The organism is Nostoc sp. NMS7 (assembly GCF_017115085.1).
In the GTDB taxonomy this organism is placed as follows: domain Bacteria; phylum Cyanobacteriota; class Cyanobacteriia; order Cyanobacteriales; family Nostocaceae; genus Nostoc.
Window position 1 is genome coordinate 1 of the sequence record NZ_JABXKJ010000218.1, and the last position, 41,410, is coordinate 41,410.

At 42.3% G+C, this 41,410-nt stretch carries 35 protein-coding genes and 2 pseudogenes; 14 read left to right on the plus strand and 23 right to left on the minus strand.

The features are described from left to right. The 3 genes and pseudogenes from HWQ38_RS26405 to HWQ38_RS26415 all read right to left on the minus strand — a co-directional run. A partial coding sequence (locus HWQ38_RS26405; RefSeq protein WP_292799540.1) for a hypothetical protein occupies positions 1 to 185 on the minus strand: 185 nt, incomplete at its 3' end. Positions 186 to 360: 175 nt separating this feature from the next. Beyond that, a pseudogene (locus tag HWQ38_RS26410) lies at positions 361 to 915 on the minus strand (type I restriction enzyme HsdR N-terminal domain-containing protein); the annotation flags it as partial. Positions 916 to 940: 25 nt separating this feature from the next. Continuing rightward, positions 941 to 1,369 (minus strand): MerR family transcriptional regulator, encoded by a 429-nt coding sequence (locus HWQ38_RS26415; RefSeq protein ID WP_292799546.1) that lies wholly within the window; start codon positions 1,367 to 1,369, stop codon positions 941 to 943. Between the two features lie 68 nt (positions 1,370 to 1,437). Between HWQ38_RS26415 and cas12k the strand changes: the two are divergent. Beyond that, positions 1,438 to 3,171: pseudogene (gene cas12k, locus HWQ38_RS26420) on the plus strand (type V CRISPR-associated protein Cas12k). 997 nt (positions 3,172 to 4,168) lie between these two features. On the opposite strand, the gene mutL reads toward cas12k, so the two are convergent. Both mutL and HWQ38_RS26430 read right to left on the minus strand, forming a co-directional pair. After that, the gene (gene mutL / locus HWQ38_RS26425; protein WP_292799549.1) at positions 4,169 to 5,890 is read right to left on the minus strand and encodes a DNA mismatch repair endonuclease MutL; all 1,722 of its coding nucleotides are present in this window, start codon (positions 5,888 to 5,890) and stop codon (positions 4,169 to 4,171) included. Between the two features lie 162 nt (positions 5,891 to 6,052). Then, a complete protein-coding gene (locus HWQ38_RS26430) occupies positions 6,053 to 7,102 on the minus strand; it encodes an adenosine deaminase (protein WP_292799552.1) in 1,050 nt (349 codons plus the stop codon). A gap of 531 nt (positions 7,103 to 7,633) precedes the next feature. Between HWQ38_RS26430 and HWQ38_RS26435 the strand changes: the two genes are divergently transcribed. Continuing rightward, positions 7,634 to 7,843 (plus strand): hypothetical protein, encoded by a 210-nt coding sequence (locus HWQ38_RS26435; RefSeq protein ID WP_292799555.1) that lies wholly within the window; start codon positions 7,634 to 7,636, stop codon positions 7,841 to 7,843. Positions 7,844 to 8,420: 577 nt separating this feature from the next. Here the strand turns inward: HWQ38_RS26435 and HWQ38_RS26440 are convergent. The 5 genes from HWQ38_RS26440 to HWQ38_RS26460 all read right to left on the minus strand — a co-directional run bounded on the left by HWQ38_RS26440 (position 8,421) and on the right by HWQ38_RS26460 (position 13,616). After that, entirely contained in the window at positions 8,421 to 8,732 is a 312-nt protein-coding gene (locus HWQ38_RS26440; RefSeq protein WP_292799558.1) for a threonine dehydratase, read from the minus strand. A 167-nt stretch (positions 8,733 to 8,899) separates the two neighbouring features. After that, positions 8,900 to 9,775 carry a phosphodiester glycosidase family protein gene (locus tag HWQ38_RS26445; protein WP_292799561.1) on the minus strand — a complete coding sequence of 292 codons (876 nt, stop codon included), beginning with the start codon at positions 9,773 to 9,775 and terminating at the stop codon, positions 8,900 to 8,902. A 465-nt stretch (positions 9,776 to 10,240) separates the two neighbouring features. Continuing rightward, the gene (locus tag HWQ38_RS26450) at positions 10,241 to 12,031 is read right to left on the minus strand and encodes an ATP-binding protein (RefSeq protein ID WP_292799564.1); all 1,791 of its coding nucleotides are present in this window, start codon (positions 12,029 to 12,031) and stop codon (positions 10,241 to 10,243) included. Positions 12,032 to 12,503: 472 nt separating this feature from the next. Continuing rightward, positions 12,504 to 12,983: a hypothetical protein gene (locus HWQ38_RS26455; RefSeq protein WP_292799567.1), complete on the minus strand. Its 480-nt coding sequence runs from the start codon at positions 12,981 to 12,983 to the stop codon at positions 12,504 to 12,506. 96 nt (positions 12,984 to 13,079) lie between these two features. Further along, complete coding sequence (locus HWQ38_RS26460; RefSeq protein WP_292799570.1) at positions 13,080 to 13,616, minus strand: hypothetical protein; 537 nt, start codon at positions 13,614 to 13,616, stop codon at positions 13,080 to 13,082. A gap of 663 nt (positions 13,617 to 14,279) precedes the next feature. On the opposite strand from HWQ38_RS26460, the gene HWQ38_RS26465 reads away from it, so the two are divergent. The 6 genes from HWQ38_RS26465 to HWQ38_RS26490 all read left to right on the plus strand — a co-directional run bounded on the left by HWQ38_RS26465 (position 14,280) and on the right by HWQ38_RS26490 (position 19,712). Beyond that, positions 14,280 to 15,623: an adenylosuccinate synthase gene (locus HWQ38_RS26465; RefSeq protein ID WP_292799573.1), complete on the plus strand. Its 1,344-nt coding sequence runs from the start codon at positions 14,280 to 14,282 to the stop codon at positions 15,621 to 15,623. A 69-nt stretch (positions 15,624 to 15,692) separates the two neighbouring features. Next, positions 15,693 to 16,295 carry a 50S ribosomal protein L25/general stress protein Ctc gene (locus tag HWQ38_RS26470; protein ID WP_292799576.1) on the plus strand — a complete coding sequence of 201 codons (603 nt, stop codon included), beginning with the start codon at positions 15,693 to 15,695 and terminating at the stop codon, positions 16,293 to 16,295. 82 nt (positions 16,296 to 16,377) lie between these two features. Then, complete coding sequence (locus HWQ38_RS26475) at positions 16,378 to 17,922, plus strand: AAA family ATPase (protein ID WP_292799579.1); 1,545 nt, start codon at positions 16,378 to 16,380, stop codon at positions 17,920 to 17,922. 13 nt (positions 17,923 to 17,935) lie between these two features. Further along, positions 17,936 to 18,442, plus strand: a complete 507-nt coding sequence (locus tag HWQ38_RS26480; protein WP_292799581.1) for a hypothetical protein — start codon at positions 17,936 to 17,938, stop codon at positions 18,440 to 18,442. A 118-nt stretch (positions 18,443 to 18,560) separates the two neighbouring features. Beyond that, complete coding sequence (locus HWQ38_RS26485; protein WP_292799584.1) at positions 18,561 to 19,352, plus strand: YdcF family protein; 792 nt, start codon at positions 18,561 to 18,563, stop codon at positions 19,350 to 19,352. A gap of 138 nt (positions 19,353 to 19,490) precedes the next feature. Next, positions 19,491 to 19,712 (plus strand): hypothetical protein, encoded by a 222-nt coding sequence (locus HWQ38_RS26490; protein ID WP_104900005.1) that lies wholly within the window; start codon positions 19,491 to 19,493, stop codon positions 19,710 to 19,712. 5 nt (positions 19,713 to 19,717) lie between these two features. Here the strand turns inward: HWQ38_RS26490 and HWQ38_RS26495 are convergent, their stop codons facing one another. From HWQ38_RS26495 to HWQ38_RS26510, 4 genes are all read right to left on the minus strand, one after another. Continuing rightward, positions 19,718 to 19,939 (minus strand): ferredoxin-thioredoxin reductase variable chain, encoded by a 222-nt coding sequence (locus HWQ38_RS26495; protein ID WP_292799652.1) that lies wholly within the window; start codon positions 19,937 to 19,939, stop codon positions 19,718 to 19,720. Positions 19,940 to 20,298: 359 nt separating this feature from the next. Further along, positions 20,299 to 20,505, minus strand: coding sequence for a hypothetical protein (locus HWQ38_RS26500; protein WP_292799591.1), 207 nt, complete (start codon positions 20,503 to 20,505; stop codon positions 20,299 to 20,301). Positions 20,506 to 20,959: 454 nt separating this feature from the next. Further along, positions 20,960 to 21,199: a hypothetical protein gene (locus HWQ38_RS26505; RefSeq protein ID WP_292799593.1), complete on the minus strand. Its 240-nt coding sequence runs from the start codon at positions 21,197 to 21,199 to the stop codon at positions 20,960 to 20,962. A 97-nt stretch (positions 21,200 to 21,296) separates the two neighbouring features. Continuing rightward, entirely contained in the window at positions 21,297 to 23,297 is a 2,001-nt protein-coding gene (locus HWQ38_RS26510; RefSeq protein ID WP_292799595.1) for a protein phosphatase 2C domain-containing protein, read from the minus strand. Positions 23,298 to 23,532: 235 nt separating this feature from the next. Here HWQ38_RS26510 and HWQ38_RS26515 point away from each other — a divergent pair, with 235 nt between their 5' ends. Both HWQ38_RS26515 and HWQ38_RS26520 read left to right on the plus strand, forming a co-directional pair. Continuing rightward, entirely contained in the window at positions 23,533 to 23,967 is a 435-nt protein-coding gene (locus HWQ38_RS26515) for an NfeD family protein (protein ID WP_292799597.1), read from the plus strand. Positions 23,968 to 24,148: 181 nt separating this feature from the next. Then, positions 24,149 to 25,156 (plus strand): SPFH domain-containing protein, encoded by a 1,008-nt coding sequence (locus tag HWQ38_RS26520; protein ID WP_292799599.1) that lies wholly within the window; start codon positions 24,149 to 24,151, stop codon positions 25,154 to 25,156. A gap of 175 nt (positions 25,157 to 25,331) precedes the next feature. On the opposite strand, the gene HWQ38_RS26525 is transcribed toward HWQ38_RS26520, so the two are convergent. Next, positions 25,332 to 25,736: a Fur family transcriptional regulator gene (locus HWQ38_RS26525; protein ID WP_292799602.1), complete on the minus strand. Its 405-nt coding sequence runs from the start codon at positions 25,734 to 25,736 to the stop codon at positions 25,332 to 25,334. A 144-nt stretch (positions 25,737 to 25,880) separates the two neighbouring features. Here HWQ38_RS26525 and purS point away from each other — a divergent pair, with 144 nt between their 5' ends. From purS to purQ, 3 genes are all read left to right on the plus strand, one after another. Next, positions 25,881 to 26,159, plus strand: coding sequence for a phosphoribosylformylglycinamidine synthase subunit PurS (gene purS, locus HWQ38_RS26530; RefSeq protein WP_292799605.1), 279 nt, complete (start codon positions 25,881 to 25,883; stop codon positions 26,157 to 26,159). 283 nt (positions 26,160 to 26,442) lie between these two features. Continuing rightward, entirely contained in the window at positions 26,443 to 26,889 is a 447-nt protein-coding gene (locus tag HWQ38_RS26535; RefSeq protein WP_292799608.1) for a hypothetical protein, read from the plus strand. 242 nt (positions 26,890 to 27,131) lie between these two features. Next, complete coding sequence (gene purQ, locus HWQ38_RS26540; protein ID WP_292799611.1) at positions 27,132 to 27,806, plus strand: phosphoribosylformylglycinamidine synthase subunit PurQ; 675 nt, start codon at positions 27,132 to 27,134, stop codon at positions 27,804 to 27,806. Positions 27,807 to 28,059: 253 nt separating this feature from the next. Here purQ and HWQ38_RS26545 read toward each other — a convergent pair whose 3' ends face one another. Both HWQ38_RS26545 and HWQ38_RS26550 read right to left on the minus strand, forming a co-directional pair. Beyond that, positions 28,060 to 28,557 carry a DUF427 domain-containing protein gene (locus HWQ38_RS26545; RefSeq protein WP_292799614.1) on the minus strand — a complete coding sequence of 166 codons (498 nt, stop codon included), beginning with the start codon at positions 28,555 to 28,557 and terminating at the stop codon, positions 28,060 to 28,062. Positions 28,558 to 28,588: 31 nt separating this feature from the next. After that, a complete protein-coding gene (locus tag HWQ38_RS26550; RefSeq protein WP_292799617.1) occupies positions 28,589 to 30,157 on the minus strand; it encodes an HlyD family type I secretion periplasmic adaptor subunit in 1,569 nt (522 codons plus the stop codon). A 1-nt stretch (position 30,158) separates the two neighbouring features. Here HWQ38_RS26550 and HWQ38_RS26555 point away from each other — a divergent pair, with 1 nt between their 5' ends. Next, the gene (locus HWQ38_RS26555) at positions 30,159 to 30,305 is read left to right on the plus strand and encodes a hypothetical protein (protein ID WP_292799620.1); all 147 of its coding nucleotides are present in this window, start codon (positions 30,159 to 30,161) and stop codon (positions 30,303 to 30,305) included. A gap of 44 nt (positions 30,306 to 30,349) precedes the next feature. Here HWQ38_RS26555 and HWQ38_RS26560 read toward each other — a convergent pair whose 3' ends face one another. The 6 genes from HWQ38_RS26560 to HWQ38_RS26585 form a co-directional block, all read right to left on the minus strand. Further along, positions 30,350 to 33,352 (minus strand): peptidase domain-containing ABC transporter, encoded by a 3,003-nt coding sequence (locus HWQ38_RS26560; RefSeq protein ID WP_292799623.1) that lies wholly within the window; start codon positions 33,350 to 33,352, stop codon positions 30,350 to 30,352. 1,327 nt (positions 33,353 to 34,679) lie between these two features. Beyond that, on the minus strand, positions 34,680 to 35,534 hold the full coding sequence (locus HWQ38_RS26565; protein ID WP_292799626.1) for a DUF928 domain-containing protein: 855 nt from the start codon (positions 35,532 to 35,534) through the stop codon (positions 34,680 to 34,682). Between the two features lie 176 nt (positions 35,535 to 35,710). Next, positions 35,711 to 38,047 carry a CHASE2 domain-containing protein gene (locus HWQ38_RS26570; protein WP_292799629.1) on the minus strand — a complete coding sequence of 779 codons (2,337 nt, stop codon included), beginning with the start codon at positions 38,045 to 38,047 and terminating at the stop codon, positions 35,711 to 35,713. A gap of 180 nt (positions 38,048 to 38,227) precedes the next feature. Then, positions 38,228 to 39,181, minus strand: a complete 954-nt coding sequence (locus HWQ38_RS26575; RefSeq protein ID WP_292799632.1) for a DUF1822 family protein — start codon at positions 39,179 to 39,181, stop codon at positions 38,228 to 38,230. A 184-nt stretch (positions 39,182 to 39,365) separates the two neighbouring features. Next, complete coding sequence (locus tag HWQ38_RS26580) at positions 39,366 to 39,524, minus strand: hypothetical protein (RefSeq protein ID WP_292799635.1); 159 nt, start codon at positions 39,522 to 39,524, stop codon at positions 39,366 to 39,368. A gap of 959 nt (positions 39,525 to 40,483) precedes the next feature. Next, the coding region (locus HWQ38_RS26585; RefSeq protein WP_292799638.1) for a DUF4912 domain-containing protein at positions 40,484 to 41,410 on the minus strand (927 nt) is incomplete at its 5' end.

Genomic DNA, 41,410 nt, shown 5'->3' on the forward strand with positions numbered 1-41,410 from the left:
ATTGATTCAACAATCGCTAATAATTTTTGCTTACCGCAACTTATTGAGCGGATACCAAATATAGTTCCTTCTGCAAACTTCTTAACAATCCCTGCTTGACCAACTAAATGTTTGCTACCATTTCCACGAACGATAAAAACATCTTCAGCTTTGACTAAATATTGTTGTGCTTCTTCGTGACTCATTGGTACTGGCTTAGAGTCAGTGCAATCTATCTGACCATCTCTGATTGCTGATAGCCTTATGCACTTAATTCCTGATGCTTGCTCAGTTCCCCTGATAGATTTTCCATTCTTAAGATTTGCACGTCCTACTAACTTTTCTATAGAGATGCTACTTTCTATATAATTATCAAAAATTTGTCAGCAGTAGGCGCTTTTGACCTTTGAAAATTGCGGCTAGTGCAGCATTAATAGCATTTCGTTGATAGTAGCGCAGTGGTTTATCTGGAATTGGATAAAACGGAGTTAACAGTTTTTCTGCTATGTCTGTTCTAATTTGCTCCTTCGCTTCCCCAGTTAATCGTCGCCAAAGTTCATCAGGACTGGGAAACGATTCCATCACATCAGACTGCTTACCCGTGATGAAATCAAACTCTACAATTCCTTGTCCGTTAGTGGAGTAAGCAAACTTTACCCCTAGAAGATTGGCATAGTCTATTGCCTGTTCCAGTCCCTCATCAGGAGTTTTATGTTTCCTTTTTGCCTCTACTATCGCCAAGGGAAATTCTCCATTATATAGCAGCAAATAGTCTGCAAATTTCCGTTTGCCACGAGGTTGGCGCTTATTTTTCGGGCGAATCTTGCCATCAGTAAAGTAATACTGCTCATAGTAAGCATGGGATTCTCTCTCCCATCCTGCATCCTTTAACTTCGGCTCCACATACTTACGGCAAGTATTCGCTTCATTGCTCATTTATTATTTTTCTTGACTTCATCGTTTACTTGTCCAATTTAACCGCCAACCTCTGATAAATCTCGTCCAACCACACCGGAATTACAAGCTTACCTGCATCTAAAGATGCGATCGCCTTTTTTCTGTCAAACTCCATAAGCTCAAGCGAACGCTCCTGCGCTTGGGACAACAACATAAACCGCTTACCTTTACCTGAAGTAAATAATTCCGGCTCCTGGTCTTTCAGCTTTTTCAGCGTGGTGCTGGCTATGTCAAAACTTAACCCCACAGATAGCCAATATGACATTGCAGCCAGTTCCAGCAAATTGGATTTTGAGTAATAAATACTACGTCCTGTCCCCGTATCACTGATTACAGGAACAATCACCCCCCTCTCTCGCCAATACTGTAGCTGACGAAGGGTGCAGCCTGTGATTTCAGCAGCTTCCTTGCTTGTAAAAAATGTCTCCTGCATACAATTTATTTTACAGAAGACTTGTTTAATACAAATATGTTAGTATTAGACAATATTGTTTTAAACCGATGAGCCAAATCACTATTCAGTGTCGTCTTGTAGCCTCAGAATCATCACGCCAGCAACTATGGAAGTTGATGGCAGAGCTAAATACGCCACTGATTAATAAACTATTGCGTCAGGTAAATCAACACCCAGAGTTTGAAACTTGGCGACAAAAGGGTAAACACCCCACTAGTGTTGTCAAAGAACTCTGCCAACCTCTAAAAATTGATCCTCTTTTCATTGGTCAGCCTGGACGGTTTTATACGAGTGCGATCGCATTGGTGAATTACATATATAAATCATGGTTTGCCCTGATGAAGCGATCGCAGTTCCAACTAGAAGGTAAAAATCGCTGGTTGGAAATGCTTAACAGTGATGTTGAATTGGTAGAAAGTAGTGGTGTCAGCTTAGATAGTCTTCGCACTAAAGCTGCTGAAATTTTGGTTCAATTTGCTCCTCTCAATACTGCTGAAACTCAATCAACGAATGGGAAAAAAGCTAAAAAGCGCAAAAAAGCTAAAAATTCAGATAGCAAAAGTTTATCAAAGAATTTATTTTAGAATTACCGCAACACAGAAGATAACTTGACTCGTTGCGCCATCAGCTATTTACTCAAAAATGGTTGCAAAATCAACGAGAAAGAGGAAGACCCTAAAAAATTTGCTCAACGTCGCCGTAAACTTGAAATTCAGATTGAACGCCTCAGAGAACAGCTAGAAACACGAATTCCCAAAGGTAGAGATTTAACATCTGCCAAATGGTTAGACACTATTATTGTTGCCACTTATAACGTTCCAACAAATGAAGCCGAGGCAAAATCTTGGCAAGACAGCCTTTTAAGGCAATCTAGCAAAGTACCTTTCCCGGTAGCTTACGAAACCAGCGAAGACATGACTTGGTTTAAAAACCAGTTTGGGCGCATCTGTGTAAAATTCAAATGTTTGAGTGAGCATAGTTTTCAAGTGTATTGTGATTCTCGCCACCTTCACTGGTTTCAACGCTTCCTAGAAGATCAACAAATTAAGAAAAATAGCAAAAATCAACACTCCAGTAGCCTATTCACTCTGCGTAGTGGGCGTATTGCTTGGCAAGAAGAGGAAGGCAAAGGCGATCCTTGGAATGTTAATCGCTTAACCCTCTACTGTTCTGTAGATACCCGCCTATGGACTACTGAAGGAACCAATCAAGTAAGAGAAGAGAAAGCCGAAGAAATCGCTAAAATTATTACCAATACAAAAGCCAAAGGCGACCTCAATGAAAAACAGCAAGCCCATATAAAACGCAAAAACTCTACCTTAGAGAGAATTAATAACCCTTTTCCTCGCCCCACTAAACCTTTATATAAAGGACAATCCCATATTCTTGTTGGTATTAGCCTCGGCTTAGAAAAACCTGCAACGCTAGCGGTAGTAGACGGCACTACAGGTCAAGTAATTACCTATCGCAACATCAGACAACTACTGGGTGATAATTACAAACTGCTAAATCGACAGCGACAGCAAAAGCAGTCTTTATCCCACCAACGCCAAATAGCCCAAATGCTTGCTGCACCAAATCAGTTTGGAGAATCGGAGTTAGGGGAATACATTGACAGATTACTGTCCAAAGAGATTATTGCGATCGCCCAAACATACTCTGCTGGAAGTATTGTTCTACCCAAATTGGACAATATGCGAGAGCAAGTTCAGAGTGAGATTCAAGCCAGCGCCGCAGTTCATGCTTGTTATAAGCCTCTGTACTGTGTAAATTTGGGTTAGTTTGACTGCTGTTAAACAGTCTTGCTTTCTGACCCTGGTAGCTGCCCACCTTGATGCTGCTGTCCCTTGCGGACAGGAATAAGGTGCGCCCCCAGTAATAGAGGTGCGGGTTTACCGCAGTGGTGGCTACTGAATCACCTCCGACCAAGGAGGAACCCACCTTAATTATTTTTTGGCATGGTAAAGCGGGGGCGATTTCTCTGGGACTCCTGCCAAAACTTTAAATCGCTTGTTTAATAAGGTTTATAGCCTTTCATGTGTCAGTTGATTTACTTTTTTAAGTATTAACTGACGGGCGGTTTTGGGAGACGTGACAAAAATGCCTTCATAACTATTGGTAAATCAAGGGTTTGAAGCGCAGAGTTTCAACACCCCTCCCAACTAGAGGCGGGTTGAAAGCTTCCTTTATCCCCATAAAGCTTTTGTGGGATAACAATTTTTTTGGGGAGAGTTTTACAAACTTCTCTTAAAAATAGGTGGGTTGAAAGATTGGTAAAAGTCATGGAATTCTTGGACTAATGGGACAAAAAATTGTCAACTTACAGCAATTTTCATTTCTTTGAACCACAAATCCTCGTAGGGGGGTAAGGTCTTGCGCCCCTAGCACGTGGTCTATTTACCTGAAAATAGCTATAAAAAAATATTGTCAATTTTCTTCCGCCTATAGGATAGAGAAGATTGCAGGTAAATTAGGTAACTATATTACGAAACGTAAATATCCTCCAAACTCTTACTATTGAGAAATGACAAATGACGACCCTCTCTGGTCAAAGACGCACTTTCGTTCACCAGTACAGTTTATTTGCGCCGACATCCTTAGTTGATAAGTCATGCATTGTTAAACTGGTATTGTGACCACAGCAGTTCATCTTTGATATAGCTGATCCAGAATGCCTAATGGACATTAATTTGTTAAAAATGACATTAATCTGTTAACAGTGACAAATAATTAGTTAATGTACACAACACGACACCAAAGGATGTCTCACCCAAAACATCAAATTCCATGACTTTTACCAATTACCCAATTACGCCGGAAAAACCGGGCTAAAGCTGATTCTTCTAAGGATAGATAAATTGGGCGTCCGTGCGGACAAGTACGCGGGTTGCGAGTGCGTTGCCAATTATCTAAAAGTATCTGCATTTCTTGCTGGTTCATGGGTGTACCGTTACGAATGGCACTGCGACAGGCAACGGCTACTTGGGCTGTTTGTAAGTCGCCCCCCAAACTAAGTTCTAAAATTGCTTCTGCACAATCATCTCGCTGTTGCAAAGGTGCGGGGATGTTACGAACTGCCCAAAGTTGTTCGCCAAAGGGTTCTATTTCTAAACCGATGCGTTCTAGTTGCGATAGTTGCGCTGGCGACAATTGATAAAGAATTATTGGCGGTTCGACGGGGACAAGTTGCCAATTATCACACAATTGTTCATACAAAACTCGCTCATGTGCAATGTGCTGTTCCACTAACCACATACCACCTGAATGTTCCGCCACAATATAAGTGTTCCTAAGTTGAGCGATAGCCTTTAAGGAGTTAGGAGAGACGCGATTAATCGCGTTTGTACCAGGGTTAGGAGTTTTGGGATTTTGAGGATTGAAATTGTAACCGCCTTTGGCTTCTGCGGCTTTGAGTAATTTACTCACTCGTGTTGTGTGGACAGCTTCTTTAAGATTAGTAGAAGAAATGCTGAGTGCTTGGTTAATTGCTTGGGTAATTTGCTCTTGCCAATAAATGATTTCGTTGAGGTAAATTTCTGTTTTTGCGGGATTGCGATTCCAGTTAATTTGCTCCGGGGAAATGGCAAGATGTAAAAAACAAATTGGATAGCGATCGCGTGGTAATGTTCTATGAAATGCTGATAATATCGTTTGCTCTAGTTCCAGTGTCTTAACCATCCGTCCATTGATGGCTACACGTACCCAATCTGGACGATGACGATGAGTGCGATCGGGTAATCCTACCACTAAATTTAGTAAGGAGTTAGGAGAGACGCGATTAATCGCATCTGTACAGGAGTGGGGAGGGTTGGGGATTTCGAGTTTCACTTCTTGCAAGTCACCTGGTCGCACTTGCGGTAAAATCTGCGGTAGTAGCTGGCCAGTTGTGGCGGCAGGAGAGATGGTAAACCATTGACGGTCATTTTGCCATATCTGCCAGGTGACGTGGGGATGACATAGGGCAATTTGTTGAATTGTGGCTTGCACAGCTTTCATTTGCTGTGCTGCTGTGGGTAATCCTTGACGACGAGATGAATAATTGCCGAAAAGATGAGAAACTGTAACTACTGTACCAGGTGCGATCGCAGTTACTTCAACTTGCACAACTTCCCCACCATCGCCATAACTAATCCGCCATCCTAATTTCCCACCCACAGGACGACTCAAAATCTCCAAATCTGCCAGAGTCGTCAAACTGTGCAACGCCTCACCACGAAACCCTAAACTGTTAATTTTCCATAAATCATCACTAGAGCGAATTTTACTGGTGCTGTGGGCTGTGGCTGCTTGTTGCAAGTCATCTAAGTTCATTCCACAACCATTGTCTGCCACACGAATTCGCCATTGCTGCGGCCATAGAGAAACCACAATTCGCGTTGCACCTGCGTCTAGGGAATTTTCTATTAATTCCCGCACCACAGAAGCTAAAGAGTCGATTACCTCACCAGCTGTAATGAGATATACGACTTCTGTTGGTAGAGCTTGAATAGTAGATGCCATAAATTATAGTTTATAGCTTCTGGTAACACAAGGGTTCTGGATAACGCACATTTAATTTCTAGAAATGTCTTAAAGCTTTCTCTACACCAGCAGAAAAAATCAGTGATCGCAACATTAATTAACATTAAATCACCTGACTTTCTGCTTAACTCTAGGTGGTTGCTAATTACTATCCTTTATTGCCAAAACTTTAGGTGGTTCAGGTTTCAGCAAACCGTTTAACAGGGATGCGGGACGTTGAGTGTAAGGCCAAGCAAAAGCATGACGGAAAGCTGCATCTTGACAAGCTTGTAGTTGTTCAAAGTTAATAATGTCGTAAGTTAAGAGATTTTCATACTCAAACGGTAGACGCACATTGTGCAGCCCAGCGTTATCAGTACAGATAGCGATATCTACCCCAGCATCAAAACAACGGTCAAAAACTAATTTGAGTTGACGTATATCCTGCAAAGTACCAGTTTTTAGGTAAGTTGTCGGACAAACCTCTAAACATTGTCCGCGTTTAGCCACATCATTAAGTAACTCTGGATATAGTAGGGGAATTTGAATGCCATGACCAATCCGCATCAAATAGGGTAATAATTCTGGGTAACAACCGGCGGTGGTTTCATATAGATGTCCGGTGGTCTTAACGCCCAGCGATCGCGCATAATCATATAGGCTGATCCATTCTTCCATGCGATCGGCGTAATAGCTATCACCCCCTGCTACATCTACTGCACAGATATACTCTTTATTTTGGGCCGCCAAATCAACAATTGCCTTGTTCACCTGATATGGTAGGCGCGTGTGCATACAGAGAATTTGGCTAGTAACAATTGGATATTCTGGCTGGTGGCTAGCAAGTCCAACTACTTGCACAATTTCTGCCATCTTGTCAATTCTCTGTGATTGATTCAGATGCTCAGGTGTCCGTAAATAGGGAGTATAGCGCAGTTCCAGATAAGCCAAATTTTCAAAGATGTAAGCACCCCGCACCAAGCGATAGATAAAGTAAGGCAAAGTCTCCACAGTTTGTACACTTTCTACCAGAGTGTGTAATTCTAGATACTCATCTAGGGTATTGCGTGGGCGGGTATAAAAATCTTCAAATTCTGAATAGTCAGCAAAGCGGGAAATCAACTCCGAAGAATGTCGCTCAAAATATCGCCATAAAACTCGCGGTACGACCGAACCGCCTAGATGTCTATGTAATTCAGCATATAAAGCCATAGTGGTATTTTTAACTAAAAATTTCAATAATTGTAACAAAAACATCAGAATAAAAAATCTCTACTCAAAAACATTTAGCTCAGAGTTTTCCCACCATCTCGATTTTTCAACAAAGGCTCCAACCTAGATGTGGCGCAAAGGTCGGGATTTTATCCTGATTTTCCGAAAATCCAGCATTTATACCTCATTTAAGTTGAGAACCGTAGTTTTTGTCCTCACCCTAAATTGCTCTCCCAGATATGGGAGAGCGATTTTGAAATTCTGGCTCCCCGAATCCCAAATCTGGGATTCAGGGTTGGGGGATGAGGGCAAATCCTTTTCATCACCGAAGAACTACAGGTTTCAAGATAGACGCGGTTTAGATAGTATTTTGAGCATAAATCAACTTGACATCATTAAGATTAAATTGATAATATTAAGGACTTTAATTTTCGTGCTAGAGTGAATAAAACATTCATATTGTTGAGCAAGTAAAATATATTGCTATATTTTACTTTTAACTAAGCAAACTCCTGGCAAGGTTGGTATTAATTGAAAATTCAAGCGTTGGATGTCAAGGCTGGCGATCGGATTATTGCTTACTGCAACAACAAAATGCAAACCTGCAAGGTAAAACGCATTTTAGAACCCGGTCAAGCTAATATCACACTTTCAGTATTCACATCGGAGAATTATCGCGGTTGCTCAGTTTCATCTGTAGTCCGCTTCCGAAGCAACGCCTTAGTTGATTTGGTAAGTTAAAAATCAACTAAATATTCCATCTCAAAAATCTCTCTAGCTCTTGTCCAGCCTCAAACTGGATGTAATTTTATAGAAGGTATCTACGCGCAGCGTCTCGTAGAGAAGTGCGGGCTACGCCAAAACAGATTTAAATCCGTTAATTGTGGCTGGGTGATTTTTCATAAAAGCGCCCTCACACTACAGGAGTGCAGGCGATATCACTTTTGGAAGAAAGTGATCATATACTCATGCTCCACCAAAAAAGGCAAGAGCTAGACTTAAAGTAACTAAAATTTTTCTTAGTACAGCATTTCATAGTTCGTAGCGAATTCTCTTTGGAAAAACTCTGCGAGGGCAGTCGCTCATGGGGTTTCCCCAAGACCCTTACAGGTGAAGCTCTCTACGAGACGCTGCGCGTAGCTTGCTTACCTCACCCTCAATCCCTCTCCTGATAAAGGAGAGGGAAGCTAGAGGCAAGATGAAGGAAGTTTTGCTATTTTATTTAATCCACGTTCTTAAGAACAAGCCGCTTCTCTACGAGACGCTCCGCGAATGCGTCTACGCATTACTAAGATAATCCTGCAATTGATGGCTTTTGTTATTTCTTTTTCACATCACGAGCCATATTCAGGTAGTAGTCGTCAAGTTTGGCATTAGGAGGACGACTGTTAGTGGTGGGAATTTTAGCAGTGTTATTCTGAACCTTTTCAATTGGCTGTTTAGCAGAAGCTTCCTTTATACCTTGCACCTCATCAGATTCCAAGAAATAACCAGAGTTAGTAAATCCGAACAGCTGGGCAAAAAAACCAAATATATTTCCGAAAAAATTAGAAACGCTTTGGAATAAAACACCAAACAAGCCTTCAAAACGAAGGAACAAGTTCCGAATAATTTGAGGTAGACGAAGCATGACAGCACCTTCAATGATTGCCTATTATCATTGTGACTCAATTGCGATCGCATCAATCTGGCGATCGCAAAAATCTACCAGTGGGTAGGCATAGCCCCAATAATAGGAGTTTGTGCAGTTTAGATAATGGCGGCAGAGGGCAATAGCTACGATGATACTGTTCAATATTAGTTTTCTTGAACCAGCAAAACCGACTTCACGGGACGCTTGATAGAATTTCCCTCCAAATCAACCTTCCCGTAAAAGGTTTTGCCATTGTAATAAAGGGAAGACGAACTTCCCCCATCCAGATTCATCGCTTTATCAGCACCAAGAGTTTTCATCAAATCAGCTAATGCTGGCAAGGATACCCCATTAGCGGGAGCCGAGGGTTTTTGAGCTACCATAACTAAAACAACGCTGCCATCACGGGTAATACCTACGGCAGTTCTGGCATTGGGTTGGTTGCTGCCAAGTGCATCTCGTTTATTGGCAATATCCACAAAGCCCTCTTTTACTAACGTGAGTTCTGGTAACAGGCGTGGGCCTGCACCTATAGCATCGACTAACTGACAACCTGCTGGTGGTGACTCACTATGTAAAGCAATCGAATAACTGATAGTTTGCCCACATAAGTAGCGGCGGAATTCTGTGCGATTGAATATTTGACTCAGATAAGGTTTTAAGTTGGGATTGTTCACCAGACGCTCGTTTTCCTTGGGGTTAGCTACCAACTTCCCTTGTCGGACAATATATGATGTAGATTTTTGGTTAACTGGGTCAAAAAAGCCTGCGTTCAAAATAGCTACGGCTCGATGCTTCTGGGCAAATTCCTCTACAGTAGCTACCTTCTGTGATAGTGCAGGAGTTACCAAAAATCTGCTATTAGCTGGAATCAACAGGATATGAGCTATGCTTTGGGGCAAAGTGCGCTGGAAGTAGCGAATAGTTTTTGGTGGTGAAGATGCAACAGTCGGTATTGACGGTGTTGAGGAACGCAAATTCAACCATAACGCCATTGCCAAACTAATTAATATCAAACTCAGTAGTTTAATTTTTCTCACTTTTAAACTTACGCGATCGCGGCAAACAGTTGCACATTGTACCGCAAAACTTGATCGAATTTTGGAACGTCTACACATCGACACTGGAATTGCTTTAGTATTACCGGGATATAGAATTTTTACGACTTACCAGGGTAGCTATGACCGTAAACAGACATCAAATACAGGGACTAACAGCTTTTAATTGTACGGTTCTCGACTCAAATACTTTTGAAAACTTAATGATTTAGGCAGGGTATCAATCTCAGGTAGCGCACCTGCACAATCTAATAGAATAAAAGTATGGTGGATTCATAACGAATACCCAAGAGTCGAGTCCGTATATAGTCCAGACAAGAGAATAGTGATAACGGCGTATCATATTAACTAATATTTTTTATTTCTATTAACCAATTTCCAACGTGGGCAGAAAGTTTTAGTTGATAGGATTTTTGTAGTCTGTAATATTTTCACCACCAAAATTAATTAGCCATCTCCTATAACTGATTCCAGTTCTGGAGAGAGTAAATGTATGTCTCTGGATGTTGAGGCAGGCAAATACACTGTAAATTGAGTACCTCTGCCTAACTGACTGTAAACATTGACAAAACCACCGTGATTTTTAATGATACCCAACGTCGTAGAAAGTCCTAAACCTGTACCTTTGCCTACCTCTTTGGTGGTGAAAAATGGTTTAAAAATCTGTTCTTGGACTTCCGAGGACATCCCCATACCAGTATCCGTCACCACGATCGCAATATAAGAACCCACTTTGGCATCAATATTTATCTGAGCTGAATGTTCACCAATTACCACATTTTCTGCTACAATCCTTAAAATGCCGCCATTGGGCATGGCATCGCGGGCGTTGACTAGTAAATTTATCAGCACCTGATACAGTTGAGTTATGTCTCCACGGACGTACCAGAGATTTTTGGGAATATCTATCTGGCAGGTGATCGATTTGGGGAATGTTTGAGTGAGAATTTGCTCAATTTCCTCTATTAAAGGCTGAATTTGCACAATTGTCCGTTTTCCTTCAATACCCCGTGCAAAAGACAAAACTTGCTTGAGCAAATTAGCGCCGCGTTTAACATTATTTTCTAAAGTTTGCAATATTTGCTGACTCTGCTGATCGGGCAATTTCTTTTGCAACAGTTGAACTGACATTAAAATTGGGGATAATATATTGTTGAGGTCATGGGCAATACCAGAAGCGAGAGTGCCGATACTCTCCAAACGTTGCGATCGCAGAAGTTGAGCTTCCACTTGTTTTTGCTGGGTTATATCTCGCATCAGTGCCAAATGCCTGAATGTCCCATCAGATTCGTTACGCAGTGGTACGGCATGAGTTTCTATGTAGCGGCGGGTGCCCTTAAATCCCACGATTTCAAACTCCAAAGTCCCCTTGTTACCTTGGCAAATACTTTTATGCAAGTCTGCAAAGGCTGCTCTATACTCTGGTAGAATTACGGCATCAATTGGTTTACCAATCAAGACATCAGCACTTTCCACTTCCATCATTGCCAGCCCTTCTGCATTAATTTCTAAAAGGGTGCCATCCCTGGCAATTAACTTGATGCATTTTGGTTCTGCATCTATCATCGCTCGTAAATGATTTTCGCTTTGGCTTAGAGCCAGTTCTGTCTGCTGAAGTTGCCTGATATAACGCCGCAACAAATCAGACAGCAGCACCACTAGCATTAAATCGACAATAGCAGCGATAAAAAATGTAACTATCGCCTTTTGGGAACTTGCTTGTGACTCCTGCATTCCCTGCTGTAATAAATTTTGCTCCACCTTTAAAGAGTCGTGAATCAGCTGTTGGATCTCTTTGCCAATTTGCTTGTCTTTATCAGATAAGATTTGCTGCCGATGTCTGCGGTAAATTTCTTGTTGCAGAATGTTGAACCTGTTGGTAATTTTCGGCTGCTGCTTTTGATGGTTATCAGCAGTTAATTTGCTGAGAATCTGAATATTGCTATTAGTTTGTTGATTGGCTGCAAGATAAGTTTGTAAATCATCTGCATCTGCTCTAATTAGGTAATTACGTTGTGCAGTTTCAGGATCTTTGAGTCGAGATTGGATACTTTCAAGCTGGGTAATAATTTCATCGGAGTATGTCACCCATTGCTGGTTGTGAATCAGGTTAGCAGTGTTGCTATATAAGACTAGAGAATTAGTAAATACAAGTGCGAATGCTAGGATGAATATTGCTTTCAGCTTTGGAACTTGATACCATTTTTTGAGCATGCGATCGCCCTTTCTGCCGCACATCAGTTAAGATTAAAGATTAAAAACAAATACTGAGAATATTTTAAGGATCTTGAGAACATAGGTAATAAAATACAATCTGTTAAAGTTGTAAATATTTAAATTTTTGGTGATAATTCTTTATACATAATAGTCACAAATAAATCCGCTAATTTTTAATATAAATTCATTTTTAGCAATAGTCTAGCCAATGCCGTTTGGAAATCAACGATACAGCCTCTGATCCAGAGCGTTGATAATTATCATCATCAATGCTGCTAAAAATGTCTTTAATCAAGCCTGTCATCAAAGGACTTCTATCTCAGAAAGAAAAAACTCAACATAACGCTCGGTTCCAAACCCCCAGCCTGGACTTAGGGACTGACAAATAAAAAAATACTTAACAATTTCTTGTGGGGTGGGCGTCTCGCCCGCCTGTAGCCCAAGGCGGGCAAGATGCCTACCCCACAAGATTGGATGGATTAGTGAATACCAGCTACAAGGAAGGATTACCACCACTGGTTCTGAAAGTTGAAAACTTCAATTCATCCCGAATGCTATTGGTATCACTATACAGGTTTGTCACTCTAAAATCATTACTTGAACAGCTAATATCTGGAGATTTTTTTCCTTGATAGCTGACTTGAGTTGATGTACCGAATGAAACAGATTTTGGACATGGCTTATATGGTAATTTAGACAGTGGTTGAGCTGCTAAAATGTCATTAAAAAATTTTATAGCTGTGTTCACTTTGATTTCACCTGCACCTTTCCTATTGCAAACAGTGTAAGTTGCCTTTCCTGATGGCAATACGCGAATTGTATACTGGCAAGTATTCGTAGAACCGCTATTAATAATAACTCCTGGCTCTTGAATAATTGCAGTTTGTGCAACTGTTTTCAGGGATAAAACACATAAAGGTGTAGCTAACAAGACTGAAGCCAAGCTAATTTTATAGAAGTTAAAAACTTTCATTATCACCTCACATTGATTTTTTTAGTTATTTAGACAGGTACTAACTGATTTGAAATATTTGGTTACAAAAAAATGGGTGTAATATAGCTGCTCTATTTAGCGGTATCTAGCGGTTCCCTTGAGTACGATAGTCTGATATGACTGTAATTGTCCCAACAGGGGAGTACGGATAAATCCTGATGTTTTTTCAGTAGTTAAAATCGCTTCGGTTTGAACAGTAGTTTCTTTAGTCCCGATAACTAGGTTGATAATTGGTAAAAGGAAGCTCAGTTTGACTATATTTCCTCCCAAGTCAGGGTTTGGTGGTTTGCTAATAATTACCGTCACAAGTGTACCGATATCAGTAGCCAACGTCTTAATTTGATCACCACTGAAATGCTGGGAAATGTTTTGACTTCTGTAATCAAGCTGTGAAACCCCATTGAGAATCGAATACTTGATGTAAATACCTTCGCCCTTAAGTTCAAACTCATTTGGTCGTTGCACAACAATTGCTTGTGCTGGCTTTGGGGATTTGGTCATCAAAAAAGATAGCAGTGATGTCGTGGTTAACCCAGTCACAAAGGTGAGAGCAGTTTTGAGAATTCGACGGCGGGACGAATTGACGGATATATCTTTAAGGTTAGGGTTCATAATTGGGAAATCCCCAAAGTCAAATTATTTCTATACAATTATCCCAAAAAAATTATCCGATTGTAGTGACAAACTGATAATTTTTTGATGATTAGGATAAGCATCTCTTATTTAAGGCTGATAAGTGCTAATCTCAACCATTTGTAAATATATATTTATCTTTCTAGAAAGATAAATATAAGTTAGAGACTGCGATCGCGTCTGTTAACTTTTGCCCATTATACTCATCGTTTTCAACATCAATAAACGTGAGTTGAAGTCCCGCTAGTTCATAATTTGACGCTAAAATTTAGATTCAATACCATGAAAATTCATGCTCCCATTTATCTACAAATTTATCAGCGCGAAATAGCGCTTCGATCATCATTTGTCTAAATTGATCAGCCGCACTCACAATATCAAGGTGACATTTAATATCCCAGGCGCTTCAATTGTGATTTTTCGCAGATCGTTCCAGGTTTTAAGTAAGTGGGCGGGAAAATTTCCAAGTATGTAACGAAATGTAAATTCAGCAGATACGTGACAAATTAGTTATTTTACCAGCTAGCTGTGCTACCCTAGCAAATTCAAAACAGCGAGATTATTCGAGAATTAGCTTGACATGATTCCAAGAATATGTTGATAATTATAGTTTGTGGAAACTTTACTTCTTAATATAAGCTCTTGGCTAACGTCATTGTCATAGGTGCCCAATGGGGCGATGAAGGAAAAGGTAAAATAACTGACTTACTCAGCCGTTCGGCAGATGTTGTGGTACGTTACCAAGGGGGTGTGAATGCTGGACACACGATTGTAGTCAAAGGTCAGACCTTTAAGCTGCACTTAATTCCCTCTGGTATTTTGTATCCAAATACCGATTGCATAATCGGCTGTGGAACAGTCATTGATCCACAGATTTTGATCGCAGAACTCGACCAACTAAAAGAATTAAATATTTCCACTGACCACCTGCTGATATCTGAGACAGCCCACGTAACCATGCCTTATCATCGGTTGATTGATCAGGCATCCGAAGAACGACGGGGAACCCATAAGATCGGCACAACAGGTCGGGGCATTGGGCCGACTTATGCGGACAAATCTGAACGTATAGGGATTCGGGTTTTAGACTTAATGGACCCCGATGGGCTACGTGAGCAGTTGGAGTGGACGATTAATTATAAAAACGTCATTTTAGAAAAGCTTTACAACTTGCCGCCTCTAGATCCACAAGAGGTGATTGAACAGTATTTGGGATATGCAGAACGCTTGCGGCCTTATGTTGTTGATACATCGTTCAAAATATCTGATGCGATTGGGCGACGACGCAATATTTTGTTTGAAGGCGCACAAGGTACGCTCCTGGACTTAGATCACGGAACTTATCCCTATGTCACCTCCTCTAACCCGGTGGCGGGGGGGGCTTGCGTTGGTACTGGGGTAGGCCCGACAATGATTGATCGGGTAATTGGGGTGTCGAAAGCCTATACAACCCGTGTGGGAGAGGGGCCATTTCCCACGGAATTGCATGGAGAGTTGGGAGAATTGTTGTGCGATCGCGGTGCCGAATTTGGCACAACCACCGGACGCAAACGGCGTTGCGGCTGGTTTGATGCCGTGATCGGTCGCTATGCCGTGCGAATTAACGGCATGGATTGTATGGCGTTGACCAAACTGGATGTTCTTGATGAATTAGAGTCAATCCAAGTTTGTGTCGCCTATGACATAGATGGCGATCACAGCGAATATTTCCCCACCAGTTCCCGTAAATTTGCCAGATGTCGCCCCATCTACAAAACCTTACCAGGGTGGCAAGTCTCAACAACTGAATGCCGCACCCTAGAAGACTTGCCACCGCAAGCACTGGACTATCTAAAATTCTTAGCCGAATTGATGGAAGTCCCGATCGCGATCGTCTCACTTGGAGCAAGCCGCGATCAAACCATAATTGTCGAAGACCCAATTCACGGTCCCAAACGCGCTTTATTGCATCCCGACGGCACACCCGCTACCCTGCTTAGTGCTTAAATTGGTCATTAGCTAATGACCAATGACTAATGACTAATGACAAATGACAAATGACAAAGGACAACTTCTATGGCTATTACAGTCGAATCTCTAAAACGTCCAGAAGGCAGCAAGCCCAGAGCTTTGCGTCGTTCAGGACTCATACCTGCCAATTTGTATGGTCATAAAGGTACAGAGTCAATTTCTTTGACCATTGAGGCCAAAACTGTTGAGCGCTTGCTCAAAAGAGCTTCAGTGAACAACACCTTGATTGATTTAAACGTGACTGATATACCTTGGCGCGGCAAAGCCCTGCTGCGGGAACTTCAGATTCATCCAGCAAAAGGTACCCCTTACCACCTCAGCTTTTTCGCGGTTGCAGGCCACGGCGACACCACTGTAGAAGTTCGGTTCCGTTTTGTGGGAACTGCTATTGGTGTTAAACAAGATGGTGGTGTGTTAGACACCGTAATCACTGAATTGCAAGTGAGTTGTGCGCCAGAAAATATCCCAGATGTAATTGAAATCGATGTCACTAACCTGCAAATGGGAGACAGCTTGAGTATTGGTGATATAGTTTTTCCTGAAGGTGTAACACCTCTAGCTGAACCAGAGCGACTTGTTGTCAGCGTTTTGCCACCGCAAATTAACGCTGAGGATAAGATTGAGGCAGAAGCCGAAGCAGTTTCTTAAGCTAGGTAAACTGTGTAATAATTCTTGATCATGCCAGGGGAGAACTCCTGGTTTTTTTGTATTTAAAGAACAAAGAAAAGAGATGACAGAAGTGACTCTTCCAGCTTTAATTCAGCAAATGTTGCAGCCGGGATTTTATCCCCATCCGGTAACAGAACCCATTCAACTAATTCAAACCCACATTTCTTATGTGCTGTTAACTGGAGATTACGCTTATAAGCTGAAAAAACCTGTGAATTTTGGCTTTTTGGACTTTTCCACGTTGGATAAGCGGCAGCATTTTTGTCAGGAAGAGTTGCGGTTAAATCAACGCGGTGCCGGTGAACTGTATTTAGAAGTTTTGCCGATAACTTTGGTAGGGGAGCAATACCAGCTAGGGGGAACGGCTGAGGCTGTAGAATACGTGCTGAAAATGCGCCAGTTTCCTCAAGAATCGCTATTAAGTTCACTTTTTGAACAGGGGAACTTAAATGAGTCACATTTAGAAGAGTTGGGACGGGTGGTGGCTAAATACCATGCCGAAGCACAGACGAATGATTATATTAGCAGTTTTGGTGAAGTACCAAAAGTTCGGGCTGCAATTGACGAGAATTATCAGCAAACTGATAAATATATTGGTGGTCCGCAGACTCAGGCGCAATTTCTCGAAACAAAGCAATATACAGATAACTTTTTTGCCGAACGTCCAGAATTATTCGCTAGCAGAATTCAGAACGATTATATTCGTGAATGTCACGGAGATTTACACCTGAGAAATATTGCGCTGTGGCACGACAAAATCTTGCTGTTTGATTGCATTGAGTTTAATGAGCCGTTTCGCTTTGTCGATGTGATGTATGATGTGGCGTTCACGGTGATGGATTTAGAAGCGCGGCAACGTCAAGATTTGGGTAATGCGTTTTTGAATGCCTACGTAGAGCAAACTGGAGACTGGGAAGGCTTACAGGTGTTGCCTTTGTATTTAAGTCGTCAGGCTTATGTCCGGGCTAAGGTAACTTCATTTTTGCTAGATGATCCGAATGTACCCGCGACGGTAAAGGAAGAAGCGACAAAAACCGCCTCTGATTATTACAAACAGGCTTGGGATTACACTAAACCAAAGCTGGGACAAGTAATTTTGATGTCCGGGTTGTCGGGTTCTGGTAAAAGTACCACAGCAAGGGGTTTAGCTCGTCAATTGGGAGCAATTCACCTTCGTTCGGATGCAGTGCGGAAACATTTAGGGGGAATTTCTCTGTGGGAAAAGGGTGGCGATGATTTGTATACACCGGAGATGACCGAGAAAACTTACACACGGCTGTTGGAATTGGGAATTATACTGGCTAATCAAGGTTTTTCGGTGATTTTGGATGCCAAGTATGATAAACAGCAGTTACGGCAAGATGCGATCGCTCAAGCTACGAAACACCAACTTCCTTTTCAGATTATCCAATGCACAGCACCCCTGGAAGTTCTAAAAGAGCGTTTGAACAATCGCACTGGTGATATTGCTGATGCCACCGCCGATTTATTAGCCTCACAAATTAAACAAGCTGAACCTTTCACTGAAGAGGAACAAGCCTACGTAAAGATTTTGGATACAACTCAACCACAACAGGCACAATTAAAAGCAGTAATTCCCCAATAGCTTTTTTTACTCTATGGCAGACAAAAAGAACGACTTTTTCAGTATTTCTCCCAGTTTCTTTTCTCAGCTGTTATTTGGGGCATTTTTAATATTTATATTAATAATGACCGGCTCCGCACCAGCCCTGAGCATCTTCTTAGGTATCACCGGGGGTTTCATCTTAAGCTGGATCACAAGTGTAACCAATAATAGCACCGAGGCTCCAACTGTAGCCTCCTCTGATGGTGTGGATACAGCATTGAAATACTGGTTATTTTTCATGCTGGGCTTTGTATATTTGGGGTATCCAGCCCCCATGAGTATCTTGCTAGGTGGAATAGGCGCTTTAGCTGGAGGCTGGATTACTGCTTGGTGGGGAAGTAAGGAACCAACTAGAACTCAGTTGCTAGTTGAAGAGTCAGAAGAGGGCGAAGTTGAACTAACGAACGAGAGGATTAACAAACGGCAAACAAGAAGAAGCGCCCGCCGTTACCGTCGCAGTCCGGGAAATAGTTTCAATTTCAGGTTTTGGGAAAAGTAATAATTTGGGCATTGGGCATTGGGCATTGGGCAATAATGTTCTTCTTCCCCTGCTTCTTTCTTAGTCCCTACTCCTCAGCCCAGTCCCCATTCCCAATGCCCCATTCCCCATTCGCATTATGTTTTTATATCTATCCAAATTACTACCACTATTTTTTTATCCACTGGGATTAGCCTGTGTCAGCTTGGTTGTAGCATTAGTAACGTTGTGGAAAAGACCGCGTACTGCGGCGATCGCAATTGCTTTTGCCCTAACTTTATTGCTATTTTGTAGTAATGCTTGGATAGCTAAATCATTAGTGCGATCGCTAGAATGGCAAAATCTCCCACCCGCGCAAATACCAGTTGCAGAAGCGATTGTGGTTTTAGGTGGCGCAACTAAATCAGCTTTTCCCCCAAGACCGACTGTAGATTTGAGTGAAGCAGGCGACCGCGTGATTTATGCCGCACAACTATATCGCCAGAAAAAAGCGCCTATAATCATTCTCAGCGGAGGTCGCATTGATTGGCGTGGAGGTGGTTCACCAGAGTCGGCAGATATGGCAACAATACTTACATCTATTGGTATTCCATCTGAGGCGATTATCCAAGAACCTGAATCTCTGAATACTTATCAAAATGCAGTGAATGTCCGAAAAATTTTGTCATCTCGTGGCATTCGTCAGGTATTATTAATTACTTCCGCAATGCACATGCCGCGATCGCTTCAGATTTTCCAGCGTCAAGGAATTAATGTAATTCCTGCACCGACTGACTTTCTTGTGAGTGAAGGTGAGTTGCAAGAACTCGGCAGCACTCCCAAAGCCGCTATACTAAATTTATTACCTGATACCGACAACTTACACCAATTTACCAGCGCTTTAAAAGAGTACATTGGTTCTTTTATCTATCGCTTACGCGGTTGGCTTTAATCAAGTTAGGAGTTCTTAGAAAGTTAGGAGTTAGGAGTTATGAGTTATTAATTATAAACTAGGGTAATTGCCTGAATTCAAAACTCCATATTCTGTACAGACGCGATGAATCGCGTCTCTCCCCACTCAATTAACTTTATGTCTAAAAATTTACCTTATATTATGCCATCTCCTCAACCTCAAGTTGAGGAAGCTTTTGCCTCTTACCAAACAACCCACCAGTTTTACCACGAAGTTCGTTCACGGTCAGAGTTTCAGCGTTATTGTGAATGGTATTATACAACAGCAGAGCAGCACCGCCAAGAGCTTAAAAGAATGCGCGGCGAACTGAATATTTTCCAGTGGTTTCGCCGCCGATAAGTGATTTATATGACCTCTAACTCATTTTCACGTAAATGGGCTTTAAACTTTTTACTAAACTGGACTACAAACGGCAAATTAGCGCTTACGGGTCTGTCTCGCCATTGGGTGGCAATACCTACTACATCGCCTTCAGTGCCTTTGATGTCAAAAGGCTGATTACGATGTTCAGGATGATGATACACTACTACCGACTCTTTAACGCGGACGCGATCGCCAACTTTCATAACAACATTTACACCTAGCATTAGCTTTTCCACAAGTATCTGCTACAAAATATATGATTAAATCGCTTAGAATTTGATTTAATCAGCTATTTCTTGACGCTTCATCGGGGTAAGACGGCGTATTTAACCCTCTGCGTCCAAGCAAGGCAGTGCGTTCTAGCGACTGCCGCACGTCTTAGGAATCCGTGCGTACTTTTTTAAGTTTTTTGCCGCGTTAATATCTATCGCCCTTACCCTCCATCTTTACCCCAAAAGCAGGGAAATGGAAGGAAATAAGCCGATATCAGATGTGCTTAGTACTTTGACAACATATCTAACCCTTTTATCTTGACTCTAGGATGTTCCCCAGGTCAACTCTTTCACCCATTTTTGTGCATAGCAGATGCACTGGCAATTTCTTCGCCAGTTTCCAGATTCCAGAGTTTGAGTGTGTTGTCCAATGAAGCAGAAATCACCTGTTTGCCATCGGGGGTGAGGGCTACTGCATTTACCCAATTGCTATGACCTGCAAGGGTGAGAAGTAAACTTCCGCCGGGGGAAATTAAGTTAGATGTTAACGGACGCAACCCTGATTTTCTTCTTAGGGGCAATACCCTGCGGTCAGCCTTCGTCTACATGAATTGCCCCTACCGTGTGTAGTTTTTTTTTAATGCAAAGGCACGCAGTGTTTTGCCAAGTAGTGCAAGATGTGATGTAAAGTTATGTGTGGTGCGATCGCTTCACAGTATCAGATCACCAGTTAAACCGTCACTCTGAATGCAGAAACTATCTTGAGTTATATCTTGCACCTGCCTATCCCGCCTGAGAATAAATTCTCAGGCTAATAGCCCAAGTCCACTAAGCGTGGACTACAACCATTATTTAGTACAGAACACCACAAAAAGGGTATGGAATTTAATAATTCGTAGGTTGGGTAGAACTTAAGTGTTACCCAACATCAAGTCTGAATATTTCGGAACCCCTTTTACAGTGACGTGTACTTAGTCTTCTTTAGAAGACTTTAGCTATAAGCCTCAGAATTCATTCTGAGGCGGTCGTGGGGACTGGTGCAAGTTCTGAGTTGAGCAACATCCCGATTGGAGTAGTTCCCATTACGACTGGAGTGGTTCCGGTTACGACTGGAGTGGTTCCGGTTACGACTGGAGTGGTTCCCATTACGACTAGAGTGGTTCTCGTTAAGACTGGAGTGGTTCCCATCACAACTGGAGTGATTCCCGTCACAACTGGAGTGGTTCCGGTTACAACTGGAGTGGTTCCCATTACGACTGAGATGACTAATATTTAAACATTGCTCATCAACATCCTAATTTTTGTGACTAACAATAGACAAGAAACCGACGATAGTTGTTACTGTAAGCTACTTCCCAGGCGGACACACTTGCTGCACTCTTTGGGGAAATTGCCGACACATCTGCTGGAATCCTTGAGGATTAATTTGCCACCAAGCAAATAATCCCATTGTACCCCCCACAAGCAACGCCAACACTACCCCCAGCCTTACCAAACCTTTACCCAGCTTAGGTTTTCTAATTAAAGTTGGTAGGATTATTGGGCTTGTAAATGGTTCCTCGGAAATATCCAAATCTAGATCCAAATCTAAATCCAAATCTAGATCCAAATCTAGCAACGATCGCGAACTTTCTGTCAAAGAAATAGGTTCTTCTAGTTCCTCTAGTTCCTCTTGTTCTTTTTGTATTTCTGCTTCTATAATCTCTTCTGGCAACGCCGGAGTCACAGGTACTAAGTATTCTGGGGAAACACGGTAATAAGTGAGAACAACCGACGTATTATCATGCCCATTTTTTTCGTTTGCCAAATTAATCCAGTTCGCAACAGCATCTTCAACTGTCAATTCACCTGTTAACACAGGTATTGCATAATTCTGCCAAGATTGTTCCACCCAGTTATTATCACTTAAACCATCAGAACACAGTAGTAATATGCCATCTTCTTCCACAATCAATCGCTGAACCTTGAGACGCAAAGATTCTGCATCTTTTGTCCCCAAGGCTTGAGTTAAAGCACTAGCATCTGCTCTCAAAATTGCTTTTCGATACAAGCTTTGACCAAGGCGTACCTCACGCGTTGCCACATCATCATCGACTGTGAGTAGCTGACAATAATTGCGAGTAATCCAATAGGCACGGCTATCGCCAATATTAGCCAAGTAAAGTTCATGGGTATTATTTGATTGCCAGCCAGTACTCGTCTGCACTCGTTGGGGAACTTGCACCGCCATGACAATAGTTGTAGCCATGCGTTCTTTGCCTTGGCGTTTTTGTTGGTTATTGCGGGCAGAAATCAGATTATTTATTACCCGCAAGCTTGCTTCTAATTGTTCCTGCAACAACTCTGGTGATACAAGTACAGTTTGTTCTGTTACCTCCGTTAGGAAGGCGCGAATTTGTAACTTTACAGACTGCACTGCCAACTTACTCGCAACTTCCCCGCCTTCATGTCCGCCAATGCCATCGCAAACAATCGACAAGTGAGGCAATAAAGGTTCATCTAAATCAGTTAAAGCATTGGGGTAGCAAGCATCTTCATTTTGCGCCATAACTGGGCCAATATCTGTGGAGCCTGCCACCTTTAGAACTAATGGCAATTCTGCCGCCGATGCCAGTAGTAAATTATTGAGTTGAATATTAATAGCTTCTAACTCAACCTCAGTTTCACACATCTGCTGGACTATATTTTCTAACCCTTTAGCTACTGATGCCTTTGCAGACGCTACCCAAAACCGCCAACACTGTCCTAGATTTTGTAAACTCAGCTTCTCATCTGCTGGTGTTTGGTAGAGTTCCAACAGGCGCACACACCAACCTTCGACTCTCAAATTATCTACTACCAGTAAACTGCGGCTAAGTCCCAATTCTGATAAAGGCGTCCAAAGTTGGAGAATTTGCCACAGCCAATAAACTTGTCGTACCGCCGTTGCTTGCTCCCATGCCTCAACAATAGTTGGATAGATATTTCCGGTCTCATCTATCGGCACATTTTCTAATAAGAGGATATCAGTTGTATCTCCCTCAAGGTAACAAGCAAACCCATAAGCCTGGGGCAAATGCAACCGCTCTTGATATAACCGTAGATAAGGAATTACTTCTTTTGGCAATTCTTCAGGTACATCTGGCGGCAGTCCCGGTTGAGTATCCAGCCAAATTTGGTGACTAATTACTTCGTATCTATCTGCAACCTTTGTACCTGCTGGGATTTGAGCAGACAATGAGCCAGTAGCCCAAAGATAGCGGTGAACTAAAGGAGTTTGGCAACTGGCACAAAAACTATCTCCCATAGGATTAATGGGGCTATTACAGCTTGGATTTATACAATAAACTATCAGTTGAGTAGAAATCATAAAAATATAAATTATAAGAAACCAATCAACTCATGAACTTCGATTAACTTTACCTGGCAATGACTTGAAAGCTAGAATAGACTGGATTTGTGTACCGCTAGCTACACCTTGTGACTGAAATTAATCAAAATTATTGGTAAAAAAACCAAGTTTTGCTTTTTGTAAATAACTTACGTCTGGCTGTATCTAATCGTAGAAATGCATTTACGTCAATGTAGAGGCTAAGAATGGCACTATGCCAAGTTTTACCTTAATCTGGCTTCTGGCAGGAGCAGTTCTGTGTCTAATGGAATTGTTCTTACCATCGGCGTTTGTCGCCTTCATGATGGGAGTTAGCGCTTTTGTGGTGGCGCTGCTGTCTGGAGTGGGTTTAGGAAGTGTATGGTTGCAAATTGTGGTTTGGCTGTTGGTTTCCACAGCACTAATCGTGCTTTCCCGTCGGTTTTTGCAACCGCGACAACGCAAATCTAAAATTCGGGATGCAGTCATAGCTGAAACCTTAACAGAAATCCTGCCTGGGAAAACAGGGCGGGTGCGGTATGAGGGAAATTCTTGGCAAGCAAGATGTGACGATGACAAATTTACTGTACCACCCCACCAAAGAGTTTATGTGGTTAGGCGAGAAGGTACTACCTTGATTGTGATACCAGAAAATTTGTTGAATTCTTAGTTATTGGGCATTGGGCATTGGGCATTGGGCATTGGGAATAAATTAATCTCTACTTCTTCATCTGCCCCACTCTTAACTTCTAACTCCAAACTCCTGGAGAGACGCGATTAATCGCGTCTCTCCAAACTCCAAACTCCTAACTTCCCTCCCCTTCCCTTTATTAAAAATCAGGAGATTCACAATGGAACAGTTCTTTTTACTAGTATTTTTAGCTCTTGGTGGTTCTGCAGTAGCAGGATCTGTGAAAGTTGTCAATCAGGGTAATCAAGCTTTGGTGGAAAGATTGGGTAGTTATAACAAAAAACTGGAACCAGGACTAAACTTTGTCATTCCTTTCCTAGATAGAGTTGTCTACCGCGAAACTATCCGAGAAAAAGTCTTAAATATTCCTCCCCAACAGTGCATCACCCGTGACAACGTTGGCATTGAGGTAGATGCAGTGTTTTACTGGCGCATCGTGGATATGGAAAAAGCCTGGTATAAGGTAGAAAATCTGGAGTCGGCAATGGTAAACATGGTGCTGACTCAAATTCGCGCCGAAATGGGACAACTAGAGTTGGATCAAACTTTTACGGCTCGTTCCCACATCAGTGAACTTTTATTACAGGATTTGGATGTTGCTACCGATCCTTGGGGTGTGAAAGTGACACGGGTAGAACTGCGAGATATTATTCCGTCTCAGGCGGTGCGAGAATCGATGGAATTGCAAATGTCGGCAGAACGACGCAAACGGGCAGCAATTTTAACTTCTGAGGGCGAACGCGAAGCTGCTGTTAATAGTGCTAGAGGTAAAGCGGAAGCCCAAATATTGGATGCAGAAGCTCGTCAAAAATCGACAATTCTGCAAGCGGAAGCTGAACAAAAGGCGATCGTTCTGAAAGCTCAAGCGGAACGTCAGCAGCAGGTTTTAAAAGCGCAGGCGATCGCAGAGTCTACAGAGATTATCGCCCAAAAGCTCCACACTAACCCCAATGCCAATAAAGCAGTAGAAGTTCTGTTTGCCTTGGGCTATCTGGATATGGGCGCGACGATTGGTAAAAGTGATAGCAGCAAAGTCTTATTTATCGATCCGCGCACTATCCCTGCTGCTTTCGAGGGTATGCGCTCCATTATCTCAAATGGTCAGGTTGACTCTAACGAGTTATTTCCTAAGCAAATACCAGGATTGGAAAATAACCGCCCTGGTTAGAAGTCTACGGTGTACACACAAGTCATCGAATTAGCCAAAACAAAACCTCAAAGAGTCCTGACTTTAATCCCTCTCCGAACTCACGGAGAGGGACAGGTTTTGCGTCTATGTTCTGGCAGCCCCAGACTTGAGTCTGTGGAAAAATAAAATGCAACATCAGATAAAATTCGTATAACTATTGAGCAATCCCAGTAGCTTGATTTATCTGGCATTGATTGCACAACCCAAAAAACTCTAGGGTGTGGTAAAAAACTTTAAACTTATGGCTGGATTCTAACTGGTTTTCTAAGTCATGAACGGGGCATTCATTAATCGGAATTGAGACACCGCATTGCAAGCAAGTAAGGTGGTGTTTGTCTTGTTGCGCTAGGCTATAGAGGGCTTCACCGTTAGCCAAATTCCGCACTTGTACCATGCCTTCGAGTTTTAAGGCATCTAGGGAGCGGTAAACTGTCGCTAAACCCATGCTCTGATTAGTGTTACGTAGTTCTACGTAAATATCCTGGGCGGAAATACCTTTTTTGATGGTTTTCAGGAGGTTGAAAATACGCTCTTGGCTGCGGGTGCGTATGGCTCTCATAGACAATTATTTAAATATGCCACTGTAGTTGAAGCTGTTAAATGGGCTAATTGATCAATTAACTTTAACCGCTTTGTAATCTTATTTTCACTCAGTTCGAGCATAAAGTTATAGTATAGCGATCGCAGCATTCACCAAAAGCCCGTGCAAACCAAGTATTTAGTCAAAATTTTCGTGACGCTTCGTCCTTCAGTCTTAGACCCTGCTGGTGTGGCTGTACAATCTGGTCTTCAGCAACTGGGATACGATAACGTTGACCAAGTGCGGATTGGTAAGTACATTGAACTCACCATCACCTCAACTGAGGAGAAAAAAGCGCGTCAAGACCTTGAGCAAATTTGTAACCAAATGCTCGCAAATCCCGTGATTGAAAATTACCGCTTTGAGATGATTGAGGTCGAAACCCAGACTGGAGTCTTTTAGCATTCGGGAGAAATTACGATAAACCCCATTTTGTCAATGAGTTAAAATACTCAAGACAAAAATGATCATCGTGTGGAGGAGAGGGAGAGTATGCGAGTGTCGGTCGTATACTCTCCCTCTTTTTGATTATCATTATTTTAAAAGTCTTTGACAGCTTAAATATTCTATGAAAAAGTTATGAAAAAGTATTGTAACGACAGAATAACTTTGTAATAAATAAACTTTATTCTCAGGTAAATTCAATTAGTAAGCTGAAATATGTGCAAAATAGGAGCGAACAAAAATGTGGTTCTTTAAAAAAGGTTATTTGGTGAGTATGTTGACTGGAATTATAAGCTTAGTGGCGAATCAAGCTTTGGCAGTAACGGCACCAGGAGCTACTATGAAGAATTCTTATCCCCAAGACAATTCATGTTTAAGCACTTCGAGTTATGGGGGAATTGTTAATAACTGTACTTACAGTGTTCAAGTCATAGGAACCCTGCAACTGGCAACAGGTTATCACGCAACATCAATCTCTATTTATGGGAATAATAGCTGGTGTCAAACAGATTCGATTAATGGTGTTGGAAACGCTTCCTTCGTTGGTTCTCAAGTTTATACTACTTCTGGCCCAAAAGTCTGGCAAACCTTGAATCTCGGCAACCTTTATGTCTATGACGGCACAGGGACAATCTTTCGATGTTCGCTCGAAGCTGGTGGGTATATAGGCAATTTCACAGCGCAGTAAGGTTTCTGGAGGTATACATTGAGAGTTTTTGCCTACATAATATACAGATGATTGCAGACTATTGAGCAGTGGCAGTAGTGGCAGACATGATGTATATTAAAAAGTTGTTGTCCAGTTTAAAGAGCTAGTTCTCATTGACTCAAATCCGTTCTTAAATAAGGTTTGATCGGTGGGCATTACTTCTTTAAACTGGACATTAATTATTTAATGCACACCTTATCCCCCACTCCCCTTGACTAATCATGAAATTCGGCGTTGTTGTTTTTCCCGGTTCTAATTGCGATCGCGATGTTGCTTATGTAACCAGAGATTTGCTCTTACAACCGACTCGCATGGTTTGGCATCAAGAAACAGACATTGCTGATTTGGATGTCGTGATCATTCCTGGTGGCTTTAGTTACGGGGATTATCTGCGCTGTGGTGCGATCGCCCGTTTTTCGCCCGTGATGCAGCAGGTTGTCGAACACGCCCAAAAGGGTAAGTTTGTCCTCGGTATTTGCAATGGTTTTCAGGTATTAACTGAAGCTGGACTTTTGCCGGGGGTATTAACCAGAAATCGGGATTTGCATTTTATCTGCGATCGCGTTCCCTTGAAAGTTGAGCGGACTAATCTCTCATGGACGCAAGCTTATACCAATAGTGAAGTGATCACTTTGCCCATTGCCCACGGCGAGGGACGATTCTACGCTGATCAAGCCACTCTCGCAGAAATTGAAGATAACGGGCAAGTCCTGTTTCGCTATCAAGGGGAAAATCCCAACGGTTCACTGAACAATATTGCCGGGATTTGCGATCGTCGAGGCAATGTGTTGGGGATGATGCCGCACCCAGAAAGGGCGTCTGACGCGATGCTGGGGAATAGCGATGGGTTGAGGTTGTTTCAGGGATTGTTGGAGAAGGTAGCGGCATTAGCGTAGAGCAAATATCAGGCGACTAGGTTGGGTTAGAGAGCATCCCAATTTTGCTTAAATCTTTTCCCTCACCCCCAGCCCCTCTCCCATCTTTGGGAGAGGGGAGACATAATTCTAGTTCCCCTTCTCCCATCTTTGGGATAAGGGCTATCAAGGTTTTTGCACATTTGGAATGCTCCCGTTAAGCTAGCGATCGCTCCAATGAATAACTAGCAACTTGGGGTGACAAGAATAAGTCGCACATCGCCTTAAAATTGCCTCACCATCCCCAAGTACCGGGAGCGCCTTTGAAAGGCCCAACAATATCACTAGTGATCCAACCGCCGTAGAAGTTACCTGGTTGTGGTTGCACCTCTTCGCCATTCACGTAGCAATTATCCATTAGATGAGCGTAAAAAGATACATAGTCTTTGAGAGATTCAAAAGCTGGTGTCGGGTTAGGGTAGAACCAAGCCGCATTATGGATTTCTTTTTCACCCACTCGGATTGTATAGTAACCAGCACTTCCTTTCCACTCGCAAAAGCTAGACTGCGGTATCAATTGCAAATATTCCATTTTGATATCCGCAGGGGGAATGTAGTAAGAAGGAGGATGACTAGTTTCTAAAACACGTTTGGCATTGTGCGTATCTGCAATTATTACTCCGTTAAAGATGATTTGGATATGTTTACTTGTGTCCTCCAAACGAGGGGGACGAGGGTAATCCCAAACTGATTCTTGTCCAGGAGCGGGTTCGATGCGTTGAGAATTAACCATTTAACAATTCAAAATTGTTTGACTACAGGTACTAACGTACCTCTTTAAGAGTATCAGTTTGCTTGGTAAACATCTCAGTGAATAAACTGATTACACTTCTTTCTTCACGCACTTTTATATTGGCACTAATCGACATACCTGATTGTAAGTTAACTTTTTTACCCTTAATCATTAAGGATTGTTTATCCAATGAAACTCTTGCCGGAAAGCGATAAAACTGATGTGTTTGATCTGGCGGTAATGCGTCTGATGCTATGTCAATCACTTTTCCCTTGATATCGCCAAACTCACTGTAAGGAAAGGAGTCAATTCTGACATCTACCTTCATCCCTTTTCGCACAAAACCAATATCTTTGTTAAGGATGAAAACTTCAGCTATATAGTTTTCATTTGGGACAATTTGCAGCAATTTTGTAGTTGGAGTCGCTACAAATCCCGGATTTTTTGCTTGTAAATCGAAAATTGTTCCCGCTACAGGCGCACGGAGTTCTTCATATTTAACATTTAACTGTGATTGAGAAATTTTACTATAGACATCTGCTAAACGCTGCTCATTATCCAGCACAACTTTCATGAATTGGCTATCGATTGCGGCAATACGCTGTTTGTTATCAGCTATCTTATCCAAAATGGTTTTATCAGAAACAGCCACCGTATTGCTTAACTCTTGTCGTCCTTTTTCTATATCAAACTGGAGGCGTTTTGTTTCCTCACCTAGTTGCGCTACTTCTGCGGTGCGGTTTTGTACTTCTTGTTGCTGGTTGAGATACTGAAGTTGAGAAATGCCACCTTCTTCTGCTAATGTCTTCAGCTTATTTAAAATTCCCTGTTGAATAGCTAAACTTGCTTTACTATCTTCCAGTTTAAATTGATTTTGACTAAATTGTTTTTTGGTTTTTTCTACTTCCAATCGCGCTGCTGAAGAGCGAGAATCTAATTCTTTTTTGGCAACTTGTAGACGTTGTTGCTCATCAATGCCTAGCGCCGAATCTTGACCGGAATTTTTCAATTGAGTCCGCAATAATTCATTTTCTTCTACTAGTGCTGACCGACTTTTCAGCAGGAAAGCAGTTTCTGGTGGCAAATTGCCGCCGAAATATAATAATTCCGAGCCTGTGGTAGTACTTGCACCCATCAATCGGCGATAAATCTGGTTTTCTTTAATTAATGCAATCCGAATTTTATTCAAAGAATTTAATTCAGCAACAGAAGCGATGGAATCAAAAGTCAGCAACAAATCTCCTGGCTTGACTGCTTGTCCATCTTTAACATTAACCGTTTTCACCACTCCACTAACAGGAGCTTGAATTTCTTTGACTGTTCCTTGCGGTTTTAGTTGCCCTGTTGCTGGCACTACTTGCTCAATTTTTGCAAAATAAGCCCAACCAATTCCAAAACAAGCTAGCGCCATTAAAGTAACCATGATTGTCCGCGACCAAATTGGAGATTGGCGCAATACAATAGATTGCTCAAATTCCTGATTGTTTGAGTTAGCTAAAGACTTTTGAGCAGCTTTCTGTTGTTTTGTAAGTACCTGTGAATCTTGCTTTGCTCCGTTTTTCTGATTGCCGTTGAGGTGATTCCCATTAAGTTGAGTCATAATGATTTTGAGTTTTGGATTTGTCGTGAGCTTTCAGTTGAACGATTTGGGATTTTTTGTCGGGTGGGCAATGTTTGCCGAAAACCTAGATTTTGATACTTGTAACATTACCGACTCTACGCTGACTGCTATATCTATGGAATGTTAATCAAATAGAGAATTTTCTGATGCCATGCCTCCAGCAATGACTAATTACAAGTTCACATCTTGTTGCTGATACAGGTAAGAATAATGACCTTTAAGAGCCATTAGTTCTTGATGGCTGCCTTGTTCTATAACCCTGCTATTATCCATGACGACAATCTTATCTGCATTACTCACGGTGTTCAGTCGGTGGGTAATAAAAAATACTGTCTCACCCTTGAATGCTTTGGCTAAATTGAGACATATTTGCCGTTCTGTGGGATAATCTAATGCGCTGGTTGCTTCATCTAAAACTAATAATTTTGGTCGTTGTAAAACAGAGCGGGCGATCGCAATTCTCTGTCGTTGTCCACCTGAAAGTGCAGAACCTCGTTCTCCCACCCGCGTATTGTAACCGTTGGGCAAGTTCATGATAAACTCGTGGGCGCACGCAACCTGAGCCGCTTCAATAATTTCTTCGGTTGTCGAATCAGGATTCGTTAGAGCAATATTTTCCTGAACGCTGCCGTCAAATAATAATGTCTCTTGGGGAACTACACCTATCTGCCGTCGCAGTGAATAAAGTTCGACTTTGGCAATATCATAACCATCAATTAAAATTCTCCCGGACTCGGTTTCGTAAAGTCTGAGTAGTAACTTCATCATCGTACTTTTACCAGACCCACTTTGTCCGACAATGCCGATAAATTTACCTGGTTCAAATTCCAGGTTGACATTAGAAAGTTGCAAAGGGCCACTTGTGCCAAACCGGAAGGAAACATTTTCATATTTCACTGCTCCCTTAATCGTCGGTAAGGGTATATTGTAGCGGTCTGTTTCTCCTTCTTGTGGTGTATCGACAATATCGCCTAAACGCTCAATAGACAAGGCAGTTTCTTGGAAACTTTGCCAAAGTTGAGCCAAGCGCAATATGGGACTGGTGACGTAACCGGATATAATCCTAAAGGCAATTAATTCGCCTAAAGTTAATTCTCCTTTAAGTACTAAATAAGCTCCTACCCATAAAACTAGTAAGCTGCTGAGTTTGTTGAGGAAGCTGCTGGTAGAGTTGGCAAGAGTAGAAGTCACAACTGTTTTAAAACCAGCAGCGACAAATCGAGCGTAACGTTCTTGCCAGGAAAAGCGCGTTCGCAATTCAATATTTTGCGCTTTTACTGTTTGAATTCCTGACATCACCTCCACTAAATAAGATTGAGTTTCGGCGTTGCGTTCGGCTTTGCCACGTAATTGTCTGCTAATGGTGGGAGAAGCAATTAAGATGACAATGATAAACACCGGAATTGTGCTTAAGCCTACTAAGGTGAGTTGCCAACTGTAAATTAGCATCACACCGATATAAACCACTGAGAATAGAGCATCTAACCCTACTGTTAAAGCAGTACCTGTGAGGAATTGGCGGATATTTTCTAGTTCGTTGATACGAGTAGAAAGTTCCCCCACCGGTCGGCGTTCAAAATAGCGCAGAGGTAGACGTAGTAAGTGGTCGATGATTTCCGACCCTAAACTCATATCGATCCGGTTAGTGGTATCAACAAATAAGTAGGTTCGTAAGGTAGTCAACACTGCCTCAAATATCCCGACTACTAATAGCAAAACCCCCAAAATATGTAAGGTACCAATACTATTTTGAGTGATAACTTTGTCAATAATTACCTGGACGACGAGAGGATTTGCCAACGCTGCCAACTGCACGAAAAAGGAAGCGATAAAGACCTCTATCAGGACTCGACGGTAGCGTGATAAATAGGGCAGAAACCATCGTAAACCAAAGCGCTCTTGGGGTGTTTCTTTGGTAGGACTGAGCAGTAATACTTTAACTTGGGGCGGAAAGTTGGTTGGATCAACATCTAATTGTTCAATCAATTGAGCGGGTTTACAACGCACAATTCCTTGGGATGGGACACCCACAACCATAGTATTCGCATCCGCCGCATATAAAACGGCAAAACTATCACCATAGCGAATCAATGCCGGTGTCGGAATGCGCGTCACAGAGGTAACTGGTAGCTCTATCAACTGCGCCTTAAGTCCGATTAACTCTGCTAGGTAAGCAGTAACTTGAAACGATATAGTACCCTGACGTTTGACTTGCTCAGTTAAAATGCGACGAACCACCTCTCGACGAAACGGCATTTCTAGTTGCTTCGCAATCATTTGGAAGCAGGCGAAGGCTGTATTTAGTTCTCCCTTACCACCAAAAAACGGGTATTTGCCTTTTAGCAAACTGTTTGAGGTCTGGGTGGCTGGCTGGGGAACTATTTCGTTTGATGCGTAGGGAATATCTAGTTCCTCGGCGCTATCTGATTTGGTGTCACTTACCACAAGTTCTATCTGATCAGGGACTTCCAAGATCAAATCTGATGGATGTATACCAAGCAACCGGGCGGGGTTTTGACCGATAACTTGGATATTGTCTCTGTCATCGTGCGCTTCTAGGCGATCGCTAGGTGATAAATTCGTTACTGTCCCACCGCCACTCACAAACCAAACTCTTTCGCTATCTAGTTGGTTGAATGAAGTTTTACCTGGAAGGAGGTAATGTATTTTCGCCTGTGGTAAGGCTTTGTAAGTGATTTCTCGGAGATTTAAAGTAGCGATCGCTTGCTTTTGCCAATAGGAACTCAGAATATCAAAAACTTCCACCAAATAACTGCGATTCTTGCGAGCATCGGCAAAAGCTGGATATAAAGCCAGAAAGCTAAAATATGCCGAGGCATTCAAGGTTAAACATACTACTTCGGTGGAAGCGATCGCTGTTTCACAGGGGACATCGCGCAACAAACCAATTTCGCCGATAATTTCCCCCGGTTGCAGTAATTTGAGAGTGATTGGCAATTGCGTCTGAGGGTCATATCCCAACAGGCGCACTTGTCCCTCATAAATGATCGTGATCCGGTCTGGGAGACTTTCTTTACCGATGATTTTCTGACCTATGCGATAGCGCCAGGCTTGCAGCTGTTCTGATAGATTGGCGATCGCCCCATCTGGTAACTGATCAAACCCTTCTAGGGTGGTGATAAATTCGGGAAAAGTGTTCTTAACGTAAGTCATATAAAACAAGTCGAAGGAATAAAGTCGAAAATATTAGGAAGTCTCTCTTTTATTAACAGTGCCAGTGTTTGGTTTTATGCTAGCAACAGCAATATTTCTGTGGCATTCAGTGTGGCTAAATATGTAAAAGTACAGAGAGTAGCTTCGTCTAATTGCATACCTGCATTCCCTTCACAGACTTACAACTGTTAGGCATTGTTCAAAACTAAAGATAGTGCAAGTTATCACTTAGTTTATGCTACATAGTTTATACTATCTTCAAATCAATATTTAGGATTGCAAGTATGCAAGATGGATACTTATCATCAAACCAAGATACAGAAACCCAGTTGTTAAACTTAGGGTTGCATTTTTTATTTATGATAATCAACATGAAACTATCACAGATGCTTTCCTAAGTAAATACCCTAATGAAGAATTATGTAATAAAAAAACTTTAAATTTCTGAATGATTTCTGAATGATTTTTGACAAATTCTTAACTCATCCCCCGGCTTGAAGCCGGGGGGAAATCGAAGTCATTAGTCATTAGTACCAATGACTAATGACTAATGACAATGGAAAGGCGGGCGGCTATTCCGGACACCCAAGAATGTTGGGATGAGATTCCCGCCGATTTTCGTTGAATATAGAGATTGACAGGATCACTGATCGCCAAAGACAGTGAGCTTGCGTTAGTAAACAGTGCCATGCCCAATTTATGAAAGAATTCTCCATCACTTTTTTGCTAGCTTAATTTAATAAAAATTAACTGGAAAAGTAAAGGTGAAGATTTTTTGATCACCTTAGAGGAGTCAATTACTAAATTTATGAAGGAAACACAATAACTGGCTTCAGTAAATTTACTAGTTTAATTAATATCAAGTCAATTTAATCCCTATGTATAAAATAACCTTACCCCACAACCAAGATAAGGTTGTCCAATTTTGCTAAGTAATTACCCGAATTTAATATTACGTAGCATTGACACTCAATTTTGTCTGCATAATCATCTCAAAGCAGATTTTTTCTGAAGTTGACATCAATGAGCTTTTTCTGTGCCCCTACCGTATATTGCATCCAAAGGAGAACCGCCATAAAGATTGTAGTGCTGCGACGATCGCATCTGTTGGCAAATGCTTGAGGGTTTGTAATTCTATATCCATTGCCCTACTTACCTTTCAGGGTTTTCTCTTTTGATTGAAAGCGGCGGGAAACTCAATTCCCTTGAGTGGGTGGAGAGGGATAGCACAACAGCCGCGCTCAGTGACCACCGCCCCGCCGATGAGCGTCATTAGTCATTAGTCATTGGTCATTGGTACTAATGACTAATGACTAATGACTAATGACTAATGACTGTCAGAGAGAATCGGTTCTGCGGCAATATCATCTAAGCGGATGCTGCTTAACAAATTCCGCCACTCTGCTTGCAGTGCTACATCTTGAGGATTATTCTGACGCAGTTGAGCCAGTATCGTCAGTGCCTCGTACCATATCCCGTTTTGGGCATAGATAGCATAGCGCTTTAGAGGTTCTGTGGTTTGTAGCTCTTTGACTGTGGCTGGATTCAGTTGGACTCGTTGTATTACCCCTTCAACAAAAGTCGGGGGAGAATTTTCTTCCTTGTCACAGTTAATGGTGAAAAACCAGTGATATTGTTTGTCTACTGCCAAAGCGGGAGCAGTGGTAGGCAGAGAAACGCGGATGACTCCTGGTTTATCTGGTAGAGCGATCGCTTTTTCGTAAATCTGGTTAGAGTCCTGATCTTGCAGCACAAATTCAACTGCATAGGGCGAATCTTTGGTATATGGCACATAGAAAAACCAACTTGGGCGTTCTACCATTGTCTGTCCCCAGACATTGATCACTGAGTTAGGTTCCTCAGTGAAAGGTGCTAAAGCAGTCAGGTCAGGTTTAGCAAGTGGACATCCACCGCGCTTCGCTCCACCACGAACGCGACCTCCAGGAGCGGAACCAGGTGGAAGTGGAGGTAGATTAAAGGCTGTGGCTTGAGCAACGGTCTTTTTCGGATCAGAGCGTAGGCGTAGCCCGCCGTAGGTCTTACCCTGAGCCTGTTGAAGGGCATCGCTAAGTGAAGAACCAACTCTTGGTTTCGCCAGTAATGGAGTCAGGCTAACTAGGAAACTGGTGCAGCTAAAGGCTACTACTAAAAACAGTTTTATCGCTGGTGAATTTGACTTCATAAAAACCCTACCTCATCTGATTTTAGATTTTAGATTTCGACTTCGCTACTTCGACCCTTCTCTACGAGACGCTGCACGAACGACAGGCTCAGGGCAGGCAAGCTCAGTACAAGTCAGTCGAACAATTTTAGATTGTGAAAGAGTTATTGCAATCCAATTTGGTTAAGTATATTTATTCAACCTTCTCTATTCCCCACCCCAACTTCTGTTTTGGAATTATAAATTGACATCAAGCCAACCATAGCTACCAACGACAAAGCCGACGGTACAAACGGCACCCAAGCACCGGAAATTAGCAGACCAAAGCAAACTAGATACAGAACACTAAAGGTAATACTGACTGCCAATATCAACCAGGGAAACGAAAGCTTTCGCCAAGCCACGACTCCCCCGACCAAAGACCAGCCCCAAATCCAGACCACCTCAACCCACAATGACCAAACCCGCAGCAACGGCCGCCTATCCTGGACAGCACTAAGGATCTGGCTGATCATATGCGCTTGTACTAACACTCCTGGCATTTGCTCATCCAAAGGAGCGCCATAGGGTGTAGGCCAGGTGTCTGGAGAATCCCCCTTTGCCACCACACCAATCAAAACAATCCTGTCTTTGATTGCATTGGGGTTAACCGGATTAGATAAAAATTCGGTTAGCTTCACTTGTTCGGCTATTTGTTTTGAAGAACGGTAGTTAAGTAAGATTTGACCACCATTAGCATCAATCTTTTGATAGCCGCCACTGCGAGATTTCAGATTTGGAAAAATAGTTTTACCCAGCTGCAAATTACCATCAGGAGTGAACTTTGGTTGAATTCCTGAAGGGCGTAGATAGAGAAAGGCCAGTTCTAGACTGAATGCAAAGGAAGCAGGACAAAATGATGTCGCCTCCTGCCTCATGAACAAAAGATGCCGACGGATAACTCCATCAGGATCATGAATAAAGTCACTGAATCCCAGGTTGCCTGGGGGGATTTCTGGTGGTGGCTTAATGCCTTTAATATTTACAGTGCCATCGCTCCCCTTACATACGCCAACCAAATTTTGAGTTTGTTGAAGACGAGTAATTAAATCTGGTTGTTTGGCTTTAAAATCACGGTAGATATCTAAGCCGATCGCACGGGGTTGGTATTGATTCAGTTTTGCCAGGAGTTTATTAAGAGATTTTTCGGAAATGGAAGCTCCAATCAAGGACTCGTTATTTTGTCTTTGAATTGCCAAATCATCATCGTCAATTGTAATTACCAGTAGTCGGGGATCAAGTCCCTCCGCAGGGCGCGATCGCATCATCAAGTCAAAGGCTTGAATCTCTAAACTTTCCACAAATCCCACCAATCTCGCCGCAAAAACCAAGGCTGTAATCGCAAAACTGGATAACAAAGTTGTCTGAAATCTGCGTCTGGTAGACAAAGCTAAATTCGGTATATCTTCAATTTTTCTAGACCTTAATTCATCCCAAGTGGGTGGTATCTGCGCGGGATTTTGGCAAATCACTGGTAGCCAAGTTGCACAGGGAAATCGATCCTCAAGTCCTTGCAACCGTTCCCGTGCTTGGCGTACCGACTGATAAAAAGATTCGCCACCGGCAAAGCCTTGGAGAAAATACTTTAAGAATTCCTTGGCAACCTGATCTGGGACTGGTTCGCGCATGACGATCATCTGAGGAATTTGTAAATCAGCCAATTCTCGCGCCAATCCCAATCCATCACAGGAGTTGAATATAGCTAGTTGCAAGCCGTTTTCAATCGCTTTCCTGAGAGCGTACTTTAATTCGCCAATGGTGAGGCTATCAGTTTTATTCAGATAAATTCGTCCGCTTTGTCCATTTCCCTGACTGGAACTGTGCCCAGCAAAAAAGAGAATATCCCAGTTTTTTCCCCAAAGATGGTCAGTCAATTGCTGACGTTGTGGTTCTACTAAAAAGCTAACCTCTGCATTATTACACTGTTGCAGTAAAGCTTGATCAGCTTGGGTGTCAATCCCCTGACTATTGCCTACAATTGCTAAAATGTTGACTAATTGATTTAAAGTACGTGGCTTGTGAATGCGATCGTAGGATGGTGAAGAAAGGGCGATTTCAGCTTTTGGGTAGCGTTCTAACAAGTCCCACAGATGCCAGGGTAATAGCTGCAATTGCCTATTTTCTGTTTGCAGAATCACTCGCACTTCTTCGCTGGACGACAATCTTTCTAACCATTTTTCCCTCAAAGGGCGAAACTCCTCTGCTCGCAGCCAGGTATTAAAGCGTGCCCGCAAAATATGGGAAGTGTTTTCGCAGTCTTGAATCATTGATACATTCGTCACCTGCATTTTATCAGCATGGAGGCGATAACGATTGCCTATCTGCCGATAACTAGACTGCCAATGACTATAATAGAGCGGCATTTCCGGGAATGAAGGTAACTTCCCCGTGATTTCTGTTGTAGCGTGCTGGTGTTCTTCACCAATTTGGAGAGTCACAGGAAACCCCTGCTCAAAACTACCCTCTCCGAATTTCAGAACCACTAACTTACCCATGCGTCGCTATCTCCCTCTACAAAATCACGCCCTGTTCTAATGTCTAATCGCAAGCTTCAGAAGCGTTTACAGACTTCTTTCAAAATCCCTAAAAGCCGACTTGAATTTTTAATTCTGAATTTTTAATTAACCAATTACCACTTATAAGTTACCGACAAAGAGGGAAAATAGCTAGATGTTTCAAATCCGAAAATGTTCGGTAATACTGGTATCATTCATGGCCACTCTCACGCTAAATTGCTCTTTAGGTTCACCGCGAAACTGTAACTGAATGTAGTTGTCTGATTTTCTAGATTGAGCTTCTAGAAATACTGTTCCCGAACTATCTAAAACGGTGAGATAAACTCCCGGCGGCAAGTAGATTTGATTCCCAGTGGCGTGCAATTGCAGATGAATACTGGTTTGTTGATCCTTTTCGGGGCTGATTTCCACAATTAACATCACGGGTTGGTTGAGAATTTGGATACCTAAATCAATCAGTTTGGCGCGTTTAGTAATTGATTCTGGTCGGTTAAGGGCATTTAGTTGCACAGTTTCAGTACTGCGAAAGGCATAAGCGGATCTAAGTTCTGGCACATTCCACAGGGATTCAATAGTCTGCCAACCTGCCTCAAATATACCAGCAAACCACTGACTCAAATTCACCAATTGGCGCAGTTGCCACAGGTGGTCGATAAACGCTTCCAATGGTTGTAGTTGTTCTAAAGGCAGTGTTTCAGTTGCGACACTAGGGATAAAACCAAGCAGCCGAGCTTCTTGGAGCGATTCATCAAATTGAACTACTAAATAACCCACCCGTTCTTCCCAGGTTTCTGGAGGAATGCAACATCTCTGCTGATGCAGATGCACAGGGCGACACTCCAGACGGCCAACTGATGGCACTTCTAAGTCAGCTACATTCCCACAAAGGCGCATAACGGGGTTCCAGCTGTCACTAGCTTGGAGGTCAGTAGGAATATCCATCATTTCCAAATAGTCATTCACCACCCACACAGCCAACGTATTCAGCCGGACTTGCTCTGCTTTTTCAGAATTTGGCTGCTGGTTAGCAAATTGCTGGGCAGTTATACGAGCTAATTGGGAAATCGGCAATGTTAAAGTCAAATCGTCTGGCTGATAGGTGGAGTTACTCATAAGTTAATCTCTAGTGATCAATGCTGCTATATACATATCATCGGCATTCACTAAATTTATGCCACAAAATAGAGAATGATTATTGAAAAAACAGAATTAGGGATTGGGGATTGGGGACTAACACTCCCAATACTCCCAAGTACCCAAATCCTCATCAGCCCTGTAACTTGATAGTACCCACACTTTAAGCGATGTCTCCGATCGCCGTTCGCGCAGCGCGATGCCCTGAGCTTGCCGTTCGCGCAGCGTCTCGTAGAGAAGTACGGGCTGTAACGCTCGTGACGCTCGATAGGGTTTGCGGTGAGGGTAAGAGTGACGGAAGTAGTGGAGTAAGAAATCTCACTGAAATTTATATAAATTCTTTGAAAAAGTTGAACTAGTACTTTGTCAAGTTGGTTTTGAGGGTTTGTAGTAAGGACTTTAGTGCTTAGAAAATAAGGACTAAAGTCCTTACTACGAACTTGCTTACCCATCAATTTCAACTTGACAGACTACTAGATTCACTTGAAATAAGTGCTTATTCTCTAGAAATTGATACTTTATTAGAGAAATATATTAAGTTTATTAATCCACAATCGAGATTTTTTATGATGAATGAAAATATGTGGATGGCTATTAAAGCTTATATTATTTCTGACTATATCAAAACAGATAATGACATAAAAATACCTTCTGAAAATAGTAATTAAATTGACCAATTAATTAAAAAACTGAAGAATAAAAATCCTGAAATAAATCATGATTACTCAAAGTTAAAGAATTTATATAACAAAAAAATGCTATTTGTTAATATTCAATAGTTAATAATCAGGGTAACTTACTATAGGAATCATATTTGATTTATGAAAAAATCTCGCTAGTCTTGTAGTAGACACTCTTGGCTAGAATGTGGCAAAAAAATTGTCGATTGGGGAGCCACTGCGTTGCGCGGGTTAAGAGCATTGTAGCAAGTGGCGTTGGAGGCTTTGCGTAACCCAACATCCTGATAATCAGTTGGGTTGCGCTCCGCTCAACCCAACCTACGTCTACGTCTAATGCACTATTTTAGCCTAGAGCGTCGACTACCTGCATTTCAAAAATCAAATACTAGTCCTATATTTGTTATTTACTAACAATACCCTCCCCCTACATCCACTCCCCTTAAGTATCCATCAAACCCCTGAATTATTGCAAACAATCTTTGTTCACTTAACTCACCAATTGTAGTCAGTACGTGTGGCTCGTTTTTTATACTGATTAACCCTCTCCCCATTTCCCCCGAAAAGGGGAGAATAGGGTTAGAGGGGTAACTCAGGGTAATCGCTAGCTTTCTGAAGTTTCCTGGGAGAACTTTTTATGGATAGTTCTAGTGGATTCCCCATCAGCAGCTACCGTGATCAGATAATCCATTAAACCATCTGAAAAGGGCAGACGTAAGTGGAAAGTACCATCGGGTTTGATTTTGATGGTATGACCACCAATATTTACAGTTGTATTTGGTTGGGTTGCTCCGTGAATAATCAACTCAGCATCGGCCACAAACCAGAAATCTCCGTGGGGATGACTGAAGACCCGAACATTAGCTGAACGAGCGATGAATAACCAAGGTAGTTTACCGCCGTAGGCATCGCCATCAGCAATATAGCCAATTTCAATCATGTAATCGCGATCGCTGACAGGAATAGCCACAAAGCGATCGCATGCTACCTCTTCACATTCATACTGCTGTACAAGCTGGGGACTTTGATAACTCAAGTCAATCCCAGTCACATCGTAGAGCCGCACTACCAATTTAGAGCCGCCTTGTTGGTGCAGCGCTGCTTTCTTGGTTTCGGAAATCTCCCAAGAGACATCAGCCGACTGGGGAGTGCGAGATGTTAACACAATACTGCTCTCTTCATCTACATCTACCAAGTCAATAGCTGTTTCACTTGTTAACGCTACATTTTCAATGGGATCTGGATGAACAGGACTGAAGACACGAACCAGCGCTGAACGGGCGATGAATAACCAGTGTTCGCCATCAGCGACATAGCCAATTTCAGCTATATAATCGCGATCGCTGATCGGAATATCTACAAGGCGATCGGATGCTGTCTCTTCACATTCATACTCTTGTACAAGCTGGGGACTTTGATAACTCAAGTCAATCCCAGTCACATCGTAGAGCCGCACTACCAATTTAGAGCCGCCTTGTTGGTGCAGCGCTGCTTTCTTGGTTTCGGAAATCTCCCAAGAGACATCAGCCGA

Bases quoted from the DNA above. Each gene is read 5' to 3' on its own strand.
- HWQ38_RS26415 (WP_292799546.1), bottom strand. From the start codon at position 1,369: ATGCAGGAGACATTTTTTACAAGCAAGGAAGCTGCTGAAATCACAGGC.
- mutL (WP_292799549.1), bottom strand. From the start codon at position 5,890: ATGGCATCTACTATTCAAGCTCTACCAACAGAAGTCGTATATCTCATT.
- HWQ38_RS26430 (WP_292799552.1), bottom strand. From the start codon at position 7,102: ATGGCTTTATATGCTGAATTACATAGACATCTAGGCGGTTCGGTCGTA.
- HWQ38_RS26440 (WP_292799558.1), bottom strand. From the start codon at position 8,732: ATGCTTCGTCTACCTCAAATTATTCGGAACTTGTTCCTTCGTTTTGAA.
- HWQ38_RS26450 (WP_292799564.1), bottom strand. From the start codon at position 12,031: ATGTGCGGCAGAAAGGGCGATCGCATGCTCAAAAAATGGTATCAAGTT.
- HWQ38_RS26455 (WP_292799567.1), bottom strand. From the start codon at position 12,983: ATGAAAGTTTTTAACTTCTATAAAATTAGCTTGGCTTCAGTCTTGTTA.
- HWQ38_RS26460 (WP_292799570.1), bottom strand. From the start codon at position 13,616: ATGAACCCTAACCTTAAAGATATATCCGTCAATTCGTCCCGCCGTCGA.
- HWQ38_RS26470 (WP_292799576.1), top strand. From the start codon at position 15,693: ATGGCTATTACAGTCGAATCTCTAAAACGTCCAGAAGGCAGCAAGCCC.
- HWQ38_RS26475 (WP_292799579.1), top strand. From the start codon at position 16,378: ATGACAGAAGTGACTCTTCCAGCTTTAATTCAGCAAATGTTGCAGCCG.
- HWQ38_RS26480 (WP_292799581.1), top strand. From the start codon at position 17,936: ATGGCAGACAAAAAGAACGACTTTTTCAGTATTTCTCCCAGTTTCTTT.
- HWQ38_RS26485 (WP_292799584.1), top strand. From the start codon at position 18,561: ATGTTTTTATATCTATCCAAATTACTACCACTATTTTTTTATCCACTG.
- HWQ38_RS26490 (WP_104900005.1), top strand. From the start codon at position 19,491: ATGTCTAAAAATTTACCTTATATTATGCCATCTCCTCAACCTCAAGTT.
- HWQ38_RS26495 (WP_292799652.1), bottom strand. From the start codon at position 19,939: ATGAAAGTTGGCGATCGCGTCCGCGTTAAAGAGTCGGTAGTAGTGTAT.
- HWQ38_RS26505 (WP_292799593.1), bottom strand. From the start codon at position 21,199: ATGGGAACCACTCCAGTTGTAACCGGAACCACTCCAGTTGTGACGGGA.
- HWQ38_RS26510 (WP_292799595.1), bottom strand. From the start codon at position 23,297: ATGATTTCTACTCAACTGATAGTTTATTGTATAAATCCAAGCTGTAAT.
- HWQ38_RS26515 (WP_292799597.1), top strand. From the start codon at position 23,533: ATGCCAAGTTTTACCTTAATCTGGCTTCTGGCAGGAGCAGTTCTGTGT.
- HWQ38_RS26520 (WP_292799599.1), top strand. From the start codon at position 24,149: ATGGAACAGTTCTTTTTACTAGTATTTTTAGCTCTTGGTGGTTCTGCA.
- HWQ38_RS26525 (WP_292799602.1), bottom strand. From the start codon at position 25,736: ATGAGAGCCATACGCACCCGCAGCCAAGAGCGTATTTTCAACCTCCTG.
- HWQ38_RS26535 (WP_292799608.1), top strand. From the start codon at position 26,443: ATGTGGTTCTTTAAAAAAGGTTATTTGGTGAGTATGTTGACTGGAATT.
- purQ (WP_292799611.1), top strand. From the start codon at position 27,132: ATGAAATTCGGCGTTGTTGTTTTTCCCGGTTCTAATTGCGATCGCGAT.
- HWQ38_RS26545 (WP_292799614.1), bottom strand. From the start codon at position 28,557: ATGGTTAATTCTCAACGCATCGAACCCGCTCCTGGACAAGAATCAGTT.
- HWQ38_RS26550 (WP_292799617.1), bottom strand. From the start codon at position 30,157: ATGACTCAACTTAATGGGAATCACCTCAACGGCAATCAGAAAAACGGA.
- HWQ38_RS26555 (WP_292799620.1), top strand. From the start codon at position 30,159: ATGATTTTGAGTTTTGGATTTGTCGTGAGCTTTCAGTTGAACGATTTG.
- HWQ38_RS26560 (WP_292799623.1), bottom strand. From the start codon at position 33,352: ATGACTTACGTTAAGAACACTTTTCCCGAATTTATCACCACCCTAGAA.
- HWQ38_RS26565 (WP_292799626.1), bottom strand. From the start codon at position 35,534: ATGAAGTCAAATTCACCAGCGATAAAACTGTTTTTAGTAGTAGCCTTT.
- HWQ38_RS26570 (WP_292799629.1), bottom strand. From the start codon at position 38,047: ATGGGTAAGTTAGTGGTTCTGAAATTCGGAGAGGGTAGTTTTGAGCAG.
- HWQ38_RS26575 (WP_292799632.1), bottom strand. From the start codon at position 39,181: ATGAGTAACTCCACCTATCAGCCAGACGATTTGACTTTAACATTGCCG.